Raw genomic sequence first — 57,671 nt, 5'->3', positions numbered from 1 at the left:
GCGCCGGGCCACCGCCGACCTGTTCGCGGGGATCATCAAGCGGTACTCGTTCGCGTCCAGGGACGTCGATCCGGCGGTGGCGCGGTTCGCGGAGCGGCTGATCGAGGCCACTCCGATCGATGTGGTCGCCGAGTTCTACCCGGCCTTCACCGAGCACGAGAAGACCGAGGCGCTCGGGCGGTTCGCCGGTCTGCCCGTGCTCGTACTGGCCGGGGTCAAGGACCTCGTGACGCCGAGCGAGCACAGCGAGTCCATCGCCGACCTGCTGCCGGACGCCGAGCTGGTGCTCGTGCCGGACGCCGGGCACCTCGTGATCCTTGAGCATCCCGAGGTCGTCATAGACCGGCTCGCCGACCTCCTCGCCCGCGTGGGTGCCGTCCCGGCAGGGGCTAGCGTGGGTGGCTATGGAAGCACCGACAACACCGCGCAACCCGGCTGACCCCGTTGACCCGGCCGGCTCGGCCGGCCCGGTCGGCGTGGCCGGGCCGATGGCCGAGAACGTCGTCGAGCTCACGGTCGACTCTCCCGAGCGGATGAAGGAGCTGGGCCGTTCCCTCGCTTCGCTGCTGCGGGCCGGCGATCTCGTGATGCTCACGGGGGAACTGGGCGCGGGGAAGACGACGTTGACGCGCGGGCTCGGGGAAGGGCTCGGGGTCCGGGGCGCGGTCACCTCGCCGACCTTCGTGATCGCCCGCGTGCATCCCTCCCTGGGGGAGGGGCCGCCGCTGGTCCATGTGGACGCGTACCGGCTGGGCGGGGGGCTCGACGAGATGGAGGACCTCGATCTCGATGTGTCGCTGTCCGACTCCGTGATCGTCGTGGAGTGGGGTGAGGGCAAGGTCGAGGAGCTGGCCGACGACCGGCTGCATCTGCTGATCCACCGGGCGGAGGGTGACACGGCGGACGAGGTGCGGCGCGTGACCCTTGCGGGGGTGGGGGCGCGGTGGGCGGTGGTTGATCTGGGGGTGCTCTCCGGCTGAGCCGGCCCGAAGCTTGGCCTGGGCTGGCCTGAGCTGGGGGGCCGGCATTGTGCCGACATTGTGTCGGGAAGATGTTGCGCTGGGCGGGTTCGGCGTGGTCACATGGGCGGAGGGGTTGGTTAGGTGTACCTAACTACGTTGCTCCCGGAGCCGGAGGAGGCTGCCATGGCTGCGTCGGAACGGGATTCTGCGGGGCTCGGGTGGGTTTCTGTGGCTGAGGTGCTTGCGGTGGGGGAGTTTGTGCGGGCTGTGTCCTTGCCGCCTCGGCCTCCGGCGGAGGGTGCGGTGGGAGACCGCGGGTGGGTGGGGGCTGGTCGCGCAGTTCCTCGCGCCCCTAAAAGATTGCGCAGTTCCCCGCGCCCCTGAAGGGTGAAGGGTGCGTTGTTTCCTGCGGCCCTGAAGGTGGCCCTGGAGTTTCTGTGTTGTGGGTTAGTTGACTACTAGCACTCTTGTGCCGATTGTTGCGAAGGTCCACATTGCTTTGCCGTCGTTGCGGGACTCGCGGATTCCGCCCAGTTTCTTGGTGGTGTCCGGGGGTGGTGTCGAGCCGTCCGTTGCCGCGCTGAAGCCGATCGCGATGCCGCTCAGGGTGGCGAAGCGGACCACGTGTTCGATGGCTACTCCGTCCGAGCCCGCGATCCGGCCCGAGCGTGACGTGACGACGTACCGGGCGGGCGGCGGGTCCACCGTGCCGGGGGTCACGGGGAACGTCCGCTCGACCCGGTCTTCCTCGTCCACCAGCCACACCCGGTCGTCGTCCAGCGAGTACACGACCCGCCGGCCGGTGCCCGACGCGGCGGGCAGTGACGTCGGGTGTTCCTTGTCCCGCGGGGCCTTTCGCGCGTCGGCCGACGAGGAGTCCGCGGCCTGTAGCGAGTTCAGGTCGCCCGGTGCGGACGCGGCCGCCTGGTAGGTGAGGACGCCGATCACGGTGAGCGCCGTCGCCGTGAGCCAGGCCACGATTCCCGAGCTGCCCAGGCTTTTCCGAGCCACCTTGAGTGCCCACCTCTCACGCGATCCCGTACGCACCCGTACGCATATGTCCGTGTTGTGACGGTGTGACGTTAGCATCAGGTGCCCGCCGGAATGAGGCGGCCGTGCGCCGGGTCCGGGCGCCGTAGGCTGTTCGCGTGCTCTTGCTCGCTCTGGATACCGCCACCCCCGCCGTCACCGTCGCGCTGCACGACGGGACGTCCGTCGTCGCCGCCTCCAGTCAGGTGGACGCGCGCCGGCACGGGGAACTGCTCCTGCCGGCCGTCGACCGGGTGCTCACCGAAGCGGGGCTGCGCCTCGACGCCGTCACCGGCATCGTTGTCGGCGTGGGCCCCGGCCCGTACACCGGGCTCAGAGTCGGTCTGATGACCGCCGACACGTTCGGGCTCGCGCTCGGCGTCCCCGTGTACGGGCTGTGCACGCTGGACGGGCTCGCCTACGCGACCGACTCGACCGATGTCGAGGGCCCTTTCGTCGTGGCGACCGACGCCCGGCGCAAAGAGGTCTACTGGGCGCGGTACGCCGACTCCCGAACGCGGCTCACCGAGCCGGCCGTCGACCGGCCGGGGGAGCTGGACATCGGAGGGCTGCCCGCCGTCGGCGCGGGCGCGCTGCTCTACCCCGACGCCTTCCCGGACGCCCGCGAGCCCGAGTACGTCTCGGCGGCCTCGCTCGCGGCCCTGGCGGCGGAGCGGCTGGCGGCGGGCGAGGAACTGGAGGCGCCCCGGCCCCTCTATCTGCGCCGGCCCGACGCGCAGGTGCCCAAGAACTACAAGGTGGTCACCCCCAAGTGACGACCGCGGTGCTGCGTGAGATGCGCTGGTGGGACATCGAGCCCGTACTCGAACTGGAGAAGGACCTCTTCCCCGAGGACGCCTGGTCGCGGGGCATGTTCTGGTCCGACCTGGCCCACGCGCGGGGGCCTGCGGCGACCCGCCGGTACTTCGTGGCCGAGGACGAGGCCGACAGCGGGGGCGAGGCCGGGGACGCCGGGCGGATCGTCGGGTACGGGGGGCTTGCCGCCGCCGGGGACGCCGGTGACGTACAGACCATCGCCGTCGCCCGGGAGCACTGGGGCACCGGCCTCGGCGCGCTGATCCTGACCGAACTGCTGCGGGCCGCCACCGCCTTCGAGTGCGCCGAGGTGCTGCTCGAATGCCGGGTCGACAACATCCGCGCCCAGAAGCTGTACGAGCGCTTCGGCTTCGAGCCGATCGGCTTCCGGCGCGGCTACTACCAGCCGGGGAACGTGGACGCCCTCGTGATGCGTCTCAACGACCCGTCAACTTCCGTACAAGGAACCGAGATCAATGGGATCAATGGCTGACGAACCTCTCGTCCTCGGCATCGAGACCTCCTGCGACGAGACCGGCGTCGGCATCGTGCGCGGCACGACCCTGCTCGCCGACTCGATCGCGTCCAGCGTCGACGAGCACGCGCGCTTCGGCGGCGTGGTGCCCGAGGTCGCGTCCCGCGCGCACCTGGAGGCGATGGTGCCGACCATCGAACGGGCGCTGAAGGAAGCGGGGGTCGGCGCCCGCGACCTCGACGGCATCGCCGTCACCGCCGGGCCGGGACTCGCGGGCGCGCTGCTCGTCGGGGTCTCGGCGGCGAAGGCGTACGCGTACGCGCTGGGCAAGCCGTTGTACGGGGTGAACCACCTGGCCTCCCACATCTGCGTGGACCAGCTGGAGCACGGCCCGCTGCCCGAGCCGACCATGGCCCTGCTGGTCTCCGGCGGCCACTCCTCGCTGCTGCTGTCCTCGGACATCACGAGCGATGTACGGCCCATGGGCGCGACCATCGACGACGCGGCGGGCGAGGCCTTCGACAAGATCGCCCGGGTGCTGAACCTGGGGTTCCCCGGCGGGCCCGTCATCGACCGGTACGCCAAGGAGGGCGACCCGAACGCGATCTCCTTCCCGCGTGGGCTCACCGGGCCGCGCGACGCGGCGTACGACTTCTCGTTCTCCGGGCTGAAGACCTCCGTGGCGCGGTGGATCGAGGCGAAGCGCGCCGCGGGTGAGGACGTGCCGGTGCGGGACGTGGCCGCGTCCTTCCAGGAGGCCGTCGTGGATGTGCTGACGCGCAAGGCGGTACGGGCCTGTCGTGACGAGGGTGTCGACCATCTGATGATCGGGGGCGGCGTGGCCGCGAACTCGCGGTTGCGGGTGCTCGCGCAGGCGCGGTGCGAGGCGGCGGGGATCACGTTGCGGGTGCCGCGGCCGAAGCTGTGCACGGACAACGGTGCGATGGTCGCTGCGCTGGGCGCGGAGATGGTGGCTCGGGGGCGGAGTGCCTCCGACTGGGATCTGTCGGCGGACTCGTCGCTTCCTGTCACTGATCCGCATGTGCCGGGGCGTTCCCAAGGGCAGGCCCACTCCCACTCCCACTCGCATGATCATGTGCATGAGGTCAGTAAGGGCAATCTGTACTCATGACCGTTGCTCTGATGTGGGAGGCGCGGGCCGTCGAGGGGCGGGGGGAGGAACTGCTCGCCTGGGTGCGGGGGCAGGACCTCCCGATGCGGCCCCTGCGTCGGGAGGTCCTGCGGGCTCCGGGGGAGCGGGTGCTCGTCATCACGTGGTGGGATGCCTCGTACGATGCCGAGCTTCCCGAACTGCCGGAGCCGGCTGAGGGGTTGGTGGCTCGGGCCGTTCATCGGTGGCGGTTCGACTCCGTCGAAGGGTGAGGGGTGAGGGGTGGAGCCGGTTGCGCAGTTCCCCGCGCCCCTAAAAGCGAAAAGATTGCGCAGTTCCCCGCGCCCCCAAAAAACCCTGCGCCGTTCCCCGCGCCCCTAAAAACTACAAGGCCGTTGACGGGCACGTCAGTTGGCGACTCGGGCCCGGGTGGCGGGGTGGGCCTGTCAGGGTTAGGTGGGTGGTGTGTGGGGTGTTCGTGCTGGACTTGGACACGCGTAGTTCCAGTGCGCCCGGTTCCACCACGCGTCGGCCCTTCTGGTCCGTGAAGGCCGACAGGTCCGGGTGGAAGCGGAAGGTGACCCGGCGGGACTCGCCCGGGGGCAGGGTCACCCGGTGGTAGCCGATCAGGCGGACGTCCGGGCGGGTCACCCGGGCCACCGGGTCGTGCAGGTAGAGCTGGACGACCTCCGTACCTTCGCGGGGGCCCGTGTTGCGGACCGTGACCGACACGTCGTACGGCTCGTCCGTGCCGATCTCCGCCCGGCGGTCCGCCGTGTCCTCCCAGGTGAAGTCCGTGTAGCCGAGGCCGTGGCCGAAGGGGTGGAGCGGGGTCGGGTCGAGGCTGCTGACCTCGCCGGCCAGGCCCAGCGGGGGCTGGAGGTAGGTCCACGGCTGGCCGCCCGGGGTCTGCGGGACGCTCACCGGGAGCCTGCCCGACGGGTTCACCCGGCCCGACAGGACGCCCGCCACCGCCGAACCGCCCTCCTCGCCCGGGAAGAACGCCTGGACCGTGGCGGCCAGCCGGTCGTGCCAGCGGCCCAGCGCGTACGGGCGGCCGGTGAGGAGGACGAGTACGACCGGGGTGTCCGTCGCGGTGAGGGCGTCCAGGAACTCGGCCTGGACTCCGGGGAGTTGCAGGTCCGGCACGTCGCAGCCCTCGCCCGAGGTGCCCCGGCCGAAGAGGCCCGCCCGGTCGCCGAGCACGGCCACGCAGACGTCGGCCTCGGTGGCGCGGGTGACCGCCTCCTCGAAGCCCGAGGTGTCCGGGTCGGTGGTGTCGCAGCCCTCGGTGAACGAGATCTTGGCGTCGGGGAGTTCCGTGCGCAGGGACTCCAGGAGCGTGGGGATCTCGATGCCCATCGGCTTGTCGGGGTGGTTGACCCCCACGTGGGAGGGGAACGAGTAGCAGCCCAGCATGGCCAGGGCGTCGGCGGCTCGTGGGCCGACCACGGCGATCCGGGTGTCGGGGGCGAGCGGCAGCAGGCCGTCCGGGTTGGAGAGCAGGACCACGGACTCCTCGGCCAGGCGCCTGGCCAGCACGCGGTTCGCCGTCGAGTCCAGGTCGACGGGGCCTGTCGGCTCCGGGGCCCAGTCCTCGTCGAGCAGGCCCAGTTCGCACTTCTGGCGCAGGACCCGCGCCGCCGCCCGGTCCACCAGGGACTCCGGGACGTCACCGGCGCGGACCGCCGCCACCAGCGGGTCGCCGTAGCAGCGCAGCGTCGGCAGTTCGACGTCCACGCCGGCGGCCAGGGCCGCGTGGGCGGCCTGTGCCTCGGTGCCCGCGACCCGGTGCAGGGTCTTCAGGAAGCCGACGCCGAAGTAGTCGCTGACGACCGTGCCGGTGAACCCCCAGCGGTCCCGCAGGAGTTCGGTCAGCAGCTCCGGGTCCGAGGAGGCCGGCACCCCGTCCGTGTCCGTGTACGCGGCCATCACCGAGCGGGCCCCGCCCTCGCGCAGCGCGAACTCGAACGGGGGCAGCGTGATGTCGGCGAACTCGCGCACCCCGGCCCGTACCGGGGCGAGGTTGCGGGCGCCCGCCGAGGACGCGTACCCCGCGAAGTGCTTGAGCGTGGCGATGATCCCGGCGGACTCCAGGCCGCGGACGTAGGCCGCGCCGACCGTGCCGACGAGGTAGGGGTCCTCGCCGATGGTCTCCTCGACCCTGCCCCACCGCGGATCCCGTACGACGTCCAGGACGGGGGCGAGACCCTGGTGGACGCCGACGGAGGCGAGGTCCCGGCCGATCCGGTGGGCCATCTCCTCCACCAGGGCCGGGTCGAAGGACGCGCCCCAGGCCAGCGGGACCGGGTACGCGGTGGCGCCCCAGGCCGTGAAGCCCGCCAGGCACTCCTCGTGGGCGACGGCCGGGATGCCGAAGCGGCCCGCCTCGCTGATCCGGCGCTGGGCGCGGGCGAGGGCCTGGGCGCCGAGGGCGGGGTCCACGGGGGCGGTGCCGAACGAGCGGGTGAGCTGGCCGAGACCCTGGGTGATCAGCTCGTCCCAGTCGACGTCGGAGGCCATCTCGTCCTGGTGCGGAGCGACTCCGCCGCCGTCGGTGGCGGCGCCCACCCAGACGCCGTACAGCTGGGCGGTCTTCTCCTCCAGGGTCATCCGGGCGAGCAGGTCGTCGACCCGGGCCTCGGCGGGCAGGGCGGGATCACGCCAGGGGGCGGTCGTCATGGAACTCCTGTCGGGGTCAGGGGTGGGGGCGGCGGCGGAGCCGGCAGCGTGGTCGGGGTCCAGTGGGTTCACTTTCCGCCCACGCCCATCAGGCCGCCGACCAGCGCGCGGCGGGCCACCAGGTAGACGGCGAAGATCGGGACGCCGGAGAGGACGACCGAGGCCAGCAGCGCGGGGATGTTCACCCCGAACTGGCTGACGTAGTTGAAGAGTCCGAGGGTCAGGACACGCGGTTCGTCGGACTGGGTGAAGATCAGCGGGAAGAGGAAGCCGTTCCAGGCCTGCAGCGCCGCGTAGATGACGACCGTGCTGATACCGCCCTTGGCCATCGGGACGGCCAGCTGGAACAGCATCCGCTGCGGTGAGGCGCCGTCCAGCGCCATCGCCTCGTACAGGTCCTCCGAGACGTCCCGCAGGGTGCCCACGAGGACGAGCACCGAGACCGGCATCGCGAAGGCCGCCGTCGGCAGGATGACCGCCAGCAGGCTGTCGTACAGGTCGAGTTTGGCGATCAGGAGGTAGAGGGGGACCACGACCGCCTGGGCCGGGATCGCGACCCCGAGGAGGAAGAGGCGGAAGGCCAGGCCCGACCAGCGGTCGCGGGTGCGCACGGCGACGTAGGCGAGCGGGACGGAGAGGACGAGGACGATGGCGACGACCGCGACGGCCACGATCACCGTGTTGCTGAGCAGATGGCCGAAGCCGCTGTTCAGCACGGTGTTGTAGTTGTCGAGCGTCGGACTCGTGGGCGGTGCCAGCGGGTTGCCGCCGAGCGACTTGTCCTGCGTGGTGAGCGAGATCGACAGCATCACGTAGATCGGGACGATGACGATCGTGAGCCAGACGATCGAGCCCAGGCCCGCGAGCGGGTTGGGGCGTTTCGTCCAGTGCCGGCGGCGCCGCGACGGGGACGGCCCGGTGGGACGCCCGTCGGTCTTCACGGGACGCGGGCGTGGACGTGGCAACGTATCGTGTGACACTCCGTCACATCCCTTCGCGGGTACTGCGCATGCGGCCGAAGCCGGTCAGTCGCACGAGGATCAGGGACAGGCCCGTGGCGATCAGCACCAGGAAGGACGCGATGGCGCTCGCGTAGCCGAAGTCGTAGCTCTTGAAACCGGCCTCGTACATCAGGTACGGCAGGATCGCCGTGTCGGTGCCAGGACCGCCCTTGGTGAGGATCAGCACGGTCTCGAAGTACGTGAGCGTGCCGACGACCATCAGGACCGTGGACGTGGTCATGGTGTTGCGCAGTTGCGGGAGCGTGATCGAGAAGAACTGGCGGTTGCGGCCCGCCCCGTCGATCGCCGCGGCCTGGTACAGGACCTCGGGTATCTGACGGGCCCCGCCCTGGTAGAGCAGGGTGTGGAAGGGGATGAACTGCCAGGCGCCGACGAAGACGATCGCGAGGAACGCGCCGTTCGAGGAGCCGAGGATGTTCTTCTGGATGACGCCGAAGTTCGGGTCGAGCAGGGCGTAGAAGAGCAGCGCGATCGCCGTCGAGGACAGCAGGAACGGGACGAAGAAGATCGCGGAGAGCACCGCCCGGTTGCGCTGGCGGCCCGCCGCCCAGACGCCGAGCAGCACCGAGATCACCGTCTGGAAGGCCCAGCTCACGACCGTCAGCAGGGCGGTGAGCCACAGGGACTGGACCATCCGGTCGTCGTCGATCATCTTCCGCCAGTTGTCGAGACCGACGAGCTTCGGGTCGCCCAGGCCGTCCCAGCTGGTGAAGGAGAGGTAGAAGGCCAGGCCCATCGGGACCACGGCGAAGAACGCGAAGAAGAGGACACCGGGCAGCGCCCAGCCGGCGTGCGGGCGGCCGACCGTGGAGGCCGTGGACCGCTTGTGCGGCCTCCCGGGCTCCACGGGCCTGCCGCGCGCCGCGACCGGGCTTCCCACCGGGGCCTCGGTGGGGGTGGGTGCGCTCACTTCAGCTCCTTGAGCGCCGACACGAACTCGCTCGGCGAGGACTTGCCGACGAACAGCTTGTTGATCTCGGTGAGCATCGGGGTCGAGAGGTCCGGACCGACCGCCTGGTCCCAGGAGAGCGTGAAGGCCGGCGCCTTCTCGACCATCTCGTACTGGAATCGGGCGAACGCCGGGTTGGGCGAGGCGGCGAGCAGTTCGGCGGCGTCGGCGGTCGTCGGGACGTCGCCGTTGGCGACCAGCGCCTTGGCGTACGTCTGGGACGCGCAGGTCTTCAGGAAGGCGATCGCGGCGTCCTTGTTCTCCGCCCGGGTGTTGACGGACCAGTAGTTGGTGGGGTTGCCCACCACGTTGCGGACGTCGCCGGTGCCGCCCTCGACCGTGGGGAAGGCGCACCAGCCCATGTTGTTCTTCGCGAAGTCCGGGAACTTGCCGAGCTGCGTCGAGTACTCCCACGAACCCATCAGGTGCATCGCCGCCTTGCCCTTGGCGAAGACCGCCGGGGCACCGCCGTTGGTGTACGACACCGAGCTGAACTTCGTGCCGAAGGCGCCGTCGTCGATGAGTTCCTTCACCGTCTCGGCGGCCTTGAGGACGGCCGGGTCGCCCCAGCCGGACGCGTCGCCCTCCTGGATCCTCGCGAAGACCTTCGGTCCGCCGATGCGGTCGACGAGGTACTCCAGCCACATCAGCTCGGGCCAGATGTCCGCGCCGCCGAGCGCGAACGGGGTGATCTTCGCGGCCTTCAGCTTGGCGTTGATGTCCTGCAACTCGGGCCAGGTGGTGGGCGGCTGGAGCTTGTGCTCGGCGAAGACCGACTTGTTGTAGAAGAGGATGACCGGCTGCATGCCGCGCATCGGTATGCCGTACTGCCGCCCGCCGAGACCGCCCGCCGCGAGCACCGAGGGCAGGAACCCCGACTTCAGGGCCGGATCACCCTCGATGACGTCGGTCAGGTCGACCAGCTGCTTGGCGTCCTGGTAGGCCTTGATGGAGCCGCTGCCCCAGTTGTAGAAGATGTCGGGGGCGCTCGGCGAGCCCATCGCCGTGCGGAGCTTGGCCGGGTACTCCGCGCCCGGGATCCGCTCCAGCTTCACCTTGCCCTTGGTGGACCTGGCGTCCGCCGATGTGTTGAACCGCTCGACGGCCGACTGCTGGACCTTCACCGCGTCGTCCCCGTACACGAAGGCGGTGAGGGTGCTGCTGCCCCCGCCGGAACCGTCGCTGGAGCCACAGGCGGTGAGCCCGGTGGTGAGCAGGGAGGTGGCACCTGCGCCCAGGACCCAGCGCCTGCTGAACGTGCGGCCGGCCAGGCCGGTGCCGGCACCCGCGCCGGTATCGGCACCGGCATCCCCACCGGTACCGGCGCCGGTGGGCTGCCCGCCGTTGGACCGCCCGTTGATCGACTCCATGACAGCACCTCTTCTGACTCGCTCGCGTCAAGAACGTTTACGAATGTTTCGGGTTGAGCTTCGAATGTTCCGGGAACGTATGGCGGTCGAGGGGGTTCGTCAAGAGGTTGCGCAGGGATACGATCGCGTTCATGACTCGCCCGAACCCCGCTGTAGCCCAGTCAGCGACGCTCGCTGAGATCGCCCGCGAGGCGGGAGTCTCGGCCCCGACTGTTTCGAAGGTGCTCAACGGCCGTGCCGATGTGGCCGCCTCGACCCGGTCCCGGGTCGAGGAACTGCTGCGCCGGCACGGCTATCGGCGCCGCCGGGCCGAGGCGTCCCGGTCGCCGCTCGTCGACCTCGTCTTCCACGAACTGGAGAGCGCCTGGGCGATGGAGGTCATCCGGGGCGTGGAGAACGTGGCCAGGGACGAGGGGCTGAGCGTCGTCCTGTCCGAGAGCGCGGGCCGGCTCACCCCCGGGCGCACCTGGGCCGACCAGGTCGCCGCGCGCCGCCCGCACGGGGTCGTGCTCGTCCTCAGCGGGCTCGACGAGACTCAGCGGGCGCTGCTGACCAGTCGCTCCATCCCGTTCGTGGTGGTCGACCCGGCGGGCGACCCGGGCGACGACGTGCCGTCCGTGGGCGCGACCAACTGGCAGGGCGGGCTCGCCGCGACCCGGCACCTGGCCGACCTGGGCCACCGCCGCATCGGGGTGATCAGCGGGCCCACACGGATGATGTGCAGCCGGGCCCGGCTCGACGGGTACCGGGCGGCGCTGGACACGGCCGGGCTGCCGGTCGACCCGGCGCTCGTGCGCACCGGCGACTTCCACCACGAGACCGGCCACCGGGCGGGGCTCGAACTGCTGAAGCTGCCGGACCGTCCGACGGCCGTGTTCGCGGGCAACGACCTCCAGGCCCTCGGGCTGTACGAGGCCGCGCGTGAGCTGGGCCTTCGGGTCCCGGAGGACCTCAGCATCGTCGGCTTCGACGATCTGCCGGTGGCCCGCTGGGTCGGCCCGCCGCTCACCACCGTGCGCCAGCCGCTCACGGAGATGGCCGAGGCGGCGACCCGGCTGGTGCTGGATCTCGGCCGCTCGGAGCGCCCTTCGACGGCGACCAGGGTGGAACTGGCGACGAGTCTGGTGGTGCGAAGCAGCACGGCGCCGCCCGCCCCGACGCCGTGATCGGCGCGGCGGCTTCGAAACTTTCGAAGAGGTCGGGCGAGGTGACTCCGAAGACCGGGCGGAGTCTGAGGAAACTCAACGAAGTCTGAGAGTTTCCGAAGGAAAGCCGGGAAGTGGTTCCTCCTTGTAATAATTCGGACTTAAGTTCTCTTCGTGAGCGGAGAAGGCGAACACGGGGGCGGGGACGCCGCGATACGCGGCGCGGAGCGACGCCCGAGACGGCAGGGCTGGGCGGGCCGGTCACGGCTCTTCAAGGCGGCGGGCATCGCCGCCTGCTGCGTGCTCGTCGTCTCGGTGGCCGGGGCGGCGTGGGTCTACTGGCATCTGAACCACAACATCCGCAGCGTCGACATCGACAGCGCGCTCGGCGACGACCGGCCACCCCGGGCGATGACGACCCCGACGGGCCCCGAGGCGGCCACCGCGAGCCCGCTGCCCAGCGGCGCGCTCAACATCCTGGTCCTCGGCTCGGACTCGCGGAGCGGCAAGCGCAACAAGGACCTCGGCGGCGGCAGCAGCGAGGGCGCCCGCTCCGACACGGCGATGATCGTCCACGTCGACGAGGGCCGCTCGGAGGCGACCGTCGTCAGCATCCCGCGCGACACCCTGGTCACCCGGCCCTCCTGCCCGCTGCCGTCGGGCGGCTCGGCCCCGGTGGCGTACGTCGCGATGTTCAACAGCGCGTACTCGGTCGGCGGGCCGGTCTGCGCCGTCAAGACGGTGGAGTCCATGACCGACGTCCGCATGGACCACTACATCGAGATCGACTTCGCCGGTTTCGCCGACCTGGTGGACGCGCTGGGCGGGGTCACGGTCACGACGGAGGAGGACATCTCCGACGAGGACAGCCACCTCGAACTGGAGGCGGGCACCCACCACCTCGACGGTGAGGACGCCCTGGCCCTCGCCCGCACCCGGCACGGCATAGGCGACGGCAGCGACCTCGGCCGCATAGGGCTCCAGCAGAAGCTGGTGAAGGGCCTTCTCGACCAGATCTCCGCCACCGACCTCCTCACCAGCCCCACCCGCCTCTACAAGGTCGCCGACGCGCTCACCGGCAGCCTCACCACGGACACGGGCCTGAACTCCCTGACCGAACTGATGGACCTGGGGCAGAGCCTGAAGTCCCTCTCCTCCGCGGGCACCGAGACCGTGATGATGCCGGTGGTCCCCGCCCCGTCCGACCCCAACCGGGTGGTCGCGGACGAGCCGGAGGCCGGGGAACTGTGGGAGTCGCTGAAGTGAGGGACTCGCTGACGTGAGGGACTCCGGGAGCACGCCCGCTGCGGCCCGGCGGGGGAGCCCGACGGGGGCGGTAGCCCGAACGGCCCGTCCACCGAGACCCTGATCCGTCGCCGTGGCACGGTGGCCCTACCCCTGTCGCCACCACCGGACCCCGGAGCCCCGCCATGGCTGATCTGCAGGACGAACTGCACACCACCGCAGAGGTCGGCGAACTGGATCACCCCGAGGCCGTGATCGTGTCCGGGCCCACGGCCAGGCGCGGCGACGAACACGCCCCCGATCCCGACGCGGACGCGGAATCCGGTGCGGACACCGGCGCGGAGGCAGGGGCGGAGGCCGGAGTGGAGGCGGACGCCGACGGCCGCTCCCGGGCCGGCGTCGACCCCCTGACCCGGGCCCACGAACTCCTCGCCGCCCACCCCGTCGCGGACGGCTACAGCGGTCTGGCCTGGGCCCTGCGGAACCTCTCCTGGTACGACCTCGAACTCGGTGAGACCTCGGTCGACACGGACGTGCCCAGGCTGCGCGAAGGGCACGTGGGGGCGTTGTTCTGGTCGCTGCACCTGCCGGACGGGCTTGTCGGCGAACGGGCCGTCGGGGCGACGCTGGAACAGCTCGACCTGGTGAAGACCGTGGTGGAGGCCCATCCGGAGGGCCTGCGCATGGCGCACAGCGCGGCGGAGGCCACGGACGCCAGGAACTGCGGCCGGGTCGCCGTGCTGCTCGGTCCGGCGGGCGCGTCCGCGCTCGACGACTCGCTGGGCATCCTGCGCTCCCTGCACGCCCTGGGCCTGCGCGTGCTGACCCTCTCCGGGGTGTCCTGGGCCGGCGAGCGGGGACTGACCCGGTTCGGCGAGGAAGTCGTACGCGAGATGACCCGCATCGGTGTCCTCGCGGACCTCTCGGGCGCCTCGGACGCGACCGTCCGCCGTGCCCTCACCATCTCCAAGGCCCCGGTCATGTTCAGCCGCTCGGCGGCCCGCGCCCTGCGTCCGCACCCGGCGAACCTCCCCGACGACGTACTCGTCGAGCTCGGCGCCACCGGGGGCCTGTGCCTGGTCCCGCTGACCGCCGAGCAGACCGGCCCCACGGTCCGCGACGTGGCCGACCACCTCGACCACGTACGGGAATTGGCGGGGCCCGAGTGCGTCGGCCTGTCGGGGACGTACGACACCGGGGCCGCGCACCCGCGGGACCTGTCCGACGCCTCGGGTTATCCGAGGCTGATCGCCGAACTCCTGGGCCGGGGCTGGTCCGACACCGATCTGGCCCTGCTCACCTGGGGCAACGTCCAACGCGTGCTGCGTACCGTGGACTTCACGGCCCGTGCAGCCCGCAGGCGCCGCGAACCGTCCATGGCGACGATCGCCGAACTCGACGGCTGACGGCCGACGCCGGCGGGCGGGTTCAGCAGGCGCACAGGCAGAACGGGTGGCCCGCCGGGTCGGCGTAGACCCGCCAGGACTCTCCGCCGGTCTCCGCGTCGAGCACCTTCGCGCCCAGCGCCAGGACCGCTGCCTCCGCCGCGTCCAGGTCCTCGACCGTCAGGTCCAGATGGATCTGCTGGGAGGCCTCCGGCGAGGGCCACTTCGGCGGTACGTACCCGGGGGCGGCCTGGAACGCCAGCGTCCCGCCCTCCGGCAGCCGCAGGTCGATCCAGCGGCCGTCCCCCTCGACGGTGCCGCCGAGCACCCCCGCGTAGAACGCGGCGAGTGCCCGCGGGTCGGGACAGTCCAGGGCGACGGCGCCCAGCTTGGCCAGAGCCATGGCTTTTTCTCCTCGGTCTCGGTCTCGGTCTCGGTCCGGTGTCGGTTCGTGTCGCGGTGGGCCGGTGGGGCAGCGGTGCCGGGGCCCGGGGCGTGGGGCGCAGGTCAGGCCGTCGGGCGGCCCATCGCCCGGTAGGTCCAGCCCGCCGCCCGCCACACGGCCGGGTCGAGCGCGTTGCGGCCGTCCAGTACGACACGGTCCGTGGCGACCTCGCCCAGCGCCGCCGGGTCCAGCTCGCGGAACTCGCGCCACTCGGTGAGGTGCAGGACGGCGTGGGCCCCGCGCACGGCGTCCACCGCCGTGTCCGCGTACCCGAGCGTCGGGAAGAGCCGTCGTGCGTTGGCCATGCCCTTGGGGTCGTAGACCGTGACCTGGCCGCCCTGCAGATGGATCTGGCCCGCCACGTTCAGCGCGGGCGAGTCCCGGACGTCGTCCGAGTCCGGCTTGAACGTCGCGCCGAGCACGGCGATCCGCTTCCCGAGGAAGGAACTCCCGCCCAGCGCCTCCCGCGTCATCTCCACCATCTGGCCGCGGCGCCGCATGTTGATGGAGTCGATCTCGCGCAGGAAGGTGAGCGCCTGGTCGGCGCCCAGCTCGCCCGCGCGGGCCATGAACGCCCGGATGTCCTTGGGCAGGCAGCCGCCGCCGAAGCCGATGCCCGCGCGCAGGAACTTCTTCCCGATGCGGTCGTCGTGCCCGATCGCCTCGGCGAGCCGCACGACGTCGCCGCCGCCGGCCTCGCAGACCTCGGCCATCGCGTTGATGAACGAGATCTTGGTGGCGAGGAAGGAGTTGGCGGCGGTCTTCACCAGCTCGGCGGTCGGGAAGTCGGTCACCACGAAGGGCGAACCCTCGGCCAGCGGTGTCGCGTACACCTCGCGCAGCAGCTTCTCGGCGCGCTCGCTGCGCACTCCGGCGACGATGCGGTCGGGGTGCATGGTGTCCTGGACCGCGAAGCCCTCGCGCAGGAACTCGGGGTTCCAGGCCAGCTCGATCTCCTCGCCCGCGGGGGAGAGCTCGACGAGGGTGCGGGCCAGCCGGTCGGCCGACCCGACGGGCACGGTGGACTTGCCGACGACCAGGGCGGGGCCCGTGAGGTGGGGGGCGAGCGAGGCGAAGGCGGCGTCGACGTACGACATGTCGCAGGCGTACTCGCCGTGCTTCTGCGGGGTGTTCACACAGACGAAGTGGACGTCGCCGAACGCCGCGACCTCCGCCCAGTCCATGGTGAACCGCAGCCGCCCGGTGGCGCCCTCGATCCCGGCGACGTGCTTGCGCAGCAGTTCCTCCAGGCCGGGCTCGTACATCGGGACCTCGCCCCGCTGGAGCATCTCGATCTTCTCCGGCACCACGTCGAGGCCCAGCACCTCGAAACCGAGCTCGGCCATGGCGGCGGCATGGGTGGCGCCGAGGTAGCCGGTACCGATCACGGTGATCTTGAGGGCCATGGGTGCTCCAGGAGGTCGGGTGATCGCGTAGCGCTGACCGAGCATAGTCGGGTCGTTTTCGAGCCCCTCACCGGGCAGATTCCCCCTTGTCGCCAAGCTCACGTATCACTTGCGTGGCCGGGCCCCTAAAATTTGGGTTACTTAACGGTAGTTAGCGTCAGCAGCACTGCGTCTTTGGAGCGTGAGAGACCTTGGCCGGATCGGCTGATTTCGACCTGTACCGCCCGGCCGAGGAGCACGACATGCTCCGGGACGCGATCCGCGCACTGGCCGAGGCGAAGATCGCGCCGCACGCCGCGGCGGTGGACGAGGAGGCGCGCTTCCCGCGGGAGGCACTGGACGCGCTGGTCGCCGCCGACCTGCACGCCGTGCACGTGCCGGAGTCGTACGGCGGCGCGGGCGCGGACGCCCTGGCGACGGTCATCGTGATCGAGGAGGTGGCGCGGGTCTGCGCGTCCTCGTCCCTGATCCCCGCGGTGAACAAGCTCGGCTCGCTGCCGGTCATCCTCGCGGGCTCCGAGGACCTGAAGAAGAAGTACCTGGCGCCGCTGGCCAAGGGCGACGGGATGTTCTCCTACTGTCTCTCCGAGCCGGACGCAGGCTCGGACGCGGCCGGCATGAAGACGCGGGCCGTCCGGGACGGCGACTTCTACGTCCTGAACGGCGTGAAGCGCTGGATCACCAACGCGGGCGAGTCGGAGTACTACACGGTGATGGCCGTGACCGACCCGACGAAGCGCTCGAAGGGGATCTCGGCGTTCGTTGTCGAGAAGTCCGACGAGGGTGTCTCCTTCGGTGCGCCGGAGCGCAAGCTCGGCATCAAGGGCAGCCCGACCCGTGAGGTCTACCTCGACAACGTGCGCATCCCGGCGGACCGCATGATCGGCGAGGAGGGCACGGGGTTCGCCACCGCGATGAAGACCCTGGACCACACCCGCATCACGATCGCCGCGCAGGCGCTGGGCATCGCGCAGGGCGCCCTCGACTACGCCAAGGGGTACGTCCAGGAGCGCAAGCAGTTCGGCAAGCCGATCGCCGACTTCCAGGGCATCCAGTTCATGCTCGCCGACATGGCCATGAAGATCGAGGCCGCCCGGCAGCTGACGTATTCGGCCGCGGCCACGTCCCAGCGGGTCTCCGCCGGCGGCACGGAAGGCGGCCTCACCTTCCAGGGGGCGGCGGCCAAGTGCTTCGCGTCCGACGTCGCCATGGAGGTCACCACGGACGCCGTCCAGCTCCTCGGCGGCTACGGCTACACCCGTGACTACCCGGTCGAGCGCATGATGCGCGACGCCAAGATCACCCAGATCTACGAGGGCACGAACCAGGTCCAGCGCATCGTGATGGCCCGCAACCTCCCCAAGTAGCCTCCACCACACCGGACCTGCGGCCGCCTCCGCCGGGCCCGGTGGCTCGCGCGGCCGGCTCGTGGGGCGGCCTCCGGTCCCGGGGCGCCGGTGCTCTTCGCTCCCGGGCCGGGTGCTCGGTGTCCGATGGCCTCATCACGCGGTGGGGCTCCGTGCCCGGCGTCCGGCGGTTCGCCGTGTGGGTGCCCCGTGGCTTCGTCGCCGGCCCAGGTGTCCCGGTGTTCTTCGTTCCCGCGGCCCGCGGCTCGCGGCCCGGCGGCTCACCGCCTGGGTGTGCCCGGCGTTCCCGGGGCCGGGGACCCGGTGTTCGTCGGTTCCGGGGCCGGCGCCGTGGGGAACTCCTCCACGCCCAGTACCCGCAGCAGTTCCAGCCGTTCGCGGGCCTCCGCGTTCGCCGGGGTGAGGACCAGGAGTTGCTGGCCCTGGTCGGGGGTGACCAGGGTCTCGCAGTCCATCAGCACCCGGCCCACCCGCGGGTGCTGGAAGGTCTTCCGGTCGGCGCGCCTGACCGACACCTCGTGCTCCGCCCAGAGCCGGCGGAAGTCGGCGCTCTCGGCAGCCAGCCGGTCGACGAGCCCCGTGACCACCGGGTCGCCCGCCCGGCGGCCCGCGGCCGCGCGCAGGTCGGCCACGAGCTGGCGGGCATGGTGCTCCAGCTCCTCGGGCACATGGACGGCACGGGCGGCGGGGTCGGTGAAATACCGGTACACGACATAGCGCCGGTCGCCGGACAGACCCGTGTGGTCGCCCATCAGCAGCAGAGCCGCACGGTTCTGGGCGAGGACCTCGCCCAGGTCGGACATCACCACGGCCGTGGTGTCGCCGAGCAGGTCGAGCATCCGGATCAGACCGGCGCGGGCCAGCCGCGCCACCCCGTCGGCCGGCGGCGGCCGGTGACCGGCCAGATGGAACAGGTGGTCGCGCTCGTCGTCGGACAGCCGCAGCGCCCGCGCCAGCGCGCCGAGCAACTGCGTCGAGGGCTGACTGCTGCGGCCCTGCTCCAGGCGTACGACGTAGTCCACCGACATGCCGGCCAGCATGGCCACCTCTTCCCTGCGCAGACCGCTGGTGCGGCGGCGCGGGCCGTCGGCGACACCGACCTCGGCCGGACGGATCGCCTCACGGCGGCGGCGCAGGAAATCGGCGAGCTGGTCACGTTCCATGGCTCCATGGTCCCTCGCGCGGGAGAGCACAGCCAGGGAGCGGCTCTCCCATGATGAGCGCTCCGCTCCCGCACCTCGCCGCGCGGCCGCAGGGTGGAGGAGAGACCGCCGACGAAGGCGCCGACGAAGGCGAGCACGAAGGCGACGACAAAGGAGCCACACCATGCAGACACGAACCCTCGGCAGCACCGGCCCGGCCGTCTCCGCGCTGGGCCTGGGCGCGATGGGCATGTCGGACGCCTACGGGACGACCGACCGCGCGGAGTCCCTCGCCACCGTGCACGCCGCGCTGGACGCCGGCGTCACCCTCCTGGACACGGGCGACTTCTACGCCATGGGCCACAACGAACTGCTGCTCGCCGAGGCGCTGCGCGGCCGGGACCGCGACAGCTACCAGCTGAGCGTGAAGTTCGGCGCGCTGCGGGGGCCGGGCCCCGAGTGGGGCGGCACCGACGGCCGCCCCGAGGCCGTGAAGAACTTCCTCGCCTACTCGCTGACCCGGCTGGGCACCGACCACATCGACATCTACCGCCCCGCCCGGCTGGACCCCGCGGTACCGGTCGAGGAGACGGTGGGCGCGATCAAGGAGATGGTCGAGGCCGGACACGTACGGCACATCGGGCTCTCGGAGGTCGACGCGGCGACGATCCGCCGGGCACACGCCGTCCACCCGATCGCCGACCTGCAGATCGAGTACTCGCTGATCTCCCGCGCGGTGGAGGCGGAGGTGCTGCCCACGCTGCGCGAACTGGGCATCGGCATGACCGCGTACGGCGTCCTCAGCCGCGGCCTCATCTCCGGGCACTGGACGGCCGGCGGCGGCGCCGACCCCCGCGACGCCCGCAGCCACAGCCCCCGGTTCTCCGGTGAGAACGTCGCCCACAACCTCGCCCTCGTGGAGGCGCTGCGCCGGGTCGCGGAGGCGAAGGGCCGCACCGTCGCCCAGCTGGCCATCGCCTGGGTGGCCGCGCAGGGCGAGGACATCGTGCCGCTGGTCGGCGCCCGCACCCGCGAGCGGCTCGCCGAGGCGCTGCCCGCGATGGAGCTGACCCTCACCGCGGACGACCTCGCCGAGATCGAGAAGGCGGTGCCGCAGGGCGCGGCGCGCGGCGACCGGTATCCGGCCGCGTTCATGGCCGGCCTCGGCGTGGGCAACTGACCCCGCCTCAGAAACGTGGCCATAACCCGTACGGGTGATCGCCCCCGACTCGCCTGAACGGAGGGGCGAACGGCTCCTACGGTGTATGCCCCGACACGCGGTACGCCGAGGAGAGCCATGCGCGAGGAAGCTCGCCGAGGCGGCGGTGCCGAAACTGCCCCGGCGGACCTGAACGGCGTGCCCGGCCGGGTCAGTTGCCCGACACCGTCACCTTCTCGTCGTTCTTCAGCTGCTCCACCAGGGTCTTGACCTTGGCGGTGTCCCACTGGAGGTTGCCGTTGCCGGTGTTGCCCGAGATCGGCATGTTCATGGACTTGCCGTCCCCGCTGGTGATGCCCTTCATGGCCCAGAACATCGAGCCGAGGTTCCACAGGGACATGTCCTTGTCGACGGTGAGGGTGTCGAGGCCGGAGCTCAGGGTCGGGTAGAGCTTGAAGGGGTTGAGGATCGTCGACGGGGTCGCCGTCTGGCTGGCGAGCGCCGAGAGGAACTTCTGCTGGTTCTTCGTACGGTCCAGGTCGCTGCCCGCGAGCGCGTACCGGGTGCGGACGAAGGCCAGGGCCTGCTCGCCGTTCAGGGTCTGCTTGCCCGCGTCGAAGTCGGCGCCGGACTTGGTGTCCTTCATGCCGCCCTTGGGGATCTCTATCTCCACGCCGCCGACCGAGTCGACGATCTTCGCGAAGCCGCCGAAGCCGATCTCCGCGTAGTGGTCGATCCGCAGCCCGGTGTTGGCCTCCACGGTCCGCACGAGCAGCTCGGGCCCGTCCTCCGCGTACGCCGCGTTCAGCTTCACCTGACGGCCGGTGCCCTGGAAGGTCTTGCCGGACTCGGAGCCCTTGAACGTGGGGATCTCCACGTTCGAGTCGCGCGGCAGCGAGACCATCGTGTTCCCGTTGTCACCGACGTGCAGGATCATCATCGAGTCCGTGCGCTTGCCCTCGGCCGAGCCCGTGTGGAGCTTCTTCTTCTCCTCGTCGGACATGCCCTCGCGGCTGTCGGAGCCGACGATCAGGTAGTTCGTGCCCTCGCCGCCGTCCGGCCGGTCGATGACCTTCGACAGGTCGACGTCGCGGTTGAGCTTGGAGTCGGCCCAGAAGTACGTGCCGACGGACACCACGACCAGGAGCGTGACCACCGTGATGGAGATCCACTTGATCCGCCACCGCCAGTTCGGCGCGGGCCGGTCCCGCCGTCCGTCGGTGCCGGGTCCCTGCGGGCCGCCACCGCCGCCGTAGACCTGCCCCGTGTTGTATCCGTTGTCGGCGGATCCGTCGCTGTACGACTGCTGCGGCGGGACCCCGTGAGGAGGCGCGGCGGAGTGCGGGGCGCCGCCGCCCTGGCCGCGCTGGACCTGCCGCATCACACGAGCGCCCTCGGGCTGGGCGCTCGCGCCGCGGCCTTGGCGGTCGCCACCGTTGTTTCCGGACCATCCCTGGGGCCAATCGTTCATGCGACCCAGTGTGCAGTGTTCGACTGTGTGGCATACAAGGGCCTTCGGAGAATCGGATCAGGGCTGTTGCAGATCTGATGCAAAGCGCCCCCTGTGCGCCCCCGACATATGGCCGCCGTCGTGACAGACCAGGCTTGTGCCCCGGAATCGGCTTCTTCCGGCTGCGGGCCCGCTGTGGCTGAGCGCACAGTTCCCCGCGCCCCTGAAGGACGGGGCCGGCGCGCGCGACCAGGTCCTACGGGCAGATCACCTGGTCGCCCCTGACCGTTTCGAACTCTCCCTGCGCCGGGTCGTCCGCCCGGACCTTTCTGACCTTCCTGAAGTCCGCGCCCGCGAGCACCTTCATCAAGGAGCCCTGCCCCGCCACGGCGTGCAGCTCGCTGCCCGGCAGGGCCGCCGCGAGGGACTTCGCCGACCGGTCCCACCGGGGGTCGTACCGGATGACGGTCTGCGTCAGAGAGCGGTCCCGCGCGTTCTCCGGCGCCCCCGTCGTCCGGAACCCGGTCGCGGCCAGCCCCTTGTCGACCCGGCGGCCGAGTCCCGCGGTCATCGTCCCGTTCTCGACCTGGACCCGGATCTGCTGCGGAGCCACGTCGACGCGCACCGCCTTGGCGCGGACCCGGTGCGGCGCGAGCGGCTTGTCGTCGCGCAGGGTCTTGAAGAGCCGCCCCGCCTTGTCCTCGTCCCACTTCAGGGTCGAGCCGATGCCCTTCACCTCGTACCCCATCTTGCCGATCGGGACGGTGGTGAATTCCGAGGAGGACGGCGAGAAGGTCCGCATCGCCCGCCCCAGGCCGATCAGCTCGTCCGTCCCGAAGCCCTTGTCCGCGCGTACGGAGCCGAGCACGGCCTGGGTCACGTCACGGAACCTGATCGGGTTGAGCAGCACCCCGGACGACGTGGCCCGGGAGATCAGCGCCGCCAGGAACCGCTGCTGGCGCTGCATCCGGCCGAGGTCCGCGGCCCCGTCGATGTGCCGCGAGCGCACGTACTGCAGTGCCTGCCCGCCGTCCAGATCGTGCATCCCGGCGGCGAGGTCGAGCCCGGTGTACGTGTCCTTCAGCGGCCGCACCGTGCAGATCCGCACCCCGCCGAGCACGTCCACGGTCTTCATGAAGCTGGTGAAGTCGACCTCCAGATAGTGGTCGATCTTCACCCGGGTCATGTTCTCGACGGTGCGCACGGTGAGCTGCGGCCCGCCCTCCGCGTACGCCGCGTTCAGCTTGACCGGGTGCGGGTCGTGCCGCTCGCCGGTGGTCCGGTCGGTGTGCGCGGGCGTCTCGGCGTACGAGTCGCGCGGCAGGCTCACCACGCTGGCCCGCTTCCGGTCCTCGGAGACGTGCACGATCATGACCGTGTCCGTGCAGTGGCAGGGGGCGCCGCCGAGCCGGTACTTCTCCTTCTGCTCCGGGGTGATCCGGTCCCGGCCGTCGGTGCCGACCAGGAGCACGTTCATGCCGTGGCCCTGCGCGGGACGGTTCTTCATGTCCTTGAAGGGGTCGATCCGGTCGATGTCGGAGTCGAGCCCGGTGACCACCGCGTGTCCGATGCCGGCCGCCGCGAGCACCGCCACGGACAGCGAGGTCGCCACCCGGGCGGCCCAGCGCGTCCGGCCGCGGCGGACGGGTGTGCGCGCCGGGCGCTGTCGCCGGGGTCCGGCGGGGGAGTGGGTCGGGGTGGGCAAGACGGACACCTCGTCGTCGGCCGGGTGCGGGGGGCCGTGAGCACCGTAGGCCCATACGATCTGCTGCCCGGGGCAGAGGCAGGGCGGCGCGCGTCCGTGTCCCCCATTCGCGGTAACGTAATCCGCGATGAACGCCAAGCCCGCCGTGCAGCTTCCCGCCGTATCCGTGATCATGCCCGTCCTCAACGAGGAACGGCATCTGCGCGGAGCCGTCCAAGCGATCCTCGCCCAGGAGTACGCGGGCGAGATGGAGGTCGTGATCGCCATCGGTCCCTCCGCGGACCGTACGGAGGAGATCGCGGCCGAACTCGTCGCCGAGGACCCCCGTGTGCACACGGTCCCGAACCCGACCGGCCGCACCCCCGCCGCGCTGAACGCCGCCATCAAGGCGTCCCGCCACCCCGTCGTCGTACGCGTCGACGGGCACGGCATGCTCTCGCCGAACTACATCGCGACCGCCGTACGCCTCCTGGAGGAGACCGGCGCGCAGAACGTCGGCGGTGTCATGCACGCCGAGGGCGAGAACGACTGGGAGCACGCGGTCGCCGCGGCCATGACCTCGAAGATCGGCGTGGGCAACGCGGCCTTCCACACGGGCGGCCGGGCCGGCCAGGCGGAGACGGTCTACCTCGGCGTCTTCCGCCGCGAGGCCCTTGAACAACAGGGCGGCTACAACGAGGAGTTCATCCGCGCCCAGGACTGGGAGCTGAACTTCCGGATCAGGGAGGCGGGCGGCCTCATCTGGTTCTCGCCCGAGCTGCGGGTCTCGTACCGGCCGCGCCCCTCGATGCAGGCCCTGGCCAAGCAATACAAGGACTACGGCCGCTGGCGTCATGTCGTCGCCCGCTACCACGAGGGTTCCATCAATCTGCGCTACCTGGCCCCGCCGGCCGCGGTCTGCGCGATCGTCCTGGGCCTCGTGGTCGGCGCCGCGGTGACCCCCTGGGGCTTCCTGGTCCCCGGCGGCTACCTCGTCGCGATAGCGGCGGGCTCGCTGCCCGCGGGCAAGGGCCTGCCCCTCAAGGCGCGGCTGCGTATTCCGGTGGCCCTCGCGACCATGCACATGTCGTGGGGCTGGGGCTTCCTCACCAGCCCGAAGGCGCTGGCGCGGAAGGTCATGGCGTCCCGTCGCCCGCCGGTACTGACCGAGAGCTGAGCACGGACCGCGCGTGATCCGGCCGACAACCGGCCGTGATCCGGCCGACAACCGGCCGAGAACCGGCTGAGGGGCCGGGACCGCTGTCACGACGACAGCGGTCCCGGCCCCTCGGTGTTCGTCCGGGTGCTCAGTACCGGTACGGCTCGTACACGTCCATGCAGGCACCCTCGTCCGCGCCGTTGATGGCCTCCGCGCTCTCGGGCAGGTCGCCCGCCTCCGGAGTGGACTGCTTCGGGTAGGCCGTGCCCTCCCGCCAGTCGCTGCCGATGGTCAGCGTGGTGGTGACGGCGTCGGCCACGGCACGCACCTGACCGGCCGGCACCCCGACGGCCTTGGCCACGGAGAGGGCGTTCGCGCGGCCCTGTGCCCCTGAACCCTTCGGATACGTCACCTGTGTCCGCGAGCTGGGATCGGTCTGCCCGCTCGCGGTGGCCTTGGTGAATCCTTTGTCCTGCAGGGCGCCCGCGATCGCCGACGCCCTGCTGCCCACCGGAGCCAGCTCGCTGTCGTCGCCCGCCGTGCCGTTGACGACGGTGACCGCGAGGCCCTCCGCGGGCGCCGCCACTGGACCGGTGCTCGTCGCCTCCGGGCCGGCGGAAGCGGAACCGCTCTTGCCGTCCGCACCGCCCTTGCCGCCCTTGCCGCCTTTGTCGAAGGGCACGTCGTTACGGACCATCGACCACAGCTTGTCCGCGTCCGTGGGCTCGGGGACCAGGTGGTTGAGGTTGGTCGGGTCCGTCACGGTGGGCATGGTCGTCATCGTGAACCGGTCGGTCGGCACGGACTTGAGCTTCATTCCCAGGTCGTACAGCTTCTTGACCGTACCGATCTCCTCGGACACGTCCAGGGACTCGGTGGCCGCCTCGGCCAGGCCCATCAGCCGTCCGCTGTCCGTGAAGGCGTTCTGGCCCTTCAGCGTGCGGATCATCGAGTTCATGTACATGTGCTGGGCCTTGGCCCGGCCCAGGTCGCTCCGGAAGGCGTGCCGGGTGCGCAGCCACTCCAGGGCCTGCTTGCCCTGGACCTTCTTGCTGCCGGCCTTCAGCTTCAGACCGGAACCGCCGGGGACACCCGGCAGCGGACGGTCCCACACGTTCTGCTTCACGCAGACCTCGACGCCGCCGACGGCGTCGGCCATCTTCACCACGCCGCCGAAGTCGACCATCATCCAGTGATCGATGTAGACACCGGTGAGGTTCTGCCAGGTGGCCAGGGTGCAGCCGGCCCCGCCGCGCTGCAGCGACATGTTGATGATGTTGTTCGTCTCCGGGTACGTCTCCCCGGTCTCGGGGTCCTCGCACTCGGGGATCTTCACCCGGGTGTCCCGCGGGATGCTCACGACGGACGCGTTCTTGCGGTCCGCGGAGACGTGCACCAGCATCTGCACGTCGGCCAGCGGCTTGCTGCCCCGCTGGTCCTTGCTGCCGCCGAGCTTCACGTTCTCGTCCGAGTTGCGGCTGTCGGAGCCGATCAACAGGATGTTCAGCGGGGTCTGGCCGGCCGCGTTGGGATCGGCCTTCTTGACGCCGGACGCACCGCTGTTGCGCTTGCCCTTGTCGATGTTGCCGTTGAGATGACGGTAGTAGAGGTATCCGGCGCCGGCCGTCCCGAGTATCAGTACCGCCAGGACCAGCGCGAACCACCGGAGTATTCGACGGGGGCCGCCGTCCCGCCGACCGCCCGGTCTGCCGCTCTCCCCGCCGTCGTCGCCCGCGCTCCCGCCCGACGCCGACCGTGCGGTCCGCGCCGCCCGCGACCGCGCGGCGTCGTTCCCGCTACCGCTCCCGCCCTGGCCCCCGCTTCCGCCCCCGTCAGCACGTTCACCGCGCTCCTTCTCCTGCGAGACACGTGGGCGAGCCCCCTCCCCACGCACACTGCTCTGCGTCATTGTCCCCTGCCTCCCCACCCCTGCGCCTGACACAGGTCCGTCCTACGTCCTGTCAGACGTAGGACGGATCCGTTTGGTCACTTACTTGGCGCACTCAACCTTGTCGGCTGTGGACTTCTCGACGTCGTCCGGCGCCGTCGACGGAGCGGTCAGAGAGGTCCCGGCCTCTTCGAAGTCCAGACCCAGGGTCAGCGTGATCGCAGGAAGACCCTGGGAGTTGGTCACGCTCTTGCCCGGTTTCATGGCCGCCCCGGACAGGCCCATGAGTTCGGCGAGCCTGCGTGCCTGATCGGCCTGGTCGGGAGCGTACTCGACCGTGGTCTTCTTCAGCGTCGCCTCGGCGTTGCCCGCGTTCTCGGACTTGGTCACGCCTTCTTCGAGCTGCAGCCAGTTGAGGGTCTCCTGCGCGGAACCCGACTTGGCGCCGCCGTTGAGGATCCGGACGCGGACGTCCGCGGGGTCGGCCTTGGTGCCCTTGAGCCGGGCGGCCACCTCGGCCTTCTCCTTCTTCTCCTTCTGCTTCACGGCGGTGAGCGACACGTCGTTCTTGATCAGCGAGAACAGCGACTTGGCCTTGGTCTCCTGGAGGACGACCGTCGCCTTGACCGTCTTCTCGGCGGGGTTGTCGAGCACCGGCACCGTGGTGAAGGACAGGTTCTTGGTGGGGAACTTGCCCAGCTCCATGCCCAGGTCGCGGAGCTTGGTGATGCTGCTGATCTTCGAGTCGACGGTCAGTGCCTCGGTGCCCGCCTCCGCCAGCTTCAGGAGCTTGGTCGGACTGGTGAGCGTGTCGTTCGACTTCAGCTTGCGCATCAGGGCGCTGAGGAACTGCTGCTGGAGCTCGATCCGGCTGAGGTCGCCGCCGAGGCCCACGGTGTGGCGGGTGCGGACGAACGCGAGCGCTTCCTCACCCTGGATGGTGTGCTTGCCCTCGGACAGCTTGAGCTTGGAGTCCGGGTCGTCGATGTCCTTGGCGAGACAGACCTCGACGCCGTCGACCGCCGTGGTCAGTGTCTTGACCGCGTTGAAGTCGGCGATCATGAAGTGGTCCATCGTGATGCCGGTCAGCTCGGTGACGGTGCGCATCGTGCAGCTCGGCGTGCGGCCCTCCTGGCCCAGACTCTCGTTGAAGCGCGTGTTCGCCGTGCCCGGGATGATCTTGGTGGATCCGTCGTCCTGGGTGGTCGGGCAGTCCGGGATGTCGGTGATCAGGTCACGCGGAATGCTCATCGCGGTGGCGTTCGTGCGGTCCTTGGAGACATGCAGCAACACCGTGGTGTCCGCGTGCCCGGGGCTTTCCGAGTCGCCGTAACCGGCGTTTCCCGCACCGGTGCGCTTGTCCGTGCCCACCAACAGGACGTTGATCGCCCGGTCCTTGCTGAAACCGCCGGTGCCCGCGCCGTCGTCGGAGACGGACGTGATGTTGCCGTTGAGATGCCTCCAGTAGAGGTATCCCGCCGAACTCACCCCGACCAGCAGGAAAGCCATCGTGGCGCCCGTCCAGACCACTATCTTCTTGGCCTTCGACTTCTTGGGGCGGCCCTTGCGGCGACCGGGCTGAGGGTCCTGCGGCGTGCGTCGTCTGCGCGGTCCGGGCACGCCGGGATCCGGCGCCTCCTCGGGTGTCCCCTTCCGCTCCCGGCCGGGAGCGGTGCGTCCGCGCGGTGGTGCGGCGTCGCCCGCCGTTCTGCGCGAGCGGGGACCTGGGACCGGTGATTGCGGTGCGGAATCCTGCAGTCGCAATTCGTAGTCACCGGTGTCCGGATTGAGTACCCACTGGTCTGCGGGGTCGATATCGTCCGCCCGCTCACGGCCTTGCGCGTCCACGGTTGCTTGAGTCCTCCGTCGGGGCCACGCGGCGCCTTTCCCCCTCAAAAGACGCTCGGTCACTCGGTCCTGCAGTACGCGGCCGCCAGGACAAACCTCGTGGCCGGGCGCACCGGATCGCTCACACTAGCCGCCCGGATCCGCGTCGAGCGACGGCGGTGACACATTCCACGTCCCTACAAGCGGGCAATCCGCCCAATTCTTTGAACGCACGTTCCCCGTCTTGGTGCGCCCTTTACTCAAAGACGTGTTCGAGCCCTAATGGCAGGCGTCCTCGGCGGCGGTGTTCCCCCGGAAAGTCGGCGCGGGAGTCGGCGGGGTGGTGGGTGCGGGCGAGGGTTCGGCGAGCCGCTTTTCGTCCGATGTGCGGTCTTCCGTACCGGACTCGCGCCCGGAAACCCCTTCTTGTCCTTCTGGGTCGCCTCGACCCTCTTGCCCCTGATCGTCCGGCCGATAGCGCTCGAAGTCGTACGAATAGCCGTGCTTGTCCCGGCCGTCGGCCGATTCGGTGCCGCTCCTCTTTGCGCCGGAATCCGCCGGAACTTCCCTGGCGACCTCCAACGGGGCGTCCCTGCGCAGCCGTTCGAAGAGTTTCTCCGCCTCGGGTTCCACGAGCTGGTCGCGATTGGCGTCGCGGGCGTACGACTCCCTCGGGACGGTAAGGAATTGCACACGTTCCGTGGGGATGTTGCGCATACCGCGCACCAGGTCGTACAGACCGCGCAGGTTCGCCAGTCCGGGGTCGGTGGTGAGGGACGACGTCGCTGCGTCCAGCACGGGATAGAGCTTCACCGGATTGAGCAGTACGTCATTGCTGCGCACCTTGTTGACGAGGGCGCCCAGGAACCGCTGCTGACGGTCCATCCGGTCGGTGTCGCTGCCGTCTCCGATGGTCTTGCGGACGCGCACGTAGCCGAGGGCCTGCTCGCCGTCGAGCTTCACCTTGCCCGCCGGCAACCGCAGTTTGGCGGCGGGATCGTCGATCGGCTCCTTCAGGCACACCTCGACGCCGTCGACCGCTTCGACCATGTCCTTGAAGCCGTGGAAGTCCACCACCATGTGATGGTCGACGCGGATGCCGGTCAGCTTCTCGACGGTACGGATCGTGCAGGCCGGACCGCCGCTCTGGAAGGCGTAGTTGAACATCGAGAACACGGGCGAGGTGCGGGTGCCGTCCGGTCCCCGGCAGCTCGGTATGTCCACCATCAGGTCGCGGGGGAGCGAGACGGCGGTCGCGCTGCGCCGGTTCGCTGCGAGGTGCAGCAGGATGGTGGTGTCGGAGCGTTCGGTGCCGGAGTCCCTGCCGTACTCGCGGTTCCCGTCCCCGGACCGGGAGTCCGACCCGACCAGCAGGATGTTCTGGGCGTCGCGCACCAGCGCGGTGGGGCGTTCCTTCTCGTACCGGCGCAGTTCGGCGGCCGTGTCGTCGTCCGAGGTGATGTTGGAGTTCAGCTTCTCGTACACCGCCCAGCCGGCTCCCGCGGCGGCGACGAGGGCCACGGCGACGCCGGCCCCGGTGTACCGCAGCCATCGGCGGCGGCGCCGGGCGACACCGGCCGGGGTGGGGCTCGCGCCCGCGCCGGGCCCGGCGGTGCCCGCGCCCTGACCGGGCGTGCCGTCGGTCCCGCCGTCGCTGCCGCTCACGCCCCAGTCCGCCCCTCCTGTCGTACGAACCTGCCCCTATGACCATGACCCGGCCGGGGGCGGGGGGCTTCGGGGGATGGGCCGAACGGGGGACGGCGACGGTTGTGGCTGTGGCTGTGGTGGGGGTGGGGCGGGGGGTCGTTCGTCGGGCGCGGGCCGCCTGTGGCTGGTCGCGCGGTTCCTCGCGCCCCTGGAAGCAGTGGGTGGCTCAGCGGGCCGTCGACGTGACCCGTTCGCTCTCGACGCGCTTGGCCACCCCGTCCTCCCCGAGCCGGTCGAGGTTCCGGCACAGCACCACGGACCCCCCGGCGGCCAGCGGAGCGTAGAGCCCCGCGCTCAACCCCTCCCACGTCCCATAAGGCAGCGCGGACAACAGCCGGGACCCCGGCCCCGTCAGCCCGAGCGCCCCCGCGTCCCCACGGGCCCGCTCGACGACCTCCGCCCCCGTCAGCTCCGCCCCGGCCACGACCAGCGCGGCCCCCTCCGGATCCACCGCCCCGTACGGCCGGAAGACGTCCCCCTGACCGGGAACCTCGACCGCGTAGTCCGCGTACCCGGCCGGCGCCTGCGCGAAGCGACGTCCCAGCGGCGCGAGCGACAGCGCCACCCGCTCCCCGGAACAGGCGAGCCCGGCCTCGAACTCCCCTGGCCCGGCGACCACATGGTCGGCGGCACCGGCGTCACCCCCGACGTCCGCGACCACCCCCACGGAGGAACACGCGAGCAGCCACACCGCCGTCTGCCAGTGCGCGGGCAGCAGCAGGGCCACCCGCTCACCGGGCTCGGCGCCCAGTTCGTCCTGGAGCAGATTGGCGGTCTTGGCCACCCAATTGGCGAAGGTGGCCACGGACAGTTCGACACGTTCGCCCGTGGCGTCGTCGTAGAAGGTCACCAGGGGGCGCGCGGGATCCGTGGCGAGCGCGGATCGCAGCAGGTCGGCAGGGGTGCGGTCGGTGGCGGTCACGGGACGCAAGCGTACGCGGGCGACCGCCGGGACGGGGGAGCGAGGGCCACCGGTTCGGCCGAGCGGGACGGACGGTCCGTCAATTCCCAGATGGACAGATAAGTGTGGATATGTTCAGGATCAGGGGCATGCGCGGACACCTTGCTTCCTCGATCGCCGTCACCTGTGCGGCCGCCCTGGCCCTTCCGCTGGCGCTGTCCTCGGACGCCGCGGCCACGTTTCTCCCGGTCGTGAGATCGGCCACCGCCGGACGGACGACCACCGAACAGACCGCCGACCGGACCACCGACCGCACGACCCGGCCCGGCCGAGCCCCCCTCGCGGCGCCCGCGGCCCCCGCGGTCCCCGGCAGCACCCAGTCCCTCCCCCTGGCCCCCCTCGCCGCGAGCACCCCCCGGACCCCGCCCTCCTCCCCCTCGCCCGCCCCCTCCCTCTCGGGCGACCGAGCGCTGCCCCCCGCGGCGGCCCCGGCGCAGGGCCTGGCCCGACGGGACGTGCGGCACTTCTCCCTCGTGGGCATCGTCTGGGACGACCCCGAGAGCGAACTCCACGGCCGCGTCCAGATCCGTACGCGCGCCGCCGGCACCACCAAGTGGTCCGCATGGCAGGACGTGGACACCCACAACCACGAGCACGCCGCCGACCCCGACACCGCGGAACGCACCTCGGGCCGGGTGCGGGGCTCCACCGCGCCCCTGTGGGTGGGGGACTCGGACGGCGTGGAGGTCAGGGTGGAAGCGGGCGCGGACGGCCGGGCGGGCGCCGACGGGAGGGCCGTCGCCGCCGAGCCCCTCCCCAAGGGCCTGCACGTCGAACTGGTCGACCCGGGCGAGGAACCCCCGCCGCAGGGCCCCGAGACGGACGTCTCGCGCGTCAACTTCCTGACCGCCGAGTCCGCGGCCGCCTCCGCCGTCAACGCCGACCTCGCGCCCCTCGGCGCCACCGAGATCCCGGCCCTGAGCGAGGAGGAGACACGGGCCGACCTGCTGGCCACCCGAGGCGAGGAGACGGACGCGACGGGCACGACGAACGCCACGGGCGTGACAGGGGCCGTCGCGGCGAACGCGGTCCAGCGGGCGAAGCCGTACATCGGCGCGCGTCCGCGCATCGTCACCCGCAAGGGCTGGGGCGCCGACGAGGGACTGCGCGAGCGGAACTTCAGCTACACGAAGACGGTGAAGGCCGCCTTCGTCCACCACAGCGCCTCGGGCAACAACTACCGCTGTGCGCAAGCCCCTTCAGTCATCCGCAGTATCTACCGCTACCACGTGAAGAGCAGTGGCTGGCGTGACATCGGCTACAACTTCCTCGTGGACAAGTGCGGAAACATCTACGAGGGGCGCGCCGGTGGCGTGGCCAAGGCGGTGATGGGCGCGCACACGCTCGGTTTCAACAGCAACAGCACGGGGATCGCCGTCCTCGGCAGTTTCGGCAGCGCGAACCCGCCCGCCGCGGCGGTGAAGGCCGTCGCCCGGCTCACGGCGTGGAAGCTCGGCCTGTACGGAGCGAACCCGCGCGGCAAGACCTACCTCAAGTCGGGAGGCGGAAATCTATACCGAAAAGGAAAGAACGTACGACTCAATGTAATCTCCGGTCACCGGGACGGGTTCGCCACCGAATGCCCGGGCAGCAAGCTCTACGCGAAGCTCGGCACGGCCCGTGCCACCTCGGCTCGCTACCAGGGACGATGAGGTCCGCGGCCGAAACACTGTTCGACCGGCCCCAGCAGGAAGCAGAGACGACAGGTGACAGAAGCGATCCTCCTGGTCGGCGGCAAGGGCACACGGCTGCGCCCCCTCACGGTGCACACGCCGAAACCGATGGTTCCGGCGGCCGGGGTACCGTTCCTCACGCACCAGCTGGCACGGGCGAGAGCGGCGGGGGTCGAGCACATCGTGCTCGCCACGTCCTACCTGGCCGAGGTCTTCGAGCCGTACTTCGGCGACGGCTCGTCGCTGGGGCTCCACATCGAGTACGTCACCGAGGCGGAACCCCTCGGCACCGGCGGCGCCATCCGCAACGTGGCCTCCCGCCTGAGATCCGGCCCCGACGAGCCCGTACTGATCTTCAACGGGGACATCCTGACGGGCCTGGACATCCGGGCCCTGGTGGACACCCACGGGTCCTCGGGCGCGGACGTCTCCCTGCACCTGACACGGGTGGCGGACCCGAGGGCGTACGGGCTGGTCCCGACGGACGACTCGGGCCGGGTGCTGGCGTTCCTCGAAAAACCGCAGACCCCCGAGGAGATCGTCACCGACCAGATCAACGCGGGCGCGTACGTCTTCCGCCGGTCGGTGATCGACTCGATACCCGTCGGCCGGCCCGTCTCGGTCGAACGGGAGACGTTCCCGGACCTGCTGGCGTCCGGGGCCCACCTCCAGGGCATGGTCGACTCCACGTACTGGCTGGACCTCGGCACTCCCCAGGCCTTCGTACGCGGCTCCGCGGACCTGGTCCTGGGCAAGGCGCCCTCCCCGGCGGTCCCGGGCCGCCACGGCGACCGGCTGGTCCTGCCGACGGCGTCGGTCGCCTCCGACGCGAAACTGACCGGCGGCACGGTCGTCGGCAGCGGCGCGGTGGTGGGGGAGGGGGCGCGCATCCGCGGCAGCGCGATCCTGGCGGACGCGGTCGTGGAACCGGGGGTGGTCATCACGGACTCCCTGGTGGGGGCCCGTGCGCGGGTGGGCGCGCGCTCGATCCTCACGGGGGTGGTGGTGGGCGACGGGGCGACGGTGGGCCCGGACAACGAACTCCGGGAGGGCGTACGGGTCTGGTGCGACGCCCGCATACCGGGGGCGTCGCTGCGGTTCTCTTCCGACCAGTGATCTGCGCAGTTCCCCGCGCCTCTACGACCTCAGCCCGTCCGGCGTTCGAGGACGAGGCCGGTCAGGCCGGTGGGGGGTCTGGGGGCGGAGCCCCCAGGGACGGGACGGGTAGGGGCGGGTAGGGGCGGCGGGGGCGAAAAAGCCCTCCCGACCGAAGAGGCCGTACCGGGCGCGGCTCACAGCCGCCCGATGTCCCCGCGAGGCATTCGCGGCTGCCGCCGAGCAGGCGCCCGCCCGCTCAACAGAATGAGCCGAGCGGCCCGATGCCGCTGCCCCGCGTACGGCTCCAGCAACTCCAGCATCACGGAGTCGTCCGCGTCCCGGTCACCCGCCAGGGCGTACCCGACGATCCCGGGAAGATGCAGGTCCCCGACCGTCACCGCGTCCGCCGCCCCATGACTGCGCTGCACGACCTCCGCCGAGGTCCACGGCCCGACCCCGGACACCACCTCGAACCGCTCCCGCGCGGCCACCGGGTCGAGCGCCACGGCCTCCTCCATCCGCCGAGCCACCCGCACGGCCCGCAGGATCGTGGACGCCCGCTTGTCGTCGACCCCCGCGCGATGCCACTCCCACGAGGGAATCAGCGACCAGACCCGCGGCTCGGGCATGACGAACATGGGCCCGCCCCCGTGCCCCACGGGTCCGGGCCCGGGAGCGGGTACGCCGTACTTCCGTACGAGCAGCCGCCAGGCCCGGTACGCCTCGTCCGTGGTGACCTTCTGTTCCAGCACCGACGGGATCAACGACTCCAGCACCAGCCCGGTACGCGTCAGCCGCAGTCCGGGCCGTCGATGCCAGGCCGCCGCGACCACCCGGTGCCGGGGTTCGAAGACCCCGGGGTCGTCCGACTCGCCGAGCATCAAAGGGAGTGCGTCAAGCAGCCACTCGGCCCCGGGCCCCCAGGCCTCCCCCTGTACGACGCCGCCGCGGGCGGACACCCGCAGGGTCCCGGGCCCGACCGGGGTGAGGCTGGCCCGCCACACGGACCCGTCCGCGGTCGCACGGAAGGTGGGATCGGCGGGGCCCCGCCGCAACGGCCCGAGCACGAGCCCCAGATCGAGCGGCCAGGGCGGCGCCCAACTCCGCGTACGCCCGGTCTGCCCGGTCCGCCCAGCCCGAGGGACGGGCACGTCGACATGCCCACCACGCACGGTCGTACGCGTGGGCCGCTGCTCGAAGCGTCCGGCCACGAAGAAGATCCTGAGGGTAAGAGGCAGTCAAGAGGTAGTGAGGCAGTGGAGGCAGTTGAGGTAGTGGAGAAGGTAGTAAGGAGCAGAGGGTCACCGCACCTCGATGAAAGCCCCCGCATCCCGCGCGGGCCGTGCCGCCGGCTCCTCGGCCGCGTGCCCGACGGCGACGGCCCCCATGGGATCCCAGCCCGCCGGCAGCGCGAGCACGTCCCGGACGACGTCCCGGCAGAACATCGTCGACGACACCCACGCCGACCCGAGCCGCTCCCCGGCGAGCGCGACCAGGAAGTTCTGCACCCCGGCGCCCGCGGCGACCACGAACATCTCCCGCTCGGCCCCGTCACGCCGGGCGTCGCCGTACGTGTGGGACCCGTCCATGACGAGACACGGCACGACCAGATACGGGGCCTTGCGCAGCACGTCACCCCGGCGCACCCGCTTGGCGACGGACTCCGCGCTCTTCCCGTCCCGCTCCAGGTCGGCGATCCAGGCGTCCCGCATGGCGTCGAGGAGCCGCGTGCGCGACTCGGCCGTCTCCAGGAGGACGAAGCGCCACGGCGTCGTGTGGTGCGGGGCGGGCGCCGTCACCGCGGCGGTCACCGCACGGCGTACGGCACCGGGGTCGACCGGCTCGTCGGTGAAGGCCCGTACGGTACGGCGCTGGGTGACGGCCTCCCGGACGGCCTCGGAGGTGCCGAGCCGGAACATGTCGTCGCGGGCACCCCTGACCATGCCCCGGGTTCCTTCGTCCGGGGTGTCCGGGCTGTCCGGGCCGCCCGTGTGCACCACGTGGGAGAGCCCGCGCACGACGGCGACCGGTAGCCCGGTGGCCTTGCCCTTGACCAGGTCCCCGGCGCCGGCGAGTTCGTCGGCGGTGGCGACGACGGTGGAGCCCAGCGGATTGCCGTGCGCGTCCGTGCCGCCCCGCAGGTCGTCGAGCACGAGCACGCCGGCCGCCCCGATGGCGACATCGGTGAGCCCGGTCCGCCAGGGCCGCCCGAAGGTGTCCGTGACGACGACTCCGACCTCGACCCCGAGCGCGTCCCGCAGGCCGTCCCGGATCGCCCGCGCCGAGGCGTCGGGGTCCTCGGGCAGCAGGAGCACGGTCCCGGCGGGGGTGTTGGAGGCGTCCACCCCGGCGGCGGCCATCACGAGCCCCTGCCGGTTCTCCACGATCCGCAGCGGTCCGCGCCGGGCCACGACCCGTACGGTCTCGGCGTCGATGGCGGCCTCCCGGTCCACCGCCTCGACGACGCGGCCCTCGGCCTTGGACACGATCTTCGAGGTGACCAGCAGCACATCACCGTCCAGGAGCCCGGCCCCGGCCTCAGTCCCGGTCTCCGCCCCGGCGACGGCACCGGCGATCAGCTTGGCGAGGTCGTCCCCCGGCCGGATCTCGGGCAGTCCGGGCAGCGCCCAGACCCGATAGCCGGGCGCCCGCGCCGCCGACTCGCCCTTCGCCGTCCCTGCCGTCCCCGTACTCCGGCGCGTCTCGTCGCTCAAGCGTCCCGCACCTCCTCCGCCAGCGTCAGCGCCGCGCGGGCCATCTCGGCCGTCGCGGCGAGGTCGGTCATCATCAGCGGGACGGCCCGGCACCGGATGCCCGCCTCGGTGACCCGGTCCACGATCCCGGCGTCCACCGTGTCGACCAGCCAGCCGTCGAGGAGGCCCGAGCCGTAGTGCTCGGCGACCGCCGCGGCGGTGGACTCGACGCCGACGGCCGCGAGGACCTTGTCGGCCATGCCGCGCACGGGCGCGTCCCCGACGATGGGGGAGAGGCCGACCACCGGCACCCCGGCCTCGGCGATCGCCTCCCGGATGCCCGGCACGGACAGGATCGTGCCGACGGACACGACGGGGTTGGACGGCGGGAAGAGGATGACGTCCGCCGAGGCGATGGCCTCCAGCACCCCGGGCGCCGGTTTGGCCTGATCCGCGCCCACGGGCACCACGGCGTGCGCGTCCACGGAGGCCCGCAGCCGGACCCAGTACTCCTGGAAGTGGACGGCCTTGCGCTCGCCGTCGACCTCGACGGCCACATGGGTCTCGACCCGGTCGTCGGACATGGGGATCAGCCGGACGCCCGGCTTCCAGCGGTCGCACAGTGCCTGTGTGACGGCGCTGAGCGGATATCCGGCGCTCAGCATCTGCGTACGCACGATGTGTGTCGCGAAGTCCCGGTCGCCCAGACCGAACCAGGAGGGCCCCGCGCCGTACGCCGCCAGCTCCTCCTTGAGGTGGAACGTCTCGTCGGCCCGTCCCCAGCCCTGCTCCTCGTTGATACCGCCGCCGAGCGTGTACATCACCGTGTCGAGGTCCGGGCAGACCTTCAGCCCGAAGAGGTGGATGTCGTCCCCGGTGTTGCCGATGACGGTGATGTCCGCGTCCGGCGCGGCCTGCTGGAGACCACGCAGGAACCGGGCACCGCCGATGCCGCCTGCCAGAACCACAATGCGCATGGCATGCAGTCTCGCAGGCGGCTACGACAACGCGTCAGCCGGTTACGAGACCTCGGCCACCGAGCACCGGACGCCAGGGGTGCCCTCGGCCGGACGGAGCCGGGGCTGCCCGGCCGGCCGGGACTCCGGATCCTCCCGGCCCGCCGGAGCGTCCCGGCCCTGCTGGGCCAGGGTCTGGGTCTGGGCCTGGGGAAGCATCGGCATCTCCGTCAGCCCGGGGTGGTACACGTGCAGGCTCACGGCCGGTTCGAGCGCGTCGTTGACGACCTCGTGCACATAACCGGGTGCGAACACCCGCTGAGCGCCCGCGCCCAGGGCGCGCGTGCCCCGCTCGGTGCGCTCGGTCAGTGCGCCCTCCAGGACGGTGAGTACGCCGGAGGAGGGCCCGTGGTCGTGCGGTCCGCTGCCCTGCCCGGGGACCCAGGACAGCAGCCACACCTCGTAGCCGGGGCCGGTGTGCAGCCGGTGGTACCAGCGGGCGGTGGCGTCGTAGCGGACGAGGTGGGCCCACCGGGAGCGGTCGGCCGCGATGGAGCGGGCGAGGCCGGCGAACTCGGCCACCGTGGCCGGATGCTCACGCGGTGCCTGGAGGAGGTGCGGTACTTCGAGGATGTCGCCGGCGATCTGGAGGTCGCTGTCGCTGTTCATGGAGTGCGGTGGATTCCTCGGCGGAGAGAGTGCTGAAGGTCTGGATGTCACGTACCGGCGGCCCGGGTCACGGGCGTGAGGTGTGCCCTGGATACGGGCGAAGGGGACCAGCGACCGGTCTCAGTGGACTCGGCGGCAGCGGGAGCGCGGTGAGCTCAACAGCTGCGACAGCAACAGCTACAGCGAACGTGGACAGCACCGTGGGACCCGGCGGTGCGGGTCGAGGTGGATGCCGAGTTCGCGAGCATGCCCACCAGCACACCGGTTCACACCCGCAGTGTCAACTTGACGCTCCGAATGTGGCCGATCTTTCACCTCATCAGGGCCACCTCGAAGGCGAAAGGTTTGTGCAGGCGGTTGTCGGGACACATGGCGCACAACCGGGCGCACGAGCCGCGGCGCGACCCGGCGAGCCGTGGGAATCCCGTGGGAATCAGTGATCCGGATCCCGTGGGATTCCGTGATCCGGACGGGATCAGGTTCGCTTCGTCGGTCGGGTCGGAACGAGATCGAACTCCTGGGCGTCTTCCTCTGTACAAGTCCCGTGCGGAGTCGACTCCCACCGGGTCCCGTTCGGCTGTCAGTGTTTATACCGATTTGAACACTTTCCGCAAAGCCTTGGTTCCGCAGAGTGAATAAGGGACCCAATAGCAGATCTCGGCTTGACTGGCCCGGATCGGCACACTTGTAATTTCACTCGTGTCGTTCAGCCGAAATCGGTGGCGGCAGCATCACGGGGACGCGAGACGGACGAGGGGCGCACATGACCGAGCTGTTTCAGGAACTGCTGGTCGACGAGGCCGAAGAGGAGCTCGGCTGGCAGGAGCGGGCGCTCTGCGCGCAGACCGACCCCGAGTCCTTTTTCCCCGAGAAGGGCGGCTCCACCCGCGAGGCGAAGAAAGTCTGCCTCGCCTGCGAGGTCCGCTCGGAATGCCTTGAATACGCCCTCGCCAACGACGAGCGCTTCGGTATCTGGGGCGGTCTGTCCGAGCGGGAGCGGCGCCGGCTGAAGAAGGCCGCCGTCTGAAGAGCGTCGCTGTCCGGCTGAAAGAGGGTCGCCGCCCGGGAGCCGCGTCATGGGTCCTGTGTGGTGATACGTGACGACAGATGGTGCTACGTCACGAACGGCCTGTCGCAGGTGGGTTGTCCACAGGCGGCGGGCCGCTCCGTTGTCCAGCCGTTAGTGTGGGCCTCCGTCCGAGACGCCCCACGGTCCTCCGAGGGCACAGGCGTCCACCGCAGTCCAGCGAACCGGGGCCCGTACCTCGATGTCCGTGCACAGCCATTCGGCAGGTCAGTACGACACTGCCGCTGCAGCGTTCGACCAGGCCGGGCCGGCGACGACCGACACCGGTCACCCGCCCGAGCACCCGAGGCACGTGGTCACCGCCGTGCTTGTCTCGCACGACGGAGCCCGCTGGCTGCCCGACGCCCTCACCGGGCTCCTCGGCCAGGAACGCCCCGTACAGAACGCCGTGGCGGCCGACACCGGCAGCGGGGACGACTCCGCCCAGCTGGTCACCGACGCGCTCGGCGCCGACCGGGTGCTGCACCTCGCCCGGCGGACCGGCTTCGGCCAGGCCGTCGAGGAGGCCGTCCGCAGCGCGGGCGTGCTGACCCCGGACGACCTGCCGTACCTGAAGCGCCCCAGCAGCTGGGACCCGGTCACCCGCACCTGGCGCGACGACGCCTACGACCTGCCCGAGCTGCCGTACGGCGAGCCCGAGCAGTGGCTGTGGCTCCTGCACGACGACTGCGCCCCCGAGCCGGACGCCCTGGCCCAGCTGCTGCGCGTCGTGGAGAACGAGCGGGAGCTCGGCAAGGACGTCGCGGTCATCGGCCCCAAGCTCCGCGGCTGGTACGACCGCAGACAGCTCCTGGAAGTCGGCGTCACCATCGCCAACAGCGGCCGCCGCTGGACCGGCCTGGACCGGCGCGAGCAGGACCAGGGCCAGCACGACCACGTACAGCCCGTGCTGGCCGTGTCCACCGCAGGCATGCTGATCCGCCGCGACGTCTACGAGGAGCTCGGCGGCTTCGACCGCAGGCTGCCGCTGATGCGCGACGACATCGACCTGTGCTGGCGCGCCCAGTCCGCGGGCCACCGCGTCCTGATCGCCCCCGAAGCGGTCGTACGGCACGCGGAGGCGTCCTCCAGGGAGCGCCGCACCGTCGACTGCGTGGGCCGCACCTCCGCCTCCCCGCACAAGGTCGACAAGGCGGGCGCCACCTACACCCTCCTCGTCAACACCCGCAGCGCCGCCCTGCCCTGGGTCCTCGTGCGGCTCGTGCTCGGCACCCTGCTGCGCACGGTCGCGTACCTCGTCGGCAAGGCCCCCGGACAGGCGGTCGACGAGATCCGCGGCCTCCTGGGGACACTGCTGCGCCCCGAGCGCATCATCGCGGGCCGCCGCGGACGAGGCAGCCCCCAGGTCGACAAGGGTGAGCTGCGCGCGCTGTTCCCGCCCCCCGGCGCCACGGTCCGGGCCACCGTCGAACAGGCCGCGGGCAACCTCGTGGGCCGCTCCGACCCCGAGCTGAACGCGGCGGGACGGCACGGCAGCGCGGTCGAGTCAGGACCGGGCGGCGACGACGCCGAATTCCTTCAGGTCGAACAGTTCGCCCGCGTCAAGCGCCTCGCCCGCAAGCCCGGCCCGATGGTCTTCGTGGTCCTCCTCTTCTTCTCCCTCATCGCCTCCCGGGAACTCCTCGGCAGCGGCGCGCTCTCCGGCGGAGCCCTGCTGCCCGCCCCCGCCGACTCCTCCGGACTGTGGTCGCGCTACCTGGACGGCTGGCACCCGGTCGGGGCCGGCGGCACCCAGTCGGCGCCGCCCTACCTCGCGCTCCTCGCGATGCTCTCCAGCGTGCTGTTCGGCTCCACCGGACTCGCGGTCACCGTCCTGCTGATCGGCTCGGTACCGCTGGCCGGCTTCGCCGCCTACTTCGCCTCCCGGCCGCTCGTCGAGTCCCGCCTGCTGCGCGCCTGGGGGGCCGTCGCGTACGCCTTCCTGCCCGCCGCCACCGGCGCGCTCGCCGGCGGCCGTCTCGGCACCGCCGTCCTCGCCGTCCTGCTGCCGCTCATCGCGCGCGCGGGCATCGCGGCGAGCGGCCTCGCCGCCGAGAGCGGCCGCGGCAGCTGGCGGGCCACCTGGGCGTACGCGCTCCTGCTGACCCTCGCCACCGCGTTCACGCCGATCGTGTGGCCCATCGCGCTGGTGCTCGGAGTCGCTCTGGCGGCCGTGCGCCGCAGGGACCTCATCGCCTACGGGCCGCGGTTCCTGGCCCAGCTCGGCACCCCGCTGCTGGTCCTCGCCCCCTGGTCGCTCTCCCTGCTCCCGTTCGGCTTCTTCCAGGAGGCCGGTATGGAGTACGAGCCGGGGGCGGCCTCCGCCCTCGACCTGCTGGGCGCGAGCCCCGGCGGACCGGGGACGGTCGACGGCCTGATGCTCATCGGCATCGTGTGCGCCGCACTGGCCGCGCTGCTGCGCTCCGAGCGTCAGCTGGGCATCTGGACCGCCTGGGCGGCCGCGCTGGTGGCCCTCGTCTTCGCCGCCCTGTCGAACGGCTCGCCCTGGGCGGGACCGGCCACCCTCGTCTACGGCCTCGCCTTCCTCGCCGCCTCCGCGCTCGGCGCCGACGGGGCCCGCTCCCGCGTGGCCGAGCAGAGCTTCGGCTGGCGTCAGCCGGTCGCGGTGCTCATCGCCTTCGCCGCGGCCGCCGGGCCCCTGCTCATCGCCGCCGGCTGGATGATCCGCGGCGCCGACGGACCGCTGGAGCGACGCGACCCCGTCCAGGTGCCCGCGTTCGTCGCCGAGGAGAGCGGCACCCGCGACCAGGCCCGCACGCTCGTCCTCGACAGCGACTCGGCGGCCAGGGTCGGCTACACCCTCGTCCGCGGCTCCGGCGCCCGTCTCGGCGACGCCGAGCTGGCCGCGGCGGACGGCGAGAACGACCTGCTCGACAAGGTCGTCGCCAACCTCGTGGCGGGCTCCGGCGCCGACCAGGCCGACCAGCTCGGCGGCTTCGCCGTGCGGTACGTCCTGGTGCGCGACGGCGCGCCCCGCGAGGTCAGCCGGGTCCTGGACGCCACACCGGGCCTGAGCCGGCTCAGCCAGCAGGACGGCAGCGCCCTGTGGCGCGTCGACCGGCAGGTCGCGCGCGCGGCGATCGTTCCCGGGTCCGGCGACCCGCAGCCCATCGCGGCCGGCCCCGTCGAACTGCACACCGAGATCCCGGCCGGCGCCGACGGCCGCGTCCTGCGCCTGGCGGACACCGCCGACGAGGGCTGGACGGCCACCCTCGACGGGAAGCCGCTCACCAGGACCACCGTCGACGGCTGGGCGCAGGGCTTCGAGCTGCCCGCCACCGCGGGCCGCCTCGACGTCACCTTCGAGGCACCGGTGGGCCACACCGCCTGGCTGTGGGCGCAGGGCGCGCTCGCCGTCGTCCTCGTGGTGCTCGCGCTGCCGGGCCGGCGCCGCGACGTCGACGACGACCTGCCCGAGGAGGAGGCCGCCGTGCCCGTCCAGCCGGTCTCGGGCGACGGCCGCAGGGCGCGCAGGCTGCGCGCCCAGGCGGAGGCCGAGCAGGGCGAAGAGGGCGAGCGGGCCGAGCCGGGCGAGGAGACGGGGCAGGAGCCGCAGCCGGACCGGGCGTCGCGGCCCGACCCGTTCCCGTCCGACGTCCCGGCCGCGCTGGAGGAGGCCCCCGCGGCCGCCGCCCAGGTCCCGCAGCAGCAGGCCTACGGCGAGTGGGACACGACGGCGTACGCGGACGCCGAGTACGGCACCTACACCGGCGAGCAGTACCAGGGCGCCCCGCAGCCGCAGTACCCGGCGGGCGGCTACGACCAGCAGGGCCAGTACCAGCCCGACCCGTACCAGCAGGGCCAGTACCAGGCGGAGCCGTACCAGCAGGACCAGTTCCAGCAGCAGGGCCAGTACGACCCGTACGGGGAGTACGGCACGGGAAACGCGACGTACGACCCGTCGCAGACGTACGACCAGGGCTACGACCCGCAGTACGACCCGGCGCTCCAACAGCAACAGCAACAGCAGCAACAGCAGCACGGCACCGACAGTGAGCGCCCCGACGGGAGCCAGCAGTGAACCGCACCACCGTGTCCCTGATCGCCGGTGCGGCCGCGCTCGCCGCCGTCACCGGCTTCGCCTCGATGTCCGAGCCGGAGACCGCCGGCCCGGACCCGGCGAAGGCGGCCGCCCAGCTGCCCGTGGAGCGCACCAGCCTGCTCTGCCCGGCTCCCAGCACCTCGGACCTCGCGGAGACCGCGTACACGTCCTACACGCCCGTCACCAAGGGCACCGGTGCGAGCGGCAAGGCCGAACTGGTCGCCGCGGGCGCGCAGTCGGCCGACGGCAAGCAGGACGACAAGGACGCCGCGGACGAAAAGGGCGACCAGGACGACAAGAAGGAGAAGTCGAAGCCCGTCCTGACGCCGAAGGAGCCCGGGAAGCCGGTCACGGGGGAGACCTCAGGCGCCGAGTCGCCCGCGCTCGTCGGCACGGCCGAGGGCCGGTTCGCCCCCGGCTGGGCGGTCCAGCAGACCACGGGGGTCGAGGCGGGCAGCGGCCGCGGCCTGCTCGGCATCTCCTGCTCGGCCCCGGACACGGACTTCTGGTTCCCGGGCGCCAGCACCGCCAAGGAGCGCACGGACTACGCGCATCTGACCAACCCCGACGACTCCGCCGCCGTCGCCGACATCGAGCTGTACGGCAAGGACGGGGTCCTCAAGTCGACGGTCGGTGAGGGCGTCAAGATCCCGCCGCACTCCAGCGAGTCGGTGCTCCTTTCGACACTCATCGACGAGGCGCAGACCAACCTCACCGTGCACGTCACGGTCCGCAGCGGCCGGGTGGCCGCCGCCGTCGAGGCGGTCGACGACGCGCTCGGCGGTGACTGGCTCACCGCCTCCGCCGCTCCGGCGGGCAGCCTCGTCCTGCCGGGCATCCCGAAGGACGCCACCTCCGTGCGGCTGGTCGTCTTCGCGCCCGGTGAGGCCGACGCCGACCTGAAGCTGCGCCTCGCCTCGCCGACCGGCACGATCACCCCCGCCGGGAACGAGACGCTGCACGTGAAGGCGGGCATGACCGCCGCCGTCGACCTCGGCGACGTCACGCGCGGCGAGGCCGGTTCCCTGCTGCTGGCACCGACCGGCAGCTCCACGCCCGTCGTCGCGGCCCTGAGGGTCGTACGCGGCAAGGGCGATCAGCAGGAGACGGCGTTCATCCCCGCCACGGGTCCGGTGGGCGCGCGTGCGACGGCCGCCGACAACCGCTCCAAGGGTTCCACGCTCGCCCTGACCGCTCCGGGCAGCGCCGCGAAGGTCAAGGTCACGGCCTCCGCGGGCAGCGACGGCGGTACGGCCGCCTCGAAGACGTACACGATCAAGGCCGGCACCACGCAGAACGTCGAACTGCCCGAGCCCAGCGGCCTCAAGGGCACGTACGCGCTCACGGTGGAGCCGCTGTCCGGCGGTCCCGTGCACGCGTCGCGGATGCTGGAGGTGCCCGAGGGCGGCGTGCCGATGTTCACCGTGCAGACCCTCCCGGACGACCGGGGGACGGTGAAGGTGCCGGACGCGGAGCAGGACCTGTCGGTGCTGCAGAAGTAGCGGCGGCCGGGACTCAGGCAGCGAGGGCCGGGACGGAAGCAGCAGGGACCGGGACAGGGACCGGGGCGGCAGGGGCTTCGGCGGTCCTCCCGGAGGCGGCGGAGCTCACTCCTCCCCGTACCGGGGATCGACGGTCTCCGGGGTCAGCCCCAGCAGCTCGGCCACCTGCTCCACCACGACCTCGTGCACCAGCGCGGCCCGCTCGTCACGGCCCTTGGTACGGATCTCGACGGGCCGCCGGTAGACGATGACGCGGGCGGGCCGGCCCTCGTGCGCCGGGGTCGTGCCGCCGAGGGGCACCGCCTCGTCGCCCCAGTCCTCGTCACCGGCCGGATCGAACCGTGGCACGTCCAGCACCATGAACTCGATGTCGGAGAGCTGCGGCCACCGCCGCTCCAGCCGCTCCACGGAGTCCTGCACCAGATCCGCGAACACCTCGGCGCGGCTGGACGAGAGGGGCACCTGCGGCGGTGCCACCGGGCCACGCATCCCCCGCCCGTGTCGATCACGACGACGGGGCCTGGGTTCGGCGGGGCGGGGCGGTACGGGGTTGTCCATCACTCACGAAGAGTAGTCCCCGTGCCCGGTCCCCGCCCCGCACCCGGCACGTGTCCCGCCGGGGGCGCACGGCATGTCACAGGATGATCATTCCAGCCAAGGTTGGGCTTGTTTTCGCGCCTTCCAAGACCGTGGAAATCACAGCAATTAGCAGCGTTTACGCTGACTTGTGATCGCTCCCGATCCTGTCCGACATCTCGTCAACACCCGTACCCGCAGGTCAAATAGGCCCGCCGGGGACCCCTTGTGTCGGGTGTCACAGCGCGACACGGTGGGGTGACCCGGGGGTGAGTCGTCGCGGCCTGTTCGTGAGTGAGGTAGCGTCCAACCTCGTGAGCCCTGTACGTCGCTGTTCTCGCACCGCTTGCGGCCGTCCCGCCGTAGCGACGCTGACGTACGTCTACGCCGACTCGACCGCGGTCCTCGGCCCGCTCGCCACCTACGCCGAACCCCACTGCTACGACCTGTGCGCCGAGCACTCCGAGCGCCTCACCGCCCCGCGTGGCTGGGAGGTCGTCAGGCTCGCCGACAGCTCCGCTCCGTCCCGCCCCAGCGGCGACGACCTGGAAGCACTCGCCAACGCGGTCCGCGAGGCGGCCCGTCCGCAGGACCGCGGCACGCGGCCGGGCGGCGGCAACGCCCGCGGGGCGGACCCGATGGAGGTCGCCCGCCGCGGCCACCTGCGGGTCCTGCGCTCACCGGACTCCTGAACCGGACGCCGCGGCACTCCTGAGCCGGACATCCGCAACCCGCCCTCTCCACGTGTGCGTTCGGTGCGCGTTTCATTCGATGGCGCACGACCATTGACGCGCGCTTGTCGCGGACACGACGATTTCCCCGGCCCGTGAGAAATTGATTTCCGCATCGCGGAATCGGGGGAGGCTCCGTGTACGTCCAGGAACTTGAGCCGGTGGCCGATTCGCTCGGCCTCTCCGCACTCGTCGCGACCCTGCCCCTCGTGCTCGTCCTCGTCCTGCTCGGCGGGGTCCGTATGAAGGCACACCTGGCCGGCCTCATCGGCCTCGCGGCCGCGGCCCTCGTCGCCTGGCTCGCGTACGGCATGCCGGTCGGTCAGACACTCTCCAGCGCCGCCCAGGGAGCGGTGTTCGGCCTCTTCCCCATCCTGTGGATCGTCGTCAACGCCCTCTGGGTGTACCGGATGACCGTCCGCACCCGGCACTTCGACATCCTGCGCCGCTCCTTCGGGCGGCTCTCCGACGACCCCCGCATCCAGGCGCTCGTCGTCGCGTTCTGCTTCGGCGCGCTCCTGGAAGCCCTCGCGGGCTTCGGCGCGCCCGTCGCGATCTGCTCGGTGATGCTCGTCGCGCTCGGCTTCGACCCCGTCCGCGCCGCGGTGGTCGCGCTCGTCGCCAACACCGCGCCGGTCGCCTTCGGGGCGATGGGCACACCGGTCGTGACACTGGCCCAGGTCACCGACCTGCCCCTGGACACCGTCGCCTCCGTGGTGGGCCGGCAGACCCCGCTGCTCGCCCTCGTGGTGCCCCTGGTGCTCGTCTTCCTGGTGGACGGGCGACGGGGCCTGCGGGAGACCTGGGTGCCCGCGGCGGTGTGCGGAGTGGCCTTCGCCGCCGCCCAGTTCGCCGCCTCCAACTACGTCTCCGCCCAACTCGCCGACATCGGGGCCGCCCTGGCCGGCGCGGCCGCGCTGGTGGCGGTGCCGCACGCGCGCAGGCCAGCCACCGAGCCCGTACGCGCCGCGGTCCTGACGGGCGTACGCAGCGAGGACCTGGACGAGGAGGACCCGCGCCGCGAGGTGCTGCGCGCGTACGCCCCGTACGTACTGATCGTCGTGATCTTCTCGATCGCGCAGATCCCGGCGCTCAAGGACCAGTTGGCGAAAGCCACCCGGGTCTTCGACTGGCCCTTCCTGAACGTCGTGAACCCGGACGGCGACCCGGTCGGCGGCAACCTCTTCACCTGGCCGATCGTGTCCACCGGAGGCACGCTGGTGCTGCTCGCCGGGGTGTGCACGGCGGCCGTGCTCGGGGTGCACGCGCGCGTGGCGTTCAAGGAGTACGTGGCCACCGTCCACGAGTTGAGGTACGCGATCCTCACCGTCACCTCCGTCCTGGCGCTCGCCTACGTGATGAACCTGTCCGGACAGGCCGCCACCATCGGCCACTTCGTGGCGGCGGCCGGCGCGGGACTCGCCTTCCTGTCACCCGTCCTCGGCTGGTTCGGCGTGGCGGTCTCCGGCTCCGACACCTCGGCGAACGCGCTCTTCGGCGCCCTCCAGGTGACCGCGGCGAACCAGTCGGGCCTCTCCCCGGAGCTCCTCGCGGCGGCCAACAGCTCGGGCGGGGTGCTGGGCAAGATGATCTCGCCGCAGAACCTCACCATCGCCTGCGCGGCGGTCGGGCTCGCGGGCCGCGAGGGGGACGTACTGCGCAAGGTGCTTCCCTGGAGCCTCGGACTCCTGCTGGTCATGTGCCTGATCGTCGTCGGGCAGAGCTCGCCGGTCCTGGAATGGATGCTCCCGTAAGGTCCGCTCAGCCTCCGCACAGCCGAGTGTCGGTCCGGGCGGGTAGTTTGGGGTGACCGTTGAGGACTCCAGGAGGCTTGGCCGTGACCGCTGATCTGTCGCAGCTCGTTAAGGCGTACGACGTACGCGGGGTGGTCCCGGACCAGTGGGACGAGGAACTGGCCGAGCTGTTCGGCGCGGCCTTCGTCCAGGTGACGGGGGCGGAGGCGATCGTGACCGGGCACGACATGCGTCCCTCGTCCCCCGGTCTGTCGCGGGCCTTCGCGCGCGGGGCGGCGGCGCGCGGCGTCGACGTGACCGAGATCGGGCTGTGCTCGACGGACCAGCTGTACTACGCGTCGGGGGCGTTCGACCTCCCCGGCGCGATGTTCACGGCCTCGCACAACCCGGCCCGATACAACGGCATCAAGATGTGCCGGGCGGGCGCGGCCCCCGTCGGCCAGGACACCGGCCTCACCGAGATCCGCGAGCTCGTCGAGTCCTGGGCCGGCTCGGGAGCCCCGTCCTCGGACGCGGCCCCGGGCACGATCGTCCAGCGGGACACCCTGGACGACTACGCGGCGCACCTGCGCGGCCTCGTCGACCTGACCTCGATCCGCCCCCTGAAGGTCGTGGTCGACGCGGGCAACGGCATGGGCGGACACACCGTCCCGACCGTCTTCGCGGGCCTGCCCCTGACCCTCGTACCGATGTACTTCGAACTGGACGGCACGTTCCCGAACCACGAGGCGAACCCGCTGGACCCGGCGAACATCGTCGACCTCCAGAAGCGCGTCCGTGAGGAGGCCGCCGACCTCGGTGTCGCCTTCGACGGCGACGCGGACCGCTGTTTCGTCGTCGACGAGCGCGGCGAGCCGGTCTCCCCGTCCGCGATCACGGCCCTGGTCGCCGCCCGCGAGCTGGCCCGGCACGGCGGCAAGGGCATCGTCATCCACAACCTGATCACCTCCTGGTCGGTCCCCGAGGTCGTCCGGGAGAACGGCGGCACACCGGTACGCACGCGCGTGGGCCACTCCTTCATCAAGGCCGAGATGGCCACCTCCGGGGCGATCTTCGGCGGCGAGCACTCCGCGCACTACTACTTCAAGGACTTCTGGAACGCGGACACGGGGATGCTCGCCGCGCTCCACGTCCTGGCCGCCCTCGGGGGCCAGGAGGGCACGCTGTCCGCGCTCGTCGCCCAGTACGACCGCTATGCCGGATCCGGCGAGATCAACTCCACGGTCGACGACCAGACGGCGCGTCTCGCCGCGATCAGGACGGCGTACGAGGGCCGCGAGGGTGTCACCCTCGACGAACTCGACGGGCTCACCGTCACGGCGGCAAACTGGTGGTTCAACGTCCGCCCGTCCAACACGGAGCCGCTGCTGCGGCTGAACGCGGAGGCGCGGGACGAGGCGACGATGGCGGGGGTCCGCGACGAGGTCCTGACGATCATCCGCGGCTGACCCACGGCGCTGTCGTTGCCGGGTGCGGGCTGTGTGTGGCCGGTCGCGCGGTTCCCCGCGCCCCTGAGAGGCGGGGCTGCGCCCCGGCTTTCAGCGCCGCCCGGCCGATACTTTCCGGGCCCGGCCGTGCGGTGGGGTTTTTCAGCCTGTCCGGCGTTTGAGGACGAGCGCGTTCAGCGCGACCCGGGGGGCGTGGGCGCAGCCCCGCCTTCAAGGGGCGCGGGGAACCGCGCGACCAGCCCCCACCCACCCGCGGCGGTACCCTGACCACGCCCCATCACCACACAGTCCACCCCCCTGGAAGGGACCTGAAACATGCCGCTAGAAGCCGGCCTCCTGGAGATCCTCGCCTGCCCGGCCTGCCACGCCCCCCTCCAGGAGCAGGAGACCGAGCTCGTCTGCACCGGCCAGGACTGCGGCCTGGCCTACCCCGTCCGGGACGACATCCCCGTCCTCCTCGTGGACGAGGCCCGCCGCCCCGCGTAACCCCGCAGGACCGCGCAAGACCCCCGCCAGGCGTCCGGAGGCTGCCCACCATGCTCGACGAATCACTCCTCGACGACCAGGAGGCGCTGGCCCGCGCGGACCGGCGGGACCTGCTCCGCGGCGCGGCCGAGGCGGGCGCCCGCGTACGCACCGCCGTCCGGCACGCCACCGAGGCCGGCATCGGCGACCTCAAGCCCGACGGCCGCCCCCGCGCCATCCTCACCGCGGGCCCCGGCCTGGCCGCCACCTGCGTCGCCGACCTCCTCGGCTCGCTGGCCGGCGCCGCCTGCCCCGTCACCCGGCTCACCCCCCGCGGTGTCGCCCCCGCGGCGGGCGCCCTGCTCTGGGAACTCCCCGGCTGGGCGGGCCCGGTGGACCTGCTCCTGATCGCCACGCCCGACGGCAGCGAACCCGGCCTCTCGCTCCTCGTCGAGCAGGCCTACCGCCGCGGCCTCACCGTCGTCGCCGTCTGCCCGCCCGGCACCCCGCTGCCCGACGCGGTCGCGGGTGCCCACGGCCTCGCCGTCCCGATGGCGACCGCCCCCTACGAACCGCAGGCCCCGGCCACCGCCTCGGCCCCCGGCTCGCTGTGGGCGCTGCTCACCCCGCTGCTCGCGCTGCTCGACCGCACCGGCCTCCTGTCCGCTCCGCCCGAGGCGCTGCAGAAGGTCGCCGACCGGCTCGACCAGGTCGCCGAGCGCTGCGGCCCCGCCATCGCGACCTACAGCAACCCCGCCAAGACGCTGGCCGCCGAACTCTCCGAGGCGCTCCCGGTGATCTGGACCGAGGGCGACTCCGCGGGCCCGGCGGGCCGCCGCTTCGTCGCCGCCCTCGCCGAACTCGCGGGCCGCCCCGCGCTCACCGCCGAACTGCCCGAGGCACTGGCCGCGCACAGCGTCCTCCTCGCGGGCGCGCTGGCGGCGGGGGCCGACCCCGACGACTTCTTCCGCGACCGGGTGGAGGAGGCACAGGTCATCCACGCGCGCGTGGTCCTGCTGCGCGACCGCCCGGCCGGCGGCCGCACCGCCGCCCCCGCCGCCCGCGAACTGGCCTTCAGCCACGACACGGCGATCAGCGAACTCGAACCGGAGGAGGGCGGGGACCTGGAAACCCTCGCCGAACTGATCGCCGTCACGGATTTCGCCGCCGTTTACCTGGCGCTCGCCTCGACGGCCTGACCTTGAGATCTTGAGATCTCGCGCCACGCCTCCCACGGAGAAGACAGCACATGGACCGCCTCGACAACACCGTCCGCCCCTACGCCTGGGGCTCCACCACGGCCATCCCGCGCCTCCTCGGCGTGCGGCCGACCGGTGAGCCGCAGGCCGAGATGTGGATGGGCGCCCACCCGGGCGCACCCTCACGCACCCCCCGCGGCCCCCTCACCGAGGTGATCGACGCGGACCCCGAGCGTGAACTGGGCCCCGAGGCGGTCGCCAGGTTCGGCCCGCGCCTGCCGTTCCTGCTGAAGATCCTCGCCGCGGGCGCCCCCCTCTCCCTCCAGGTCCACCCCGACCTCACCCAGGCCAAGGAGGGGTACGCGGACGAGGAGCGCCGCGGCGTCCCGATCGACGTACCGCACCGCAACTACAAGGACGCCAACCACAAGCCCGAACTGATCTGCGCGCTCACGGAGTTCGACGGCCTGTGCGGATTCCGCGCCCCCCTGGCGGCCGCCGCGCTGCTCGCGGCCCTGGAGGTCGACTCCCTCACGCCGTACGTCGATCTGCTGCACGCCCACCCCGAAGAGGCCGCGCTGCGCGAGGTGCTGACCGCAGTACTTACCGCCGACCGCGAGCTGATGGCCACCACGGTCACCGAGGCCGCCGCGGCCTGCGCCCGGCTCGGCGGCGCCCACGCCCCGTACGCCGGTATCGCCCAGCACTACCCCGGCGACCCGGGTGTCATCGCCGCGATGCTCCTCAATCACGTACGACTGCAGCCCGGCGAGGCCCTGTTCCTCGGCGCCGGTGTGCCGCACGCGTATCTGAACGGCCTCGGCGTCGAGATCATGGCCAACTCCGACAACGTGCTGCGCTGCGGACTCACGCCCAAGCACGTCGACGTCCCCGAACTGCTGCGGATCGTCCGCTTCGAGGCGGGCGACCCGGGCGTACTGCGCCCCGAGGCGTCCCCGGACGGCGAGGAGGTCTACGAGACCCCCATCGACGAGTTCCGCCTCTCCCGGTACGTCCTCCCGGAAGGCGGCCCCGCCCACGACCTCACCCGCCGCACCCCGCAGATCCTGCTGTGCACCGAGGGCTCCGTACGGACTGGCTCCGGACAGGCGGAACCCGGACAGGCGGGGGACACCACGCTCACCCCCGGCGGTTCGGTCTTCGTACCGGCGAGCGAAAAGGTGGAAGTATCCGGGAGCGGGACGATTTTCCGGGCCACGGTCGTCGCCTGAGGGACCCTCAGTGGCGGCCTGGCGCTCCACGGCCGGACCGGGCTGCAACAATGGCCCACCGCAAAGGGCAGGCAAAGCGCGCCCGGCGGTCCGGCGGCCCGACAGCGGCCGGGCGACAGCCGGACGGCAGCCGAGTGGCAGACGAAGGGACATCGGGAACACATGAGCGCGTCAGGCGGCACCAAGGCGATCGTGGCGGCACTCGCCGCCAACCTCGCGATCGCGGTAGCGAAGTTCGTGGCGTTCCTCTTCAGTGGTTCGTCGTCGATGCTCGCCGAGTCCGTGCACTCGCTCGCCGACTCCGGCAACCAGGGCCTGCTGCTCCTCGGCGGCAAGAAGGCCAAGCGCGAGGCGACCCCGCAACACCCCTTCGGCTACGGCCGCGAGCGCTACATCTACGCCTTCCTCGTCTCGATCGTCCTCTTCTCGGTCGGCGGCATGTTCGCGATCTACGAGGGCTACGAGAAGATCAAGCACCCGCACGAGCTGGAGCACTGGTACTGGCCGGTGGGCGTCCTCCTCTTCGCGATCATCGCCGAGTCCTTCTCCTTCCGGACGGCCATCAAGGAGTCCAACCACACGCGCGGCAAGCAGTCCTGGGTCGACTTCGTACGCCACGCCAAGGCGCCCGAGCTGCCGGTCGTCCTCCTGGAGGACTTCGGCGCGCTGGTCGGTCTGGTCCTCGCGCTCGGCGGTGTGGGCCTGGCCCTGGGCACGGGCGACGGCGTCTGGGACGGCATCGGCACCCTCTGCATCGGCATCCTGCTCATCCTCATCGCGATCGTCCTGGCCGTGGAGACCAAGTCGCTGCTCCTGGGCGAGGCCGCCGGCACCGAGGCGGTCGAGAAGATCGAGGCCGCGATCGTCGACGGCGACACCGTCACCGGCATCATCCACATGCGCACGCTCCACCTCGGCCCCGAGGAACTGCTGGTCGCCGCCAAGATCGCGGTGCAGCACGACGACACGGCCGCCGAGGTCGCCTCGGCCATCAACGCCGCCGAGTCCCGCATCCGCGAGGCAGTCCCGATCGCCCGCGTCATCTACCTCGAACCCGACATCTACACCGTGGCCGAGGCCGTGAAGGGCGCGGACCCGGAGGCCTCCCCGGGCGGCCCGGTACCGACCGCCGAGCACTGACCCCGAGCACCGGCCGCCGGTCGCTCTTCTCCCTCTTCCTCCCGCCCTGTCGCCCTTGTCCCCACCCCGCCGGGCCCTCGAAATGTGCTTGATCTGTTCGCCGGCGGGCTGGGGTCCACTGCTCCGATCGGTGTAGATTCGAAACCGAGCCAGACGTCGCTGCTGATGGCGGTCGGGCGGCCCCAGCGGGCCGGCCGAGGGAGAGAGGGCCTCCGACGGACTGCGCTGCGCAAGGCACCGGGCATTCGTGTGCCCCGTGGGCGCTCTTCGTGCCCGCAGCCGCGCAGACCAGCCGAATCCGACCTCGCCCCAACCCGAGGAGCAGCTCGTATGACCACTGTCGACAACCGACAGGACTTCAAGGTCGCCGACCTCTCCCTTGCCGACTTCGGTCGCAAGGAGATCACTCTCGCCGAGCACGAGATGCCCGGCCTGATGTCCATCCGCAAGGAGTACGCCGCCGCGCAGCCCCTCGCCGGCGCCCGGGTCACCGGCTCCCTGCACATGACCGTGCAGACCGCCGTGCTCATCGAGACGCTGACCGCCCTGGGCGCCGACGTCCGCTGGGCCTCCTGCAACATCTTCTCCACCCAGGACCACGCCGCGGCCGCCATCGCGGTCGGCCCGAACGGCACGCCGGACGACCCCCAGGGCGTCCCGGTCTTCGCCTGGAAGGGCGAGACCCTGGAGGAGTACTGGTGGTGCACGGAGCAGGCGCTGACCTGGCCGAACACCCCCACCGGCGGCCCGAACATGATCCTGGACGACGGCGGCGACGCCACGATGCTCGTCCACAAGGGCGTCGAGTACGAGAAGGACGGCAAGGTCCCGTCCGTCGACACCGCTGAGAACGAAGAGCACAGCGTCGTCCTGGCGCTCCTCAACCGGACGATCTCCGGCGGCTCGCAGAAGTGGACCCAGGTCGCCTCCGAGATCCGCGGTGTGACCGAGGAGACCACGACCGGCGTCCACCGCCTCTACGAGATGCAGCGCGACGGCACCCTCCTGTTCCCGGCGATCAACGTGAACGACGCCGTCACCAAGTCGAAGTTCGACAACAAGTACGGCTGCCGCCACTCCCTGATCGACGGCATCAACCGCGCCACCGACGTCCTCATCGGCGGCAAGACCGCGGTCGTCTTCGGCTACGGCGACGTGGGCAAGGGCTGCGCGGAGTCCCTGCGCGGTCAGGGCGCCCGCGTGATCATCACCGAGATCGACCCGATCTGCGCACTGCAGGCGGCGATGGACGGCTTCCAGGTCACGACCCTCGACGAGGTCGTCGACAAGGCCGACATCTTCGTCACCACGACCGGCAACAAGGACATCATCATGGCCTCGGACATGGCCAAGATGAAGCACCAGGCGATCGTGGGCAACATCGGCCACTTCGACAACGAGATCGACATGGCCGGCCTCGCGCAGATCCCCGGCATCGTCAAGGACGAGGTCAAGCCGCAGGTCCACACCTGGAAGTTCCCCGACGGCAAGGTGCTCATCGTCCTCTCCGAGGGCCGCCTGCTGAACCTGGGCAACGCGACCGGCCACCCGTCGTTCGTGATGTCCAACTCGTTCGCGGACCAGACCCTGGCCCAGATCGAGCTCTACACCAAGCCCGCGGAGTACCCGACCGACGTCTACGTGCTGCCCAAGCACCTCGACGAGAAGGTCGCCCGCCTCCACCTCGACGCGCTCGGCGTGAAGCTCACGACGCTCCGCCCCGAGCAGGCCTCGTACATCGGTGTCGAGGTCGAGGGCCCGTACAAGTCGGACCACTACCGCTACTGAGCCCAGCGCTCACCGGACGGTTGTCAGCAGGCCCTCGCCCTCACCGGCGGGGGCCTGCCCCATACGAGGACCCGGACCACCATGCCCCGCGGCCGATATTCGCTCCATGACCCGCACGACCACACCCCTCTCGCCGAAGAACGGTTCCACTGCGCGCCCGGCCCCTCCGGCTGGCGCTACGTCTCCCAACTGACCATCCCCTCCGGCGAGGCAGCCGGCTCCGTCGACCTCGCCCTCGACGACCGCGGCCGCCCCATCCGCCTCGAACTCCACGCCTCGGGCTGGCAGGTCCGCGCCGCCGCCCTCGACGGCGTCACCTGGGTCCGTACCGACCCCACGGGAGATCACGCCACCGAAGGCAATGTCCGCGCCCACGCCTTCACCGGTACGTCCCCCGCCTTCCTCGTCGCCACCGCACGTCTGCTGCGCCTCACCCCCGATGCCTCCGCCGCCTCCGCCACGCGTGTACGCCTCGTCGCCTTCACGGACCCGGTCCTCGCCCCGCGCACCCTCGACCAGTCCTGGGCCCTGATCACGAGAGAAACACACGCCACTGACAACGGCCCCCTGGCCGTGGAGGAGTACCAGGTCACAGCCCTGGACACCGGTGAACAGCACACCGTTCACCTCTCCGGCGACGTGGTGCTCTCCGCCCCCGGGATCGAGTTGGAGGACCTCGAATCACCGCCGTCGGTCTTCACCTGACGACGGTGCGGCTCGGGGCCGGGTATCAGCCGGACGGGTATCAGCAGGCGGGGATCAGGCAGGCGGGGCGAACCCGGTGGAGGGTCGCTCCGCGTCGGCCGCCCGCACGGCGGCAGGGGTCGCGGCCGGGGCCGGAGCGGAGTCGGGGAACGGGGCCTGAGGCTGGACCCGCGGTTGAACGGCACCGCCGCCGTACGGCATCACCGGAGCACCAGGAGCACCCGGGCCACCGATCTGCCCACCGCCGACGTCCCCACCACCGAACGACCGCCGTATCTCCCGCGCCTGCCGCTCCTGCATCACGGCCGCCAGGAACGCCGCCGGCGGAACCCCGGGCGGCGCCGGAGTCCCGGTGCGTTCGGCGACGTCGGCCGCGAGCCGCTGCGCCATGGCCCAGCCGATCTGCGGATCCAGCTGCTGCATCCGCGTCAGGTACTGCCGCACGGCCAGCCACAGCCCGTCCGGGACCCCGGACAGATCAAGCGCGGAGAACCGCCCCGCCAGCCACGGCGGCGGAGGGGGAACGAAGGACGTACGCCCGGTGGGAATGCGTTCCCGCACGACCAGGGTCCCCGCGAACACGTCACCGAGCCGCCGTCCCCGCGCCGACACGAGCGACGCGACGCACGCCACGACCCCGAACGTCATCAGGATCTCGACCACACCGACCGCCCCGCGCACCAGCGCGTGCCGGAACCGGATGGGCCCGCCGTCGTCCCGTACCACCCGCAGCCCGCACGCCAGCTTTCCGAGAGAGCGCCCATGACTGAGGGTCTCCACCGCGATCGGCCCGCCGACCAGCAGAAGAAGGAACGCGGCGATCGACACCGCGGCCTGCGCCGCCTCGTCGAGAGCGGCCGTGGACAGCACCAGGGCGATCATCACGGCGACATAGGCGGCCACCGCCACCACCAGGTCGAGCACCACGGCCAGTACCCGGCTCGGCAGCTTCGCGGGGCGCAACTCCAGCGCCACCGCCTCGCCCGTCACAAGCTCACTCATCGCCCCGCCGTCCTTCCCCGAACCGCCTTGAGAACAGCCAGTCTGCCAAGCTGAGGCACAACACGCCGCAGTGCGACAAGCTGACCACACGACGAGCAGCCGAGGAGCAGCCGACCCGATGGACCTCGACGTCTTCGTGTCCGCCCACAGGGCCGAGTGGGACCGGCTGGACGCGCTTCTCCGCCGTCAGCGCCGGCTCACCGGCGCGGAGGCCGACGAACTGGTCTCCCTCTACCAGCGCACGGCGACCCATCTCTCCCTGATCCAGTCCAGCGCCCCGGACCCCCAGCTCACCGGCCGCCTCAGTCAACTGGTGGCCCGCGCGCGCAGTGCCGTGACAGGCACCCGCCGGGCTTCCTGGCGCGATGTCACGCGCTTCCTCACGCACGGGTTCCCCGCCGCGGTCTACCGGGCGCGCCACTGGTGGGTCCCGACCGCGCTCCTGTCCACCGCGCTGGCCGTCGTCCTGGCGTGGTGGATCGGCACCCACCCCGAGGTGCAGTCCTCGATCGCGGCCCCGAGCCAGCTGCGGGAGCTCACGCGCCCCGGCGGCCAGTACGAGTCGTACTACTCCAGCCATCCCGCGACGTCCTTCGCGGCCCAGGTGTGGACGAACAACGCCCAGGCGGCCGCGATGTGCCTGGTGCTGGGGGCCTTCCTGTGCCTGCCGGTCATCTGGATCCTCTTCCAGAACATGCTCAATGTGGGGGTGGGCCTCGGCCTGATGTCCTCGGCGGGCCGCCTGGACACGTTTCTCGGCCTGCTCCTCCCGCACGGCCTCCTGGAGCTGACCGCCGTCTTCGTAGCGGCCGGCACGGGACTGCGGCTGGGGTGGACGGTCATCGACCCGGGCCCGCGTACGCGCCGCGCGGCGCTCGCCGAGGAGGGCCGCGCCGCCCTGGGCATGGCGATAGGCCTGGCGCTGGTCCTCTTCGTCTCGGGCGCCATCGAAGGCTTCGTCACCCCGTCGGGCCTGCCGACCTGGGCCCGCATCGGCATCGGCATCGCCGCCGAAGTGCTCTTCCTCGCGTACGTCTATGTCCTGGGCGGACGTGCGGCGCGGGCCGGCGAGACGGGCGACGTCGAGGAGTCCGAGCGCAGTGCCTCCGTGCCGACCGCGGCCTGATGTGCGGGTACACCGGCCAGGCTGCTACTCTCCTCCTCGCCCCACAAAAACCGTTGACACGGAACGTGTGGGGAGGTAGATTCGAACAGTTGCCTAGAGCTGGACAAGCTCGGCGGTGGCAGTTAGCATCTGTCAGCTCCCTGGAATTCGATTCCGGTGGAGCACCTCCCGATAATTCAGGAATTGAACGGCCGGTCAGGCCGGTCGAAAACTTCTGATAAAGTCGGACTAGCCGAAAGAGAGCCGCAAGGCGATCAAATAGGCAAGGCCTACCAACTGGCCACCGGAAATGAATTCCGAACCGGAAACGGAACGGAAAACGGATCTGGTAAGGTTGGAAACACGAAGGGAAGCGCCCGGAGGAAAGCCCGAGAGGGTGAGTACAAAGGAAGCGTCCGT

General features: G+C 71.5%; 47 protein-coding genes (1 of these 47 running past the window's edge). 27 read left to right on the top strand and 20 right to left on the bottom strand.

Annotation, left to right across the window (positions count from 1 at the left end; all coding sequences use genetic code 11):
• Both ACLVWQ_RS37900 and tsaE read left to right on the top strand, forming a co-directional pair.
• Positions 1–439: the end of an alpha/beta fold hydrolase gene (locus ACLVWQ_RS37900; RefSeq protein ID WP_414113845.1), read on the top strand. 815 nt of this gene lie to the left of the window's left edge; only the last 439 of its 1,254 coding nucleotides appear in the window; its start codon lies beyond the left edge, outside the window; it ends in the stop codon at positions 437–439.
• Positions 405–980, top strand: a complete 576-nt coding sequence (gene tsaE / locus ACLVWQ_RS37895) for a tRNA (adenosine(37)-N6)-threonylcarbamoyltransferase complex ATPase subunit type 1 TsaE (RefSeq protein ID WP_414113844.1) — start codon at positions 405–407, stop codon at positions 978–980. The genes ACLVWQ_RS37900 and tsaE overlap by 35 nt, the downstream gene beginning before the upstream one ends.
• A gap of 429 nt (positions 981–1,409) precedes the next feature.
• On the opposite strand, the gene ACLVWQ_RS37890 is transcribed toward tsaE, so the two are convergent.
• Positions 1,410–1,973 carry a hypothetical protein gene (locus ACLVWQ_RS37890; protein ID WP_414113843.1) on the bottom strand — a complete coding sequence of 188 codons (564 nt, stop codon included), beginning with the start codon at positions 1,971–1,973 and terminating at the stop codon, positions 1,410–1,412.
• Positions 1,974–2,110: 137 nt separating this feature from the next.
• Here ACLVWQ_RS37890 and tsaB point away from each other — a divergent pair, with 137 nt between their 5' ends.
• Genes tsaB through ACLVWQ_RS37870 form a run of 4 tightly spaced genes read left to right on the top strand, consistent with a single transcriptional unit; the run spans position 2,111 to position 4,665 of the window.
• Positions 2,111–2,767 carry a tRNA (adenosine(37)-N6)-threonylcarbamoyltransferase complex dimerization subunit type 1 TsaB gene (gene tsaB / locus ACLVWQ_RS37885; protein WP_414113842.1) on the top strand — a complete coding sequence of 219 codons (657 nt, stop codon included), beginning with the start codon at positions 2,111–2,113 and terminating at the stop codon, positions 2,765–2,767.
• A gap of 20 nt (positions 2,768–2,787) precedes the next feature.
• Positions 2,788–3,300, top strand: coding sequence for a ribosomal protein S18-alanine N-acetyltransferase (rimI, locus tag ACLVWQ_RS37880; protein WP_414113874.1), 513 nt, complete (start codon positions 2,788–2,790; stop codon positions 3,298–3,300).
• Positions 3,284–4,414 (top strand): tRNA (adenosine(37)-N6)-threonylcarbamoyltransferase complex transferase subunit TsaD, encoded by a 1,131-nt coding sequence (tsaD, locus tag ACLVWQ_RS37875; protein ID WP_414113841.1) that lies wholly within the window; start codon positions 3,284–3,286, stop codon positions 4,412–4,414. The genes rimI and tsaD overlap by 17 nt, the downstream gene beginning before the upstream one ends.
• Entirely contained in the window at positions 4,411–4,665 is a 255-nt protein-coding gene (locus ACLVWQ_RS37870; RefSeq protein ID WP_414113840.1) for a hypothetical protein, read from the top strand. The genes tsaD and ACLVWQ_RS37870 overlap by 4 nt, the downstream gene beginning before the upstream one ends.
• A 112-nt stretch (positions 4,666–4,777) precedes the next feature.
• On the opposite strand, the gene ACLVWQ_RS37865 is transcribed toward ACLVWQ_RS37870, so the two are convergent.
• From ACLVWQ_RS37865 to ACLVWQ_RS37850, 4 genes are all read right to left on the bottom strand, one after another.
• A complete protein-coding gene (locus tag ACLVWQ_RS37865) occupies positions 4,778–7,075 on the bottom strand; it encodes a glycoside hydrolase family 3 N-terminal domain-containing protein (protein ID WP_414113839.1) in 2,298 nt (765 codons plus the stop codon).
• A gap of 68 nt (positions 7,076–7,143) precedes the next feature.
• Positions 7,144–8,055 (bottom strand): carbohydrate ABC transporter permease, encoded by a 912-nt coding sequence (locus tag ACLVWQ_RS37860; RefSeq protein ID WP_414113838.1) that lies wholly within the window; start codon positions 8,053–8,055, stop codon positions 7,144–7,146.
• A 4-nt stretch (positions 8,056–8,059) separates the two neighbouring features.
• Entirely contained in the window at positions 8,060–8,944 is an 885-nt protein-coding gene (locus tag ACLVWQ_RS37855; RefSeq protein ID WP_414113873.1) for a carbohydrate ABC transporter permease, read from the bottom strand.
• A gap of 59 nt (positions 8,945–9,003) precedes the next feature.
• Entirely contained in the window at positions 9,004–10,416 is a 1,413-nt protein-coding gene (locus tag ACLVWQ_RS37850; protein ID WP_414113837.1) for an ABC transporter substrate-binding protein, read from the bottom strand.
• 131 nt (positions 10,417–10,547) lie between these two features.
• Here ACLVWQ_RS37850 and ACLVWQ_RS37845 point away from each other — a divergent pair, with 131 nt between their 5' ends.
• The 3 genes from ACLVWQ_RS37845 (at position 10,548) to ACLVWQ_RS37835 (ending at position 14,212) form a co-directional block, all read left to right on the top strand.
• Positions 10,548–11,582 carry a LacI family DNA-binding transcriptional regulator gene (locus ACLVWQ_RS37845; protein WP_414113836.1) on the top strand — a complete coding sequence of 345 codons (1,035 nt, stop codon included), beginning with the start codon at positions 10,548–10,550 and terminating at the stop codon, positions 11,580–11,582.
• A 153-nt stretch (positions 11,583–11,735) separates the two neighbouring features.
• On the top strand, positions 11,736–12,827 hold the full coding sequence (locus ACLVWQ_RS37840) for an LCP family protein (RefSeq protein ID WP_414113835.1): 1,092 nt from the start codon (positions 11,736–11,738) through the stop codon (positions 12,825–12,827).
• A gap of 164 nt (positions 12,828–12,991) precedes the next feature.
• A complete protein-coding gene (locus tag ACLVWQ_RS37835) occupies positions 12,992–14,212 on the top strand; it encodes a dipeptidase (protein ID WP_414113834.1) in 1,221 nt (406 codons plus the stop codon).
• Positions 14,213–14,234: 22 nt separating this feature from the next.
• On the opposite strand, the gene ACLVWQ_RS37830 is transcribed toward ACLVWQ_RS37835, so the two are convergent.
• Entirely contained in the window at positions 14,235–14,594 is a 360-nt protein-coding gene (locus ACLVWQ_RS37830) for a VOC family protein (RefSeq protein WP_414113833.1), read from the bottom strand.
• Positions 14,595–14,698: 104 nt separating this feature from the next.
• Positions 14,699–16,042, bottom strand: coding sequence for a UDP-glucose dehydrogenase family protein (locus tag ACLVWQ_RS37825; protein ID WP_414113832.1), 1,344 nt, complete (start codon positions 16,040–16,042; stop codon positions 14,699–14,701).
• Between the two features lie 191 nt (positions 16,043–16,233).
• Between ACLVWQ_RS37825 and ACLVWQ_RS37820 the strand changes: the two genes are divergently transcribed.
• The gene (locus ACLVWQ_RS37820; protein WP_414113831.1) at positions 16,234–17,409 is read left to right on the top strand and encodes an acyl-CoA dehydrogenase family protein; all 1,176 of its coding nucleotides are present in this window, start codon (positions 16,234–16,236) and stop codon (positions 17,407–17,409) included.
• Positions 17,410–17,669: 260 nt separating this feature from the next.
• Here ACLVWQ_RS37820 and ACLVWQ_RS37815 read toward each other — a convergent pair whose 3' ends face one another.
• Positions 17,670–18,572, bottom strand: a complete 903-nt coding sequence (locus tag ACLVWQ_RS37815) for a helix-turn-helix transcriptional regulator (protein WP_414113830.1) — start codon at positions 18,570–18,572, stop codon at positions 17,670–17,672.
• 163 nt (positions 18,573–18,735) lie between these two features.
• Here ACLVWQ_RS37815 and ACLVWQ_RS37810 point away from each other — a divergent pair, with 163 nt between their 5' ends.
• Positions 18,736–19,731 carry an aldo/keto reductase gene (locus ACLVWQ_RS37810; RefSeq protein WP_414113829.1) on the top strand — a complete coding sequence of 332 codons (996 nt, stop codon included), beginning with the start codon at positions 18,736–18,738 and terminating at the stop codon, positions 19,729–19,731.
• 190 nt (positions 19,732–19,921) lie between these two features.
• Here ACLVWQ_RS37810 and ACLVWQ_RS37805 read toward each other — a convergent pair whose 3' ends face one another.
• Positions 19,922–21,181 carry an LCP family protein gene (locus ACLVWQ_RS37805; RefSeq protein ID WP_414113828.1) on the bottom strand — a complete coding sequence of 420 codons (1,260 nt, stop codon included), beginning with the start codon at positions 21,179–21,181 and terminating at the stop codon, positions 19,922–19,924.
• Between the two features lie 235 nt (positions 21,182–21,416).
• The gene (locus ACLVWQ_RS37800; protein WP_414113827.1) at positions 21,417–22,874 is read right to left on the bottom strand and encodes an LCP family protein; all 1,458 of its coding nucleotides are present in this window, start codon (positions 22,872–22,874) and stop codon (positions 21,417–21,419) included.
• A gap of 118 nt (positions 22,875–22,992) precedes the next feature.
• Between ACLVWQ_RS37800 and ACLVWQ_RS37795 the strand changes: the two genes are divergently transcribed.
• Positions 22,993–24,021 (top strand): glycosyltransferase family 2 protein, encoded by a 1,029-nt coding sequence (locus ACLVWQ_RS37795; RefSeq protein ID WP_414113826.1) that lies wholly within the window; start codon positions 22,993–22,995, stop codon positions 24,019–24,021.
• A gap of 130 nt (positions 24,022–24,151) precedes the next feature.
• Here ACLVWQ_RS37795 and ACLVWQ_RS37790 read toward each other — a convergent pair whose 3' ends face one another.
• The 4 genes from ACLVWQ_RS37790 to ACLVWQ_RS37775 all read right to left on the bottom strand — a co-directional run bounded on the left by ACLVWQ_RS37790 (position 24,152) and on the right by ACLVWQ_RS37775 (position 30,347).
• Entirely contained in the window at positions 24,152–25,912 is a 1,761-nt protein-coding gene (locus ACLVWQ_RS37790; protein ID WP_414113825.1) for an LCP family protein, read from the bottom strand.
• 81 nt (positions 25,913–25,993) lie between these two features.
• Positions 25,994–27,739 (bottom strand): LCP family protein, encoded by a 1,746-nt coding sequence (locus tag ACLVWQ_RS37785; protein WP_414113824.1) that lies wholly within the window; start codon positions 27,737–27,739, stop codon positions 25,994–25,996.
• Between the two features lie 258 nt (positions 27,740–27,997).
• Entirely contained in the window at positions 27,998–29,383 is a 1,386-nt protein-coding gene (locus ACLVWQ_RS37780) for an LCP family protein (protein ID WP_414113823.1), read from the bottom strand.
• 208 nt (positions 29,384–29,591) lie between these two features.
• Positions 29,592–30,347, bottom strand: coding sequence for a TIGR03089 family protein (locus ACLVWQ_RS37775; RefSeq protein WP_414113822.1), 756 nt, complete (start codon positions 30,345–30,347; stop codon positions 29,592–29,594).
• A 128-nt stretch (positions 30,348–30,475) separates the two neighbouring features.
• Between ACLVWQ_RS37775 and ACLVWQ_RS37770 the strand changes: the two genes are divergently transcribed.
• On the top strand, positions 30,476–32,038 hold the full coding sequence (locus ACLVWQ_RS37770) for a peptidoglycan recognition protein (RefSeq protein WP_414113821.1): 1,563 nt from the start codon (positions 30,476–30,478) through the stop codon (positions 32,036–32,038).
• Positions 32,039–32,092: 54 nt separating this feature from the next.
• Positions 32,093–33,175 carry a sugar phosphate nucleotidyltransferase gene (locus ACLVWQ_RS37765; RefSeq protein ID WP_414113820.1) on the top strand — a complete coding sequence of 361 codons (1,083 nt, stop codon included), beginning with the start codon at positions 32,093–32,095 and terminating at the stop codon, positions 33,173–33,175.
• Positions 33,176–33,351: 176 nt separating this feature from the next.
• On the opposite strand, the gene ACLVWQ_RS37760 is transcribed toward ACLVWQ_RS37765, so the two are convergent.
• The 4 genes from ACLVWQ_RS37760 to ACLVWQ_RS37745 all read right to left on the bottom strand — a co-directional run bounded on the left by ACLVWQ_RS37760 (position 33,352) and on the right by ACLVWQ_RS37745 (position 37,475).
• The gene (locus tag ACLVWQ_RS37760; RefSeq protein WP_414113819.1) at positions 33,352–34,368 is read right to left on the bottom strand and encodes a DNA-3-methyladenine glycosylase family protein; all 1,017 of its coding nucleotides are present in this window, start codon (positions 34,366–34,368) and stop codon (positions 33,352–33,354) included.
• A 90-nt stretch (positions 34,369–34,458) separates the two neighbouring features.
• A complete protein-coding gene (locus ACLVWQ_RS37755; protein WP_414113818.1) occupies positions 34,459–35,871 on the bottom strand; it encodes a coenzyme F420-0:L-glutamate ligase in 1,413 nt (470 codons plus the stop codon).
• Complete coding sequence (gene cofD / locus ACLVWQ_RS37750; RefSeq protein WP_414113817.1) at positions 35,868–36,827, bottom strand: 2-phospho-L-lactate transferase; 960 nt, start codon at positions 36,825–36,827, stop codon at positions 35,868–35,870. Before cofD ends, ACLVWQ_RS37755 begins: the two co-directional genes overlap by 4 nt.
• Before the next feature lie 42 nt (positions 36,828–36,869).
• Positions 36,870–37,475 (bottom strand): cysteine dioxygenase, encoded by a 606-nt coding sequence (locus tag ACLVWQ_RS37745; RefSeq protein WP_414113816.1) that lies wholly within the window; start codon positions 37,473–37,475, stop codon positions 36,870–36,872.
• A 763-nt stretch (positions 37,476–38,238) separates the two neighbouring features.
• Here ACLVWQ_RS37745 and ACLVWQ_RS37740 point away from each other — a divergent pair.
• The 3 genes from ACLVWQ_RS37740 (at position 38,239) to ACLVWQ_RS37730 (ending at position 44,106) form a co-directional block, all read left to right on the top strand.
• Positions 38,239–38,502 carry a WhiB family transcriptional regulator gene (locus ACLVWQ_RS37740; protein ID WP_053723761.1) on the top strand — a complete coding sequence of 88 codons (264 nt, stop codon included), beginning with the start codon at positions 38,239–38,241 and terminating at the stop codon, positions 38,500–38,502.
• 241 nt (positions 38,503–38,743) lie between these two features.
• Positions 38,744–42,583: a glycosyltransferase gene (locus tag ACLVWQ_RS37735; protein ID WP_414113815.1), complete on the top strand. Its 3,840-nt coding sequence runs from the start codon at positions 38,744–38,746 to the stop codon at positions 42,581–42,583.
• Positions 42,580–44,106 (top strand): DUF5719 family protein, encoded by a 1,527-nt coding sequence (locus ACLVWQ_RS37730; protein ID WP_414113814.1) that lies wholly within the window; start codon positions 42,580–42,582, stop codon positions 44,104–44,106. The genes ACLVWQ_RS37735 and ACLVWQ_RS37730 overlap by 4 nt, the downstream gene beginning before the upstream one ends.
• Before the next feature lie 105 nt (positions 44,107–44,211).
• On the opposite strand, the gene ACLVWQ_RS37725 is transcribed toward ACLVWQ_RS37730, so the two are convergent.
• A complete protein-coding gene (locus ACLVWQ_RS37725; protein ID WP_414113872.1) occupies positions 44,212–44,664 on the bottom strand; it encodes a metallopeptidase family protein in 453 nt (150 codons plus the stop codon).
• 332 nt (positions 44,665–44,996) lie between these two features.
• On the opposite strand from ACLVWQ_RS37725, the gene ACLVWQ_RS37720 reads away from it, so the two are divergent.
• The 9 genes from ACLVWQ_RS37720 to ACLVWQ_RS37680 all read left to right on the top strand — a co-directional run bounded on the left by ACLVWQ_RS37720 (position 44,997) and on the right by ACLVWQ_RS37680 (position 55,144).
• Positions 44,997–45,374: a DUF3499 domain-containing protein gene (locus ACLVWQ_RS37720; protein WP_414113813.1), complete on the top strand. Its 378-nt coding sequence runs from the start codon at positions 44,997–44,999 to the stop codon at positions 45,372–45,374.
• A gap of 176 nt (positions 45,375–45,550) precedes the next feature.
• Positions 45,551–47,167 carry an L-lactate permease gene (locus ACLVWQ_RS37715; protein ID WP_414113812.1) on the top strand — a complete coding sequence of 539 codons (1,617 nt, stop codon included), beginning with the start codon at positions 45,551–45,553 and terminating at the stop codon, positions 47,165–47,167.
• Between the two features lie 83 nt (positions 47,168–47,250).
• On the top strand, positions 47,251–48,615 hold the full coding sequence (locus ACLVWQ_RS37710) for a phosphomannomutase/phosphoglucomutase (protein WP_414113811.1): 1,365 nt from the start codon (positions 47,251–47,253) through the stop codon (positions 48,613–48,615).
• A gap of 315 nt (positions 48,616–48,930) precedes the next feature.
• Positions 48,931–49,101: a Trm112 family protein gene (locus tag ACLVWQ_RS37705; RefSeq protein ID WP_414113810.1), complete on the top strand. Its 171-nt coding sequence runs from the start codon at positions 48,931–48,933 to the stop codon at positions 49,099–49,101.
• Positions 49,102–49,151: 50 nt separating this feature from the next.
• Positions 49,152–50,279, top strand: a complete 1,128-nt coding sequence (locus ACLVWQ_RS37700) for an SIS domain-containing protein (RefSeq protein WP_414113809.1) — start codon at positions 49,152–49,154, stop codon at positions 50,277–50,279.
• Positions 50,280–50,329: 50 nt separating this feature from the next.
• Complete coding sequence (gene manA / locus ACLVWQ_RS37695) at positions 50,330–51,511, top strand: mannose-6-phosphate isomerase, class I (RefSeq protein ID WP_414113808.1); 1,182 nt, start codon at positions 50,330–50,332, stop codon at positions 51,509–51,511.
• A 162-nt stretch (positions 51,512–51,673) separates the two neighbouring features.
• Positions 51,674–52,651 (top strand): cation diffusion facilitator family transporter, encoded by a 978-nt coding sequence (locus ACLVWQ_RS37690; RefSeq protein ID WP_414113807.1) that lies wholly within the window; start codon positions 51,674–51,676, stop codon positions 52,649–52,651.
• A 330-nt stretch (positions 52,652–52,981) separates the two neighbouring features.
• Positions 52,982–54,439 carry an adenosylhomocysteinase gene (ahcY, locus tag ACLVWQ_RS37685; RefSeq protein ID WP_414113806.1) on the top strand — a complete coding sequence of 486 codons (1,458 nt, stop codon included), beginning with the start codon at positions 52,982–52,984 and terminating at the stop codon, positions 54,437–54,439.
• 81 nt (positions 54,440–54,520) lie between these two features.
• Positions 54,521–55,144 carry a hypothetical protein gene (locus ACLVWQ_RS37680; RefSeq protein ID WP_414113805.1) on the top strand — a complete coding sequence of 208 codons (624 nt, stop codon included), beginning with the start codon at positions 54,521–54,523 and terminating at the stop codon, positions 55,142–55,144.
• Between the two features lie 54 nt (positions 55,145–55,198).
• Here the strand turns inward: ACLVWQ_RS37680 and ACLVWQ_RS37675 are convergent, their stop codons facing one another.
• Positions 55,199–56,146, bottom strand: coding sequence for an RDD family protein (locus tag ACLVWQ_RS37675; protein WP_414113804.1), 948 nt, complete (start codon positions 56,144–56,146; stop codon positions 55,199–55,201).
• 118 nt (positions 56,147–56,264) lie between these two features.
• On the opposite strand from ACLVWQ_RS37675, the gene ACLVWQ_RS37670 reads away from it, so the two are divergent.
• On the top strand, positions 56,265–57,272 hold the full coding sequence (locus ACLVWQ_RS37670; RefSeq protein WP_414113803.1) for a stage II sporulation protein M: 1,008 nt from the start codon (positions 56,265–56,267) through the stop codon (positions 57,270–57,272).
• Positions 57,273–57,671 lie beyond the last annotated feature (399 nt).

Source organism: Streptomyces sp. CWNU-52B, assembly GCF_047444975.1.
In the GTDB taxonomy this organism is placed as follows: domain Bacteria; phylum Actinomycetota; class Actinomycetes; order Streptomycetales; family Streptomycetaceae; genus Streptomyces.
The sequence above is the reverse complement of the archived record's forward strand: the minus strand, read 5'-3'. Positions and strand labels throughout refer to the sequence as shown.

Excerpts from the sequence above, each read along its gene's own strand:
- tsaE (WP_414113844.1), top strand. The coding sequence starts at position 405 with ATGGAAGCACCGACAACACCGCGCAACCCGGCTGACCCCGTTGACCCG.
- rimI (WP_414113874.1), top strand. The coding sequence starts at position 2,788 with ATGCGCTGGTGGGACATCGAGCCCGTACTCGAACTGGAGAAGGACCTC.
- tsaD (WP_414113841.1), top strand. The coding sequence starts at position 3,284 with ATGGGATCAATGGCTGACGAACCTCTCGTCCTCGGCATCGAGACCTCC.
- ACLVWQ_RS37870 (WP_414113840.1), top strand. The coding sequence starts at position 4,411 with ATGACCGTTGCTCTGATGTGGGAGGCGCGGGCCGTCGAGGGGCGGGGG.
- ACLVWQ_RS37865 (WP_414113839.1), bottom strand. The coding sequence starts at position 7,075 with ATGACGACCGCCCCCTGGCGTGATCCCGCCCTGCCCGCCGAGGCCCGG.
- ACLVWQ_RS37850 (WP_414113837.1), bottom strand. The coding sequence starts at position 10,416 with ATGGAGTCGATCAACGGGCGGTCCAACGGCGGGCAGCCCACCGGCGCC.
- ACLVWQ_RS37845 (WP_414113836.1), top strand. The coding sequence starts at position 10,548 with ATGACTCGCCCGAACCCCGCTGTAGCCCAGTCAGCGACGCTCGCTGAG.
- ACLVWQ_RS37835 (WP_414113834.1), top strand. The coding sequence starts at position 12,992 with ATGGCTGATCTGCAGGACGAACTGCACACCACCGCAGAGGTCGGCGAA.
- ACLVWQ_RS37830 (WP_414113833.1), bottom strand. The coding sequence starts at position 14,594 with ATGGCTCTGGCCAAGCTGGGCGCCGTCGCCCTGGACTGTCCCGACCCG.
- ACLVWQ_RS37825 (WP_414113832.1), bottom strand. The coding sequence starts at position 16,042 with ATGGCCCTCAAGATCACCGTGATCGGTACCGGCTACCTCGGCGCCACC.
- ACLVWQ_RS37815 (WP_414113830.1), bottom strand. The coding sequence starts at position 18,572 with ATGGAACGTGACCAGCTCGCCGATTTCCTGCGCCGCCGCCGTGAGGCG.
- ACLVWQ_RS37810 (WP_414113829.1), top strand. The coding sequence starts at position 18,736 with ATGCAGACACGAACCCTCGGCAGCACCGGCCCGGCCGTCTCCGCGCTG.
- ACLVWQ_RS37805 (WP_414113828.1), bottom strand. The coding sequence starts at position 21,181 with ATGAACGATTGGCCCCAGGGATGGTCCGGAAACAACGGTGGCGACCGC.
- ACLVWQ_RS37795 (WP_414113826.1), top strand. The coding sequence starts at position 22,993 with ATGAACGCCAAGCCCGCCGTGCAGCTTCCCGCCGTATCCGTGATCATG.
- ACLVWQ_RS37790 (WP_414113825.1), bottom strand. The coding sequence starts at position 25,912 with ATGACGCAGAGCAGTGTGCGTGGGGAGGGGGCTCGCCCACGTGTCTCG.
- ACLVWQ_RS37770 (WP_414113821.1), top strand. The coding sequence starts at position 30,476 with ATGCGCGGACACCTTGCTTCCTCGATCGCCGTCACCTGTGCGGCCGCC.
- cofD (WP_414113817.1), bottom strand. The coding sequence starts at position 36,827 with ATGCGCATTGTGGTTCTGGCAGGCGGCATCGGCGGTGCCCGGTTCCTG.
- ACLVWQ_RS37745 (WP_414113816.1), bottom strand. The coding sequence starts at position 37,475 with ATGAACAGCGACAGCGACCTCCAGATCGCCGGCGACATCCTCGAAGTA.
- ACLVWQ_RS37740 (WP_053723761.1), top strand. The coding sequence starts at position 38,239 with ATGACCGAGCTGTTTCAGGAACTGCTGGTCGACGAGGCCGAAGAGGAG.
- ACLVWQ_RS37735 (WP_414113815.1), top strand. The coding sequence starts at position 38,744 with ATGTCCGTGCACAGCCATTCGGCAGGTCAGTACGACACTGCCGCTGCA.
- ACLVWQ_RS37725 (WP_414113872.1), bottom strand. The coding sequence starts at position 44,664 with ATGGACAACCCCGTACCGCCCCGCCCCGCCGAACCCAGGCCCCGTCGT.
- ACLVWQ_RS37705 (WP_414113810.1), top strand. The coding sequence starts at position 48,931 with ATGCCGCTAGAAGCCGGCCTCCTGGAGATCCTCGCCTGCCCGGCCTGC.
- ACLVWQ_RS37700 (WP_414113809.1), top strand. The coding sequence starts at position 49,152 with ATGCTCGACGAATCACTCCTCGACGACCAGGAGGCGCTGGCCCGCGCG.
- manA (WP_414113808.1), top strand. The coding sequence starts at position 50,330 with ATGGACCGCCTCGACAACACCGTCCGCCCCTACGCCTGGGGCTCCACC.
- ACLVWQ_RS37690 (WP_414113807.1), top strand. The coding sequence starts at position 51,674 with ATGAGCGCGTCAGGCGGCACCAAGGCGATCGTGGCGGCACTCGCCGCC.
- ahcY (WP_414113806.1), top strand. The coding sequence starts at position 52,982 with ATGACCACTGTCGACAACCGACAGGACTTCAAGGTCGCCGACCTCTCC.
- ACLVWQ_RS37680 (WP_414113805.1), top strand. The coding sequence starts at position 54,521 with ATGCCCCGCGGCCGATATTCGCTCCATGACCCGCACGACCACACCCCT.
- ACLVWQ_RS37675 (WP_414113804.1), bottom strand. The coding sequence starts at position 56,146 with ATGAGTGAGCTTGTGACGGGCGAGGCGGTGGCGCTGGAGTTGCGCCCC.
- ACLVWQ_RS37670 (WP_414113803.1), top strand. The coding sequence starts at position 56,265 with ATGGACCTCGACGTCTTCGTGTCCGCCCACAGGGCCGAGTGGGACCGG.